General features: G+C 67.2%; 58 protein-coding genes, 1 tRNA gene and 1 riboswitch (1 of these 60 only partly in view). Of the genes, 35 read left to right on the plus strand and 24 right to left on the minus strand.

Annotated elements, in window-relative coordinates:
* Positions 1-3,353 (plus strand): hybrid sensor histidine kinase/response regulator (locus B0684_RS12575; RefSeq protein ID WP_143592467.1); only part of this gene is annotated, 3,353 nt, incomplete at its 5' end.
* A complete protein-coding gene (locus tag B0684_RS12580; protein ID WP_018175660.1) occupies positions 3,350-3,841 on the plus strand; it encodes a hypothetical protein in 492 nt (163 codons plus the stop codon). The genes B0684_RS12575 and B0684_RS12580, both read left to right, overlap by 4 nt.
* 57 nt (positions 3,842-3,898) lie before the next feature.
* Here the strand turns inward: B0684_RS12580 and B0684_RS12585 are convergent, their stop codons facing one another.
* From B0684_RS12585 to metK, 4 genes are all read right to left on the minus strand, one after another.
* Positions 3,899-4,645 (minus strand): 16S rRNA (uracil(1498)-N(3))-methyltransferase, encoded by a 747-nt coding sequence (locus B0684_RS12585; RefSeq protein WP_018175659.1) that lies wholly within the window; start codon positions 4,643-4,645, stop codon positions 3,899-3,901.
* Between the two features lie 6 nt (positions 4,646-4,651).
* The gene (metF, locus tag B0684_RS12590) at positions 4,652-5,506 is read right to left on the minus strand and encodes a methylenetetrahydrofolate reductase [NAD(P)H] (protein WP_018175658.1); all 855 of its coding nucleotides are present in this window, start codon (positions 5,504-5,506) and stop codon (positions 4,652-4,654) included.
* 95 nt (positions 5,507-5,601) lie between these two features.
* Positions 5,602-7,014: an adenosylhomocysteinase gene (gene ahcY, locus B0684_RS12595; RefSeq protein ID WP_018175657.1), complete on the minus strand. Its 1,413-nt coding sequence runs from the start codon at positions 7,012-7,014 to the stop codon at positions 5,602-5,604.
* A gap of 19 nt (positions 7,015-7,033) precedes the next feature.
* A riboswitch (S-adenosyl-L-homocysteine riboswitch) is annotated at positions 7,034-7,114 on the minus strand.
* 33 nt (positions 7,115-7,147) lie between these two features.
* Positions 7,148-8,320, minus strand: a complete 1,173-nt coding sequence (gene metK, locus B0684_RS12600) for a methionine adenosyltransferase (protein WP_018145137.1) — start codon at positions 8,318-8,320, stop codon at positions 7,148-7,150.
* A gap of 406 nt (positions 8,321-8,726) precedes the next feature.
* On the opposite strand from metK, the gene tkt reads away from it, so the two are divergent.
* From tkt to B0684_RS12630, 6 genes are all read left to right on the plus strand, one after another.
* Positions 8,727-10,727 (plus strand): transketolase, encoded by a 2,001-nt coding sequence (gene tkt, locus B0684_RS12605; protein ID WP_026304740.1) that lies wholly within the window; start codon positions 8,727-8,729, stop codon positions 10,725-10,727.
* Positions 10,728-10,768: 41 nt separating this feature from the next.
* Complete coding sequence (gap, locus tag B0684_RS12610) at positions 10,769-11,767, plus strand: type I glyceraldehyde-3-phosphate dehydrogenase (RefSeq protein WP_018175655.1); 999 nt, start codon at positions 10,769-10,771, stop codon at positions 11,765-11,767.
* A gap of 129 nt (positions 11,768-11,896) precedes the next feature.
* Complete coding sequence (locus B0684_RS12615) at positions 11,897-13,075, plus strand: phosphoglycerate kinase (protein ID WP_018145140.1); 1,179 nt, start codon at positions 11,897-11,899, stop codon at positions 13,073-13,075.
* Positions 13,076-13,112: 37 nt separating this feature from the next.
* Positions 13,113-14,543: a pyruvate kinase gene (gene pyk / locus B0684_RS12620; RefSeq protein ID WP_018168948.1), complete on the plus strand. Its 1,431-nt coding sequence runs from the start codon at positions 13,113-13,115 to the stop codon at positions 14,541-14,543.
* Positions 14,544-14,622: 79 nt separating this feature from the next.
* Positions 14,623-15,687, plus strand: coding sequence for a class II fructose-bisphosphate aldolase (fba, locus tag B0684_RS12625; protein WP_018145142.1), 1,065 nt, complete (start codon positions 14,623-14,625; stop codon positions 15,685-15,687).
* A gap of 131 nt (positions 15,688-15,818) precedes the next feature.
* Positions 15,819-16,598, plus strand: coding sequence for a lipid-binding SYLF domain-containing protein (locus B0684_RS12630; RefSeq protein WP_018168949.1), 780 nt, complete (start codon positions 15,819-15,821; stop codon positions 16,596-16,598).
* Here B0684_RS12630 and bioD read toward each other — a convergent pair.
* Together bioD and B0684_RS12640 are read right to left on the minus strand one after the other, a co-directional pair.
* On the minus strand, positions 16,538-17,257 hold the full coding sequence (bioD, locus tag B0684_RS12635; RefSeq protein ID WP_018649623.1) for a dethiobiotin synthase: 720 nt from the start codon (positions 17,255-17,257) through the stop codon (positions 16,538-16,540). The genes B0684_RS12630 and bioD overlap by 61 nt on opposite strands.
* Positions 17,254-18,150, minus strand: coding sequence for a phosphoribosylaminoimidazolesuccinocarboxamide synthase (locus B0684_RS12640; protein WP_018649624.1), 897 nt, complete (start codon positions 18,148-18,150; stop codon positions 17,254-17,256). The genes bioD and B0684_RS12640 overlap by 4 nt, the downstream gene beginning before the upstream one ends.
* A 291-nt stretch (positions 18,151-18,441) precedes the next feature.
* Between B0684_RS12640 and purE the strand changes: the two genes are divergently transcribed.
* The 13 genes from purE to trpC all read left to right on the plus strand — a co-directional run bounded on the left by purE (position 18,442) and on the right by trpC (position 29,892).
* Complete coding sequence (purE, locus tag B0684_RS12650; protein WP_018649625.1) at positions 18,442-18,951, plus strand: 5-(carboxyamino)imidazole ribonucleotide mutase; 510 nt, start codon at positions 18,442-18,444, stop codon at positions 18,949-18,951.
* Complete coding sequence (locus B0684_RS12655; RefSeq protein WP_018168953.1) at positions 18,948-20,129, plus strand: 5-(carboxyamino)imidazole ribonucleotide synthase; 1,182 nt, start codon at positions 18,948-18,950, stop codon at positions 20,127-20,129. Before purE ends, B0684_RS12655 begins: the two co-directional genes overlap by 4 nt.
* Positions 20,126-20,743 (plus strand): class I SAM-dependent methyltransferase, encoded by a 618-nt coding sequence (locus B0684_RS12660; protein WP_018168954.1) that lies wholly within the window; start codon positions 20,126-20,128, stop codon positions 20,741-20,743. Before B0684_RS12655 ends, B0684_RS12660 begins: the two co-directional genes overlap by 4 nt.
* A 2-nt stretch (positions 20,744-20,745) precedes the next feature.
* On the plus strand, positions 20,746-21,411 hold the full coding sequence (locus tag B0684_RS12665; RefSeq protein WP_018168955.1) for an energy-coupling factor ABC transporter permease: 666 nt from the start codon (positions 20,746-20,748) through the stop codon (positions 21,409-21,411).
* Between the two features lie 170 nt (positions 21,412-21,581).
* On the plus strand, positions 21,582-21,905 hold the full coding sequence (locus tag B0684_RS12670) for a c-type cytochrome (RefSeq protein WP_018145150.1): 324 nt from the start codon (positions 21,582-21,584) through the stop codon (positions 21,903-21,905).
* Between the two features lie 193 nt (positions 21,906-22,098).
* Positions 22,099-22,788, plus strand: a complete 690-nt coding sequence (rpe, locus tag B0684_RS12675) for a ribulose-phosphate 3-epimerase (RefSeq protein ID WP_018145151.1) — start codon at positions 22,099-22,101, stop codon at positions 22,786-22,788.
* Between the two features lie 23 nt (positions 22,789-22,811).
* Positions 22,812-23,495 (plus strand): phosphoglycolate phosphatase, encoded by a 684-nt coding sequence (locus tag B0684_RS12680; protein WP_018168956.1) that lies wholly within the window; start codon positions 22,812-22,814, stop codon positions 23,493-23,495.
* Between the two features lie 94 nt (positions 23,496-23,589).
* The gene (gene trpE / locus B0684_RS12685; RefSeq protein ID WP_018168957.1) at positions 23,590-25,077 is read left to right on the plus strand and encodes an anthranilate synthase component I; all 1,488 of its coding nucleotides are present in this window, start codon (positions 23,590-23,592) and stop codon (positions 25,075-25,077) included.
* A gap of 9 nt (positions 25,078-25,086) precedes the next feature.
* The gene (locus B0684_RS12690; protein WP_018168958.1) at positions 25,087-25,890 is read left to right on the plus strand and encodes an esterase/lipase family protein; all 804 of its coding nucleotides are present in this window, start codon (positions 25,087-25,089) and stop codon (positions 25,888-25,890) included.
* Between the two features lie 139 nt (positions 25,891-26,029).
* Complete coding sequence (locus B0684_RS12695; RefSeq protein WP_018168959.1) at positions 26,030-26,623, plus strand: anthranilate synthase component II; 594 nt, start codon at positions 26,030-26,032, stop codon at positions 26,621-26,623.
* 166 nt (positions 26,624-26,789) lie between these two features.
* The gene (locus tag B0684_RS12700; protein WP_018168960.1) at positions 26,790-28,019 is read left to right on the plus strand and encodes a multidrug effflux MFS transporter; all 1,230 of its coding nucleotides are present in this window, start codon (positions 26,790-26,792) and stop codon (positions 28,017-28,019) included.
* A gap of 29 nt (positions 28,020-28,048) precedes the next feature.
* The gene (gene trpD / locus B0684_RS12705) at positions 28,049-29,083 is read left to right on the plus strand and encodes an anthranilate phosphoribosyltransferase (RefSeq protein ID WP_018168961.1); all 1,035 of its coding nucleotides are present in this window, start codon (positions 28,049-28,051) and stop codon (positions 29,081-29,083) included.
* A complete protein-coding gene (gene trpC / locus B0684_RS12710) occupies positions 29,080-29,892 on the plus strand; it encodes an indole-3-glycerol phosphate synthase TrpC (protein ID WP_018145158.1) in 813 nt (270 codons plus the stop codon). Before trpD ends, trpC begins: the two co-directional genes overlap by 4 nt.
* A 33-nt stretch (positions 29,893-29,925) precedes the next feature.
* Here trpC and crp read toward each other — a convergent pair whose 3' ends face one another.
* Positions 29,926-30,573 carry a cAMP-activated global transcriptional regulator CRP gene (gene crp, locus B0684_RS12715; protein WP_018145159.1) on the minus strand — a complete coding sequence of 216 codons (648 nt, stop codon included), beginning with the start codon at positions 30,571-30,573 and terminating at the stop codon, positions 29,926-29,928.
* Positions 30,574-30,771: 198 nt separating this feature from the next.
* Here crp and B0684_RS12720 point away from each other — a divergent pair, with 198 nt between their 5' ends.
* Together B0684_RS12720 and speD are read left to right on the plus strand one after the other, a co-directional pair.
* Positions 30,772-31,200: an OsmC family protein gene (locus B0684_RS12720; protein ID WP_018168962.1), complete on the plus strand. Its 429-nt coding sequence runs from the start codon at positions 30,772-30,774 to the stop codon at positions 31,198-31,200.
* Positions 31,201-31,290: 90 nt separating this feature from the next.
* Positions 31,291-32,100, plus strand: a complete 810-nt coding sequence (gene speD, locus B0684_RS12725) for an adenosylmethionine decarboxylase (protein ID WP_018145175.1) — start codon at positions 31,291-31,293, stop codon at positions 32,098-32,100.
* Positions 32,101-32,161: 61 nt separating this feature from the next.
* On the opposite strand, the gene coq7 is transcribed toward speD, so the two are convergent.
* Together coq7 and B0684_RS12735 are read right to left on the minus strand one after the other, a co-directional pair.
* Positions 32,162-32,803, minus strand: coding sequence for a 2-polyprenyl-3-methyl-6-methoxy-1,4-benzoquinone monooxygenase (gene coq7, locus B0684_RS12730; protein ID WP_018168963.1), 642 nt, complete (start codon positions 32,801-32,803; stop codon positions 32,162-32,164).
* Between the two features lie 63 nt (positions 32,804-32,866).
* Positions 32,867-34,060: a (Fe-S)-binding protein gene (locus tag B0684_RS12735; RefSeq protein WP_018168964.1), complete on the minus strand. Its 1,194-nt coding sequence runs from the start codon at positions 34,058-34,060 to the stop codon at positions 32,867-32,869.
* Between the two features lie 103 nt (positions 34,061-34,163).
* Between B0684_RS12735 and B0684_RS12740 the strand changes: the two genes are divergently transcribed.
* From B0684_RS12740 to B0684_RS12760, 5 genes are all read left to right on the plus strand, one after another.
* Positions 34,164-34,901, plus strand: coding sequence for a DUF481 domain-containing protein (locus tag B0684_RS12740; RefSeq protein ID WP_018168965.1), 738 nt, complete (start codon positions 34,164-34,166; stop codon positions 34,899-34,901).
* An 82-nt stretch (positions 34,902-34,983) separates the two neighbouring features.
* Positions 34,984-35,289 carry a (2Fe-2S) ferredoxin domain-containing protein gene (locus B0684_RS12745; protein WP_018168966.1) on the plus strand — a complete coding sequence of 102 codons (306 nt, stop codon included), beginning with the start codon at positions 34,984-34,986 and terminating at the stop codon, positions 35,287-35,289.
* Between the two features lie 65 nt (positions 35,290-35,354).
* A tRNA-Met gene (locus B0684_RS12750) sits at positions 35,355-35,431 on the plus strand.
* 112 nt (positions 35,432-35,543) lie between these two features.
* On the plus strand, positions 35,544-36,245 hold the full coding sequence (locus B0684_RS12755) for a M15 family metallopeptidase (RefSeq protein ID WP_018649626.1): 702 nt from the start codon (positions 35,544-35,546) through the stop codon (positions 36,243-36,245).
* Between the two features lie 94 nt (positions 36,246-36,339).
* A complete protein-coding gene (locus tag B0684_RS12760) occupies positions 36,340-36,549 on the plus strand; it encodes a hypothetical protein (RefSeq protein ID WP_018168968.1) in 210 nt (69 codons plus the stop codon).
* Between the two features lie 34 nt (positions 36,550-36,583).
* Here the strand turns inward: B0684_RS12760 and B0684_RS12765 are convergent, their stop codons facing one another.
* Genes B0684_RS12765 through B0684_RS12775 form a run of 3 tightly spaced genes read right to left on the minus strand, consistent with a single transcriptional unit; the run spans position 36,584 to position 39,501 of the window.
* Positions 36,584-37,594 (minus strand): M14 family metallopeptidase, encoded by a 1,011-nt coding sequence (locus B0684_RS12765; protein WP_018168969.1) that lies wholly within the window; start codon positions 37,592-37,594, stop codon positions 36,584-36,586.
* An 8-nt stretch (positions 37,595-37,602) separates the two neighbouring features.
* Positions 37,603-39,042 carry a glutamate--cysteine ligase family protein gene (locus B0684_RS12770; RefSeq protein WP_018168970.1) on the minus strand — a complete coding sequence of 480 codons (1,440 nt, stop codon included), beginning with the start codon at positions 39,040-39,042 and terminating at the stop codon, positions 37,603-37,605.
* A 3-nt stretch (positions 39,043-39,045) separates the two neighbouring features.
* Complete coding sequence (locus tag B0684_RS12775) at positions 39,046-39,501, minus strand: hypothetical protein (RefSeq protein WP_018145184.1); 456 nt, start codon at positions 39,499-39,501, stop codon at positions 39,046-39,048.
* Positions 39,502-39,642: 141 nt separating this feature from the next.
* Between B0684_RS12775 and B0684_RS12780 the strand changes: the two genes are divergently transcribed.
* Genes B0684_RS12780 through B0684_RS12790 form a run of 3 tightly spaced genes read left to right on the plus strand, consistent with a single transcriptional unit; the run spans position 39,643 to position 41,533 of the window.
* The gene (locus tag B0684_RS12780; RefSeq protein ID WP_018145185.1) at positions 39,643-40,206 is read left to right on the plus strand and encodes an RNA polymerase sigma factor; all 564 of its coding nucleotides are present in this window, start codon (positions 39,643-39,645) and stop codon (positions 40,204-40,206) included.
* A complete protein-coding gene (locus B0684_RS12785) occupies positions 40,196-41,023 on the plus strand; it encodes a DsrE family protein (protein ID WP_018649627.1) in 828 nt (275 codons plus the stop codon). The genes B0684_RS12780 and B0684_RS12785 overlap by 11 nt, the downstream gene beginning before the upstream one ends.
* A gap of 21 nt (positions 41,024-41,044) precedes the next feature.
* A complete protein-coding gene (locus B0684_RS12790; RefSeq protein WP_018168973.1) occupies positions 41,045-41,533 on the plus strand; it encodes a DsrE family protein in 489 nt (162 codons plus the stop codon).
* 33 nt (positions 41,534-41,566) lie between these two features.
* On the opposite strand, the gene murU is transcribed toward B0684_RS12790, so the two are convergent.
* From murU to B0684_RS12805, 3 genes are read right to left on the minus strand one after another with little or no spacing between them, the layout of a single operon-like run.
* A complete protein-coding gene (gene murU, locus B0684_RS12795; RefSeq protein WP_026313001.1) occupies positions 41,567-42,241 on the minus strand; it encodes an N-acetylmuramate alpha-1-phosphate uridylyltransferase MurU in 675 nt (224 codons plus the stop codon).
* 3 nt (positions 42,242-42,244) lie between these two features.
* Complete coding sequence (locus tag B0684_RS12800) at positions 42,245-43,240, minus strand: aminoglycoside phosphotransferase family protein (RefSeq protein WP_018649629.1); 996 nt, start codon at positions 43,238-43,240, stop codon at positions 42,245-42,247.
* Complete coding sequence (locus B0684_RS12805; protein ID WP_018649630.1) at positions 43,237-44,016, minus strand: metallophosphoesterase; 780 nt, start codon at positions 44,014-44,016, stop codon at positions 43,237-43,239. Before B0684_RS12805 ends, B0684_RS12800 begins: the two co-directional genes overlap by 4 nt.
* A 163-nt stretch (positions 44,017-44,179) precedes the next feature.
* On the opposite strand from B0684_RS12805, the gene dksA reads away from it, so the two are divergent.
* Positions 44,180-44,602 (plus strand): RNA polymerase-binding protein DksA, encoded by a 423-nt coding sequence (dksA, locus tag B0684_RS12810; protein WP_018145191.1) that lies wholly within the window; start codon positions 44,180-44,182, stop codon positions 44,600-44,602.
* A gap of 17 nt (positions 44,603-44,619) precedes the next feature.
* Here the strand turns inward: dksA and argA are convergent, their stop codons facing one another.
* The 3 genes from argA to B0684_RS12825 form a co-directional block, all read right to left on the minus strand.
* Positions 44,620-45,987 (minus strand): amino-acid N-acetyltransferase, encoded by a 1,368-nt coding sequence (gene argA / locus B0684_RS12815; protein WP_018649631.1) that lies wholly within the window; start codon positions 45,985-45,987, stop codon positions 44,620-44,622.
* A 137-nt stretch (positions 45,988-46,124) separates the two neighbouring features.
* Positions 46,125-46,598, minus strand: coding sequence for a DUF192 domain-containing protein (locus B0684_RS12820; RefSeq protein ID WP_018145193.1), 474 nt, complete (start codon positions 46,596-46,598; stop codon positions 46,125-46,127).
* Positions 46,599-46,600: 2 nt separating this feature from the next.
* On the minus strand, positions 46,601-46,873 hold the full coding sequence (locus B0684_RS12825) for a heavy-metal-associated domain-containing protein (protein ID WP_018145194.1): 273 nt from the start codon (positions 46,871-46,873) through the stop codon (positions 46,601-46,603).
* Between the two features lie 81 nt (positions 46,874-46,954).
* Between B0684_RS12825 and ilvD the strand changes: the two genes are divergently transcribed.
* Positions 46,955-48,808: a dihydroxy-acid dehydratase gene (gene ilvD / locus B0684_RS12830; RefSeq protein ID WP_018168978.1), complete on the plus strand. Its 1,854-nt coding sequence runs from the start codon at positions 46,955-46,957 to the stop codon at positions 48,806-48,808.
* A 57-nt stretch (positions 48,809-48,865) separates the two neighbouring features.
* A complete protein-coding gene (radC, locus tag B0684_RS12835) occupies positions 48,866-49,537 on the plus strand; it encodes a RadC family protein (RefSeq protein WP_018168979.1) in 672 nt (223 codons plus the stop codon).
* A gap of 193 nt (positions 49,538-49,730) precedes the next feature.
* On the opposite strand, the gene bioF is transcribed toward radC, so the two are convergent.
* The 4 genes from bioF to B0684_RS12855 are packed head-to-tail and all read right to left on the minus strand — an operon-like array spanning position 49,731 to position 53,124.
* A complete protein-coding gene (gene bioF / locus B0684_RS12840; protein WP_018168980.1) occupies positions 49,731-50,912 on the minus strand; it encodes an 8-amino-7-oxononanoate synthase in 1,182 nt (393 codons plus the stop codon).
* A complete protein-coding gene (locus B0684_RS12845) occupies positions 50,909-51,661 on the minus strand; it encodes a class I SAM-dependent methyltransferase (protein WP_018168981.1) in 753 nt (250 codons plus the stop codon). Before B0684_RS12845 ends, bioF begins: the two co-directional genes overlap by 4 nt.
* 12 nt (positions 51,662-51,673) lie before the next feature.
* Positions 51,674-52,669: a biotin synthase BioB gene (gene bioB / locus B0684_RS12850; RefSeq protein ID WP_018168982.1), complete on the minus strand. Its 996-nt coding sequence runs from the start codon at positions 52,667-52,669 to the stop codon at positions 51,674-51,676.
* Positions 52,666-53,124 (minus strand): hypothetical protein, encoded by a 459-nt coding sequence (locus B0684_RS12855; protein WP_024327561.1) that lies wholly within the window; start codon positions 53,122-53,124, stop codon positions 52,666-52,668. Before B0684_RS12855 ends, bioB begins: the two co-directional genes overlap by 4 nt.
* A gap of 240 nt (positions 53,125-53,364) precedes the next feature.
* On the opposite strand from B0684_RS12855, the gene B0684_RS12860 reads away from it, so the two are divergent.
* Entirely contained in the window at positions 53,365-53,919 is a 555-nt protein-coding gene (locus B0684_RS12860; RefSeq protein WP_018168984.1) for a ComF family protein, read from the plus strand.
* 19 nt (positions 53,920-53,938) lie between these two features.
* On the opposite strand, the gene ubiA is transcribed toward B0684_RS12860, so the two are convergent.
* Positions 53,939-54,808, minus strand: coding sequence for a 4-hydroxybenzoate octaprenyltransferase (ubiA, locus tag B0684_RS12865; RefSeq protein ID WP_018175637.1), 870 nt, complete (start codon positions 54,806-54,808; stop codon positions 53,939-53,941).
* A 64-nt stretch (positions 54,809-54,872) separates the two neighbouring features.
* Positions 54,873-55,197, minus strand: partial view of a TlpA family protein disulfide reductase gene (locus tag B0684_RS12870; RefSeq protein ID WP_018168985.1) — the 3' portion only. The gene runs 242 nt beyond the window's last position; the window shows 325 of its 567 coding nt (coding positions 243-567); the start codon falls outside the window, past its right edge — the gene reads right to left on this strand; it ends in the stop codon at positions 54,873-54,875.

Genomic DNA, 55,197 nt, shown 5'->3' on the forward strand with positions numbered 1-55,197 from the left:
CTGTGCGCGCTGCGCCGCCGGGTGCGGACGCGGAGTTCGAGGCCCTGGCGCGTACCCTCGACGAACTGGACGCACCGGATTCGCTCGCAGGCGCCGAGACGGCGGCCCCCGACCAAGACGCGGCGGCCGACGAGCTCCTGCAGGAGCCGGGCGCCTTTGTGCCCGATCTGCCGCCGGATGCCCTTGCAGCGGCGACCGACAAAACGGAATCCGCCGAGTCCGAGCACGGCGGAACCCTGGATTCGCCGTGGGAGACGGAAGAGCCGTCGGCGGCTGAGCGGTCTGCTGAACCGCTGGATCTCGACGCCCTGGAGCTTCCCGCCGATGCCTTCGAGGTGACCGAAGAGGCGCTGACCGAGGGCGACACGATGGCCCCGGATGTTGCGGCCGAGGTCGGGGAGGATTCCGGCGCCGTCGAGGAGGGTGCCCTCGAGGGTCCTGTAGACGGAGAGGCCGAGGCTGAAGAGCCGGAACTTCCGTCCGAGCCCATGGCCGCTCGCATGGACACGGATCCCCAGCTGTGGCAGGTGTTTGCCGCCGAGGCGCAGGTCCATCTGCTCGCGCTGCGTGGCTGGCTGGACGAGTCCCAGTGGCGCCCGGACCGGGTTCCGAACCATGACCTCGAGCGGGCGCTGCATACCCTGAACGGCAGCGCCCGGACGGCCGATATCCGTGGCATTTATTCGGTGTGCGGACCGTTCGAACGGCTGATCCGGATCCATCGCGACATGGAATGGGCACTGCCACCGCAGGCCATCGAGTTGCTGCGGCAGCTGGAGACGTATGTGGCCGATGCAGTCGGCGACGAGGCACCGGACCCACTCAAGGTCCTGGACCCGCCGCCCTGGGCCCCCGAGGTCTATGCCCTGCTGGATAATGCGACCGCGGAACAGCTGCTGCGGACTGAAGATGATGCCAGCGAGGAAGCGTCGCCCGACTTCGACGACCTCGATGTCGCCGAGTCGGCCGCAGAGTCGGCACCGGAACCGGAGATCGACTGGGAGTTTGCCGAGGTCTTCATCGAGGAGGCGCGCGATATCCTCGAGTCTGCGTTCACGGCCCTGAATGGCTGGCGCGAGACTGGGGGGCGCCCCGGGCCCGATCAGAATGCCTTCCAGCGCGAAGTGCACACCCTGAAGGGCAGCGCCCGCATGGCCGGTTTCACCGTGGTCGGAGCCATTGCGCACGCCCTGGAAAGTGCGTTGAGCGTGGAGACCGAGACCGGTCTGGAGCCGCGCGACGGCTTCTTCCAGCTTACCGAGCGGGCCTTGAGCGACGTACAGCGCCTGGTCGAGCGCGGGGTCGGGGCCTGGCAGATGGACGAATCGGCCAGCGAATCGCTGCCCGCGCTGCGCGCCTGGGCCGGGGGTGAAGCGGACGCCGAATCGACCGACGCGGAGCCCGAGGCGGATACGTTTGAGAGCGACGACTCCGAAGCCGAAGCCACCTCCGGGAGGGATCTGGAGGCCGAGGAGGCCCGAGCGGAGACGGACCGGCGCAGCCACGAGACGCCGGAGACCGAGGGGCGGCGGATCCAGGACCAGGTGCGCATGGATGCCGAGGTCCTCGACAGCCTGGTGAACAATGCCGGCGAGCTGGCGACCTTCCATCGCCGCTTCGAACAGACGGTTGGGCGGGTCGAGAGCCAGGTCGACGAACTGGAGCGCACCATCGCACGTCTGCGCGACCAGCTGCGCAAGCTCGAGATCGAAACCGAGACCCAGATCCTGTTCCGGGTGGAGGAGGAGAGTGGCGAGGACGCCCTCGACTTCGATCCGCTGGAAATGGACCGCTATTCCGGCATCCAGCAGCTGTCCCGTGCGCTCGCCGAGAGTGTCAGTGACCTCGAGGCTCTGAAGCAGGAAGTCGGTGACGAGTTGCAGAATGCCGGGGGCATCCTTCTGCAACAGCGGCGCGTGGGGACCGATCTGCAGGACCAGTTGATGCGTCAGCGCATGGTGCGTTTCGCGCGTATGGCGCCGCGGCTACGGCGGGTGGTACGCCAGGCGGGCGAGGACCTGGGCAAACAGGTCCGCGTCGAGTTCACTGGCCAGGGGGCCGAGCTGGACCGTGCCCTGCTGGAACGCCTGGTGTCGCCGTTGGAGCACCTGCTGCGCAATGCCATTGCGCACGGCATCGAAGGCGCTGCCGAACGGGAACAGGCACACAAGCCGGCGCAGGGCCAGATCGATGTCAGTCTGGAGCAGTCCGGGAGCGAGATCCGGTTGCAGGTCACGGATGACGGTCGGGGCATCGATGCCGAGGCGATCCGGGCGCGCGCGGTGGAGCGCGGGCTCATTGCGGCGGATGCCGAGGTCACGGATGCCCAGGCCCTGCAGCTCATCCTGCAGTCCGGTTTCTCCACCGCCGCCGAGGTCTCGCAGGTGGCGGGGCGCGGCGTTGGCCTGGACGTGGTGAACAGCGACGTGAAACAGCTGGGCGGCACGCTGGAGATCCAGTCGACGCCGGGCAAGGGCTCGCGTTTCACCATGCGCCTGCCGTTCACCCTGGCGATCTCGCAGGCCTTGCTGGTGCAGGTGGGCGAAGAAACCTTTGCCGTCCCGATGGCCTCGGTGGAGGGCGTGGTTCGCGCGCGTGCGGAGGAGATCGATCGCCGGGACGACGAGGCAATCTACAACTACATCGGTCAGGACTACGCAGTGCGCGGGCTCGGTGACTTGATGGGTGTGGAGAGTCAGGCGGGCGTCGAACACTTGCCGGATCATCCGTTCCCGTTGTTGCTCGTGCGCGCCGATGATCAGCGTATCGCGTTGCGCATTGACGGTCTGCTGGGTAGTCAGGAGGTTGTGGTGAAGTCGGTGGGCCCGGTCCTCAGTCGTATCCCGGGTGTGGCCGGTGCCACCCTCCAGGGCGATGGTTCGGTCATGCTGATTCTTGATCTGAGCATGTTGGTGCGGTTTGCCTCCGCGACGGCGTCCCTGGCGGAGGCGCCGCAGGCTGTTGTCGAGACGGCGAGCGCGAAACGGATCATGGTGGTGGATGACTCGATTACCATTCGCAAGGTCACCGCGCGCCTGCTGACGCGCCACGGCTACGACGTGGTCACGGCCCGCGATGGCCTCGATGCGGTGGGCCTGCTGGACGAGCGGCGCCCGCAGCTGATCCTGCTGGACGTGGAGATGCCGCGCATGGACGGCTTCGAGTTCGCCGCCCACGTGCGCGATCATCCGGACTTCGGGCGGGTGCCCATCATCATGATCACCTCGCGCAGCGGGACCAAGCACCGCGAGCGAGCCAACCGTCTCGGGGTCAACGGTTATCTCGGGAAACCGTATCTGGAGAATGACCTGCTGAACGCGATCCGCGAGCAACTCGAAGGGATGCCGGCATGAGCGAGGAAGCACAGGGCCAAGCCGTCGAGGCGGTGATCGTTCAGCTGGATAGCGGCTCCATCCTGCTCCCGCGCAGCGCCTTTCTCGAGGTGACCACTCGCGCCGGGGCCGTCCAGCAGGAATCCGAGCATCCGGATGTCCCGTGGCTGCAGCCCAGCCTGATCTGGCAGGACGTGCAGGTGCCGGTGATCAACGTGAACCAGTTGCTGGATCCGGGCCGCGACAGCGGCGAGGATCGCCGGCGGTTCACCCGGCTTCTGGTGATGCAGGCGGTGATGCAGCCGGATCACCTGCCGTTTTATGCCCTGGAGGTTCGCGGTACGCCGCATCCGGTGCAGATCACCGCGCAGAATATCTACGCGCTGGAGGACGTCGACGCCACTCCGTGGTCCTGGCGGGTGAAGGCCTCGGGCGTGACGACTCACTTGCTTCGGCTGGATACCCTCGAGCAACGTCTGCTCGAGCTTGCGGAGACGCAGCCAGCCTGATTAGTGCGGCGGCGACCCCCAGACGGGAAACACCGGGGCGGTTCCCGCCTGTTGTGACTAGCCTCGAAGGTCCCCGAGACGCGCCTGTACCAGGGTGATCAGGGCTATCGCGGCCGTCTCGGTGCGCAGGGTCCGCGGGCCCATGCCGACGCCCAGAAATCCGCCTGCCCGGGCCTGCTCGCGCTCCGCAGGCGTTAGCCCCCCTTCCGGTCCGATATACAGCGCCACTGCGCCGGGCGGGTGCGCCTGGGCGACAAGGCGCTCATCCAGCCCGGGCGCGCCTTCGTCGGCGAGCAGGCCCAGGCTGTCCGGGTATTCCGCCAGCGCCGCCTCGGGCGGGGCCGGTTCATGTAGCGCCGGCAGTTCATTGCGGCCGCATTGCTCCACAGCGGCCTGCAGGATGCCCTGCCAGTGCCGCTGGCGCTTCTCCAGTCCCTTGTGGGCGGCAGCCGAACGCGAGCGTTCGCACAGCACCGGGCGGATGGACTGTACGCCGAGCTCCACGGCCTTCTGAATGGCCAGGTCCATATGGTCGCCACGGGCCACACCCTGCAGCAGGTGGATCGGAAACGCGGGATGGGTCGGGGCGGCGGCACGTTCGCCCAGATGGAAGGTGCCGTGGCGTCGGTCGGTGAGTTCGAGGGTCGCGTCGAATTCGTTGCCGAGGCCGTCGAAGACGCGGCAGGGGGCACCGCTTTTCAGACGCAGGACGGTGGTGGCGTAATGCAGCCGGTCCTGTGGGGCGGGGAGCGACTGCCCCGCGGCCAGTGCCTCGGATTCGAGCAGCAGCCGGGGGCAGCGCATGTCGGGCTACTTCCGGTTGTCGAGGTCCAGGGCCTTCCAGATCTGTTCGGTCGGTCCGGCCTGGTTCATCGAATAGAAGTGGATCCCCGGCGCGCCGTGCGCGAGCAGGTCGTCGGTCAGACGCGTGGCGACCTCGATGCCGAATTTGCGGATCGATTCCTTGTCGTCGCCATAGGCCTCCATCCGCTTGCGGATGTAGCGTGGGATCTCGGCGCCGCACATCTCGGAGAAGCGCACGATCTGGGTGTAGTTGGTGATCGGCATGATCCCGGCAATGATCGGGATCGTGATGCCCATCTTCTCCACCCGTTCCATGAAGGCCACGTAGGCGTCCGGATTGTAGAAGTACTGGGTGATCGCGGCGTCGGCGCCCGCATCCACCTTGGTCTTGAAGTTCTCCAGGTCCTTCTCGGCATTCGGTGCCTGCGGATGGAACTCCGGATAGGCCGCGACCTCGATCTTGAACTGGTCGCCGAACTCGGCGCGGACGAACTCCACCAGCTCGGAGGCATAACGGAAATCACCGCCGGAATGCTTGGTGCCGGACGGCAGGTCGCCGCGCAGCGCCACAATGCGCTTGACCCCGGAATCGCGGTAGGTCGACAGCAGGTCCCGCAGCTCGTCCTTGGTCGACGAAATGCAGGAGACGTGCGGGGCGGCGGGGATGCCATCGTTGTCGATGATGTCCCGGACCGTCTCCAGGGTGCGGTCGCGGGTGGATCCCCCGGCGCCGAAGGTGACGGAATAGAACTCGGGCTTCAGTGCGCCCAGACGCTTGCGGGCCTTGGCCAGGCGTTCGGCTCCGGCCTCGTCCTTGGGCGGGAAAAATTCAACGCTGTAGACGCGTTCTTGTGCAGACATGTTTGTCCTCCAGACAAAAAGAAGGCGGACCGCACGAACATGCGGCCCGCCTCGGCGTTCACATTACCAACGAATTGAAATGTGAGGCTGGCCGATCAGTAGCGGTAGTGTTCCGGCTTGAACGGGCCATCCGCCGACATACCCAGGTACTTCGCCTGATCGTCGGTAAGACGGGTCAGGTTGGCGCCCAGCTTGAACAGGTGCAGCTGTGCGACCTTCTCGTCCAGGTGCTTCGGCAGCACGAAGACGTTCTTGTCGTACTGGTCACCCTTGGTCCACAGCTCGATCTGAGCCAGGGTCTGGTTGGTGAAGGAGTTGGACATCACGAAGCTCGGATGGCCGGTACCGCAGCCCAGGTTCACCAGGCGGCCTTCGGCCAGCATGATGATCCGGTTGCCATTCGGCAGGATGATGTGGTCAACCTGCGGCTTGATGTTGTCCCACTCGTACTTGCGCATCGCGGCCACGGCGATCTCGGAGTCGAAGTGACCGATGTTGCAGACGATGGCCTGGTTCTTCATGCGGGTCATGTGATCTTCGGTGATCACGTCCTTGTTACCGGTCGCGGTGATAAAGATCTCGGCCTTGTCGGCCGCGTCTTCCATCGTGACCACGCGGAAACCTTCCATCGCGGCTTGCAGGGCGCAGATCGGGTCGATTTCGGTGACCCACACGGTGGCACCGAGGCCGGCCAGCGACTGGGCGGCACCCTTGCCGACGTCACCGTAGCCACAGACCACGGCGATCTTGCCGGCGATCATGACGTCGGTGGCGCGCTTGATGGAGTCCACGGTGGACTCGCGGCAGCCGTACAGGTTGTCGAACTTGGACTTGGTGACCGAGTCATTGACGTTGATCGCCGGGAAGGCCAGTTCGCCGTCCTTCGCCATCTGGTACAGGCGATGCACACCGGTGGTGGTCTCTTCGGTCACGCCCTTGATCTTGGCGAGCTGCTCGGAGTACCAGGTCGGCTGCTTGGCCAGGCGATCCTTGATCGCGGCAAACAGGGCGACTTCTTCTTCGTTCTCCGGATTGGAGATGACCGACTGGTCCTTCTCGGCCTTGGCGCCGATGTGCAGGAGCAGCGTGGCGTCACCGCCATCGTCCAGGATCATGTTGGCGCCGCCGTCGAATTCGAAGATGCGGTGGCAGTAGTCCCAGTACTCTTCCAGGGTCTCGCCCTTCACGGCGAAGACCGGGGTGCCGGCGTCGGCAATTGCGGCCGCGGCGTGGTCCTGGGTGGAGTAGATATTGCAGGAGGCCCAGCGCACGTCGGCACCCAGGGCTTCCAGGGTCTGGATCAGCACCGCGGTCTGGATGGTCATGTGCAGGGAGCCGGCAATCTTGGCGCCCTTCAGCGGCTTGGAGGCCGCGTACTCTTCGCGAGTCTGGACCAGACCGGGCATTTCGGTCTCGGCAATCGCAATTTCCTTGCGGCCGAATTCGGCAAGGTTAATGTCCTTGACGACGTAATCGGTGTTCTTTTTGTCGTTCATCACAGCATTCATGGATCAACTTCTCCGTTTATCTGGATGAGCGCCGTGTTCATGTTTCAGGGTGCATCCGGCTGAGCCTGACGGTAAAACCGCTGCAGCGCTCCTCAGCCGGATGGGTATTTCTTCTAAGAAGTGTCGGGGACTCTTAGAGGCCCGCCATCTTCTTGAGTTCCTCAGCCTTGTCGGTGCGCTCCCAGGGGAGGTCGACATCTTCGCGGCCGAAGTGACCGTAGGCGGCGGTCGCCTTGTAGATCGGACGCAGCAGATCCATCATCTGGATCAGGCCCCACGGGCGGAGATCAAACACTTCGCGCACGAAGCCTTCGATCTTGCGATCGTCCAGCTTGCCGGTGCCGAAGGTGTCGATCGTGATCGAGGTCGGCTCGGCCACGCCGATGGCGTAGGAGACCTGGATCTCGCACTTCTCGGCCAGGCCGGCGGCAACGATGTTCTTGGCCACGTAGCGACCGGCGTAGGCTGCGGAACGGTCCACCTTGGACGGGTCCTTGCCGGAGAACGCGCCACCACCGTGACGGGCCATGCCGCCGTAGGTGTCGACGATGATCTTGCGGCCGGTCAGGCCCGCGTCGCCCACCGGGCCGCCAATCTCGAACTTACCGGTCGGGTTGATGTGGAGCTTGTCGTCGGCGACCTGGCTCAGCCATTCAGCCGGCAGGACCTTCTTGAAGATCTCTTCGTAGATCGCTTCCTTCAGATCCTTCTGCGAGATGTCCGGGCTGTGCTGGGTCGACAGGACCACGGCGTCCAGACCGGCCGGCTTGCCATTTTCATAGCGCAGGGAGACCTGGCTCTTGGCGTCCGGACGCAGCCACGGCAGCTTGCCGCTCTTCATCAGTTCGGACTGGATGCGCACCATCTTGTGGGCGTAGAAGATCGGGGCGGGCATCAGGGTATCGGTCTCGCGGGCGGCGTAGCCGAACATCAGGCCTTGGTCGCCAGCGCCCTGGGTGGCGCGGTCGGAGACGTCGCGGTCCACGCCCATGGCGATGTCCTGGGACTGCTCGCCCAGCACGTTCAGCACGGCGCAGGTCTTGCCGTCGAAGCCGACGTCCGAATCGTTGTAGCCGATCTCGACGACGGTGTCGCGCACCAGGCGCTCGTAGTCGATCTGCGCGCCAGTGGTGATCTCGCCCAGCAGCATGACCATGCCGGTCTTGGTGGCGGTCTCGCAGGCGATACGTGCATGCGGGTCCTGCTCGATGATGGCGTCGACGATGGTGTCGGACACCAGGTCGGCCATTTTGTCGGGGTGACCGGCAGAGACAGATTCCGAAGTAAAGATATAGTCGTTGGACATTAAGCGTTCCTTTTGGGGTCGTTTCGATTTAGTTTTGCGCAAAACGACCTCTAGTGTAACGCGACTCGCAGGATTTTTCTAAGCCCCTCCCCCGCGATAGTCAGGGCATCGGTGCCCCGGCCGGCGGCGAGGGCGCAGCGTGGCGCGGTTTGGGGCCGACTTGCCCCGGTGCCCGAAAGTGGCCAAAATGCACCGCCTTTGATGGGGAGTGCTGCCCGCCGCGCGTTCGCGTGGCCGAGTAAGGGCCCGCTCCCGCAGGCTGCTCGGGCCACCGCCGTGCGCTGGCGCGCCGGCCGGTACTGGTGAGCCCTCGTTCGGTCGACTCGTCCGGGTCTGCCGCCGCTGGCGCCTCGCGCCGCCGCCCGCCATCAGCCGAACCCAATACTACTTAGAGCAGGAGATCAGCATGCCGACCCGTAGAGAGCTTGCCAACGCCATCCGCGCCCTTTCGATGGACGCAGTCCAGAAGGCCAATTCCGGTCACCCGGGAGCGCCGATGGGGATGGCGGACATCGCCGAGGTGCTGTGGAACGACTACATGCAGCACAACCCGGCGAACCCGAGCTGGCCGGATCGCGACCGCTTCGTGATGTCCAACGGTCACGGCTCCATGCTGGTCTACTCGCTGCTGCATCTGAGCGGCTACGACCTGCCGATGGACGAGATCAAGCAGTTCCGTCAGCTGCACTCGCAGACCCCGGGGCATCCGGAATACGGCTACACCGCCGGTGTCGAGACCACCACCGGTCCGCTCGGCCAGGGCATCTCCAACGCGGTCGGCATGGCGCTGGCCGAGAAGATGATGGCCGCCCACTTCAACCAGCCCGGTCACGACATCGTCGACCACAACACCTACGCCTTCCTTGGCGACGGCTGCATGATGGAAGGGATCTCCCACGAGACCTGCGCGCTGGCCGGTACCCTGGGCCTGGGCAAGCTGGTCGCGTTCTGGGATGACAACGGCATCTCCATCGACGGCGAGGTCGAGGGCTGGTTCACCGACGATACCCCGGCCCGCTTCGAGGCCTATGGCTGGCACGTCGTGCGCGGCGTGGATGGCCACGACGCCAACGCGGTCAAGGCCGCGATCGAAGAGGCGCGCCAGAACAGCGACAAGCCGAGCCTGATCTGCTGCAAGACCGTGATCGGCTTCGGTTCCCCGAACAAGTGCGGCAAGGAAGAGTGTCACGGCGCCGCCCTGGGCGACGACGAGGTCGCCCTGACCCGCAAGGAACTGGGCTGGGAGCACGGCCCGTTCGAGATCCCGGGCGACATCTACGAGGGCTGGAGCGCGAAGGACAAGGGTGCCAAGGCCGAGACCGAGTGGAAGGAACGCTTCGCCGCCTACAAGGCCGCCCATCCGGAACTGGCCGCCGAGTTCGAGCGCCGGATTGCCGGTGATCTGCCGGCCGACTGGAGCGAGAAGGCCAACGCCTATATCAAGCAGACCATCGAGAAGGCCGAGAAGGTCGCCTCGCGCAAGGCCTCGCAGAACGCGATCGCCGGCATGGCCCCGGCCGTTCCGGAACTGCTGGGCGGTTCCGCCGACCTGGCCGGCTCCAACCTGACCATGTATGGCGGGTCCAAGGGCGTTACCCGTGACGACGCCGCCGGTAACTATGTGTTCTACGGTGTGCGCGAATTCGGTATGGCCGCGATTATGAACGGCATCGCCCTGCACGGCGGATTCATCCCGTACGGCGGCACCTTCCTGATCTTCTCCGACTATGCCCGCAACGGCATCCGCATGTCCGCGCTGATGAAGCAGCGCGTGATGTACGTGCTGACCCATGATTCCATCGGTCTCGGCGAAGACGGCCCGACCCACCAGCCCATCGAACAGACCCCGAGCCTGCGTCTGATCCCGAACCTGAACGTCTGGCGCCCCTGCGACGCGGTCGAGACCGCGGTGGCTTGGAAGGCCGGCATCGAGCGTACCGACGGCCCGTCCGCGTTCATCCTGTCGCGTCAGGGTCTGCCGCACATGGAGCGTGACGGCGAGCAGCTCGCCAACATCGCCCGCGGCGGTTACGTGCTGAAGGATTGCGACGGCACCCCGGACCTGATCTTCATCGCCACCGGTTCCGAGATTGAACTGGCCGTGCAGGCCGCCGACGTGCTGAGCGGCGAGGGCAAGAAGGTCCGCGTGGTCTCCATGCCCTGTGTCGAGCTGTTCGACCAGCAGGATCCGGCCTACCGCGAGGCCGTGCTGCCGAAGGCTGTGCGCGCCCGTGTCGCCATCGAGGCCGGCGCGACCACGACCTGGCACAAGTTCACCGGCCTCGACGGCGCGGTGTTTGGCCTGGATCGCTTCGGCGAATCCGCCCCGGGTGGTGCCCTGCTCGATTACTTCGGTTTCAAGCCGGAGAACATCGCCCAGGTCGCACGTGACGTGATGAACGGCTGAGCCCGAATCGATTTCGCTTAAGCAATAAAGAGGAGACTCTCATGTCTATCAAGGTTGGTATCAACGGTTTCGGTCGTATCGGCCGCATGGCTTTCCGTGCCATCGCCAAGGATTTCCCGAACCTCCAGGTGGTCGGCATCAACGACCTGCTGGATCCGGAATACCTGGCTTACATGCTGCGTTATGACTCCGTCCATGGCCGCTTCGAAGGCGACGTCAGCGTCGACGGTAACGACCTGGTGGTGAACGGTAACCGTATCCGCCTGACCGCCGAGAAGGATCCGGCCGCGCTGAAGTGGGGCGATATCAATGCCGACATCGTGATCGAATCCACCGGTCTGTTCCTGACCGCCGAGACCGCCCAGAAGCATCTGGACGCCGGCGCCAAGAAGGTCGTGATGTCCGCGCCGTCCAAGGACGACACCCCGATGTTCGTCTTTGGCGTGAACCATGGTGAGTACGCCGGCCAGAACATGGTCTCGGCCGCGTCCTGCACCACCAACGCCCTGGCCCCGGTGGCCAAGGTGCTGAACGACAAGTTCGGCATCAAGCGTGGTCTGATGACCACCGTGCACGCCGCCACGGCGACCCAGAAGACCGTCGATGGCCCGTCCATGAAGGACTGGCGTGGGGGCCGCGGCATCCTGGAGAACATCATCCCGTCCTCCACCGGTGCCGCCAAGGCCGTGGGCAAGGTGCTGCCGGACCTGAACGGCAAGCTGACCGGCATGGCCTTCCGCGTGCCGACCTCCGACGTGTCGGTGGTCGACCTCACCGTGGAGCTCAACAGCGACGCCAACTACGACGACGTCTGCGCGGCCATGAAGAAGGCCTCCGAGGGCGAGCTGAAGGGCGTGCTGGGCTACACCGAAGACCTGGTGGTCTCCACCGACTTCCGCGGCTACACCGCCCCGTCCGTGTTTGACGCCGGTGCCGGCATCCAGCTGGACCCGACCTTCGTGAAGGTCGTCGCCTGGTACGACAACGAGTACGGCTACACCTGCAACATGCTGCGCATGGTGGAGCACGTCGCCAAGTAAGGCCGGATGGCCGGGCCCCTCGGGGTCCGGCCATTTGCATTGCCTGGGTCCAAGAGGCCTGGGGCCAGTCCCTGCGGGGGCTCGCCCGAAGCCTTTTCTCTTTCCAACCGTATTTCGAGAGGTACTCCCATGTCTGTCATCAAGATGACCGATCTCGACCTGCAGGGTCGCCGTGTGCTGGTGCGTCAGGATCTCAACGTCCCGGTGAAGGGCGGCAAGGTCACCTCCGACGCCCGTATCCGCGCGAGCCTCGAGACCGTGCAGAAGGCCCTGGATGCCGGTGCGGCCGTGATGCTGATGTCGCATCTGGGCCGCCCGACCGAGGGAGAGTTCTCCGAGGAGGACTCTCTGGCCCCGGTCGCCGAGCATATGGGTGGCCTGCTCGGGCGCGAAGTGCGCCTGGTGCGAGACTACCTCGATGGCGTGGATGCCAAGCCGGGCGAGGTGATCCTGCTCGAGAACGTGCGCTTCAACGCCGGCGAGAAGAAGGACGACGAGGCACTGGCCAAGAAGTATGCGGCGCTGTGCGACGTGTTCGTGATGGACGCCTTCGGTACCGCCCACCGCGCCCAGGCCTCCACTCATGGCGTGGCCAAATTCGCCCCGCAGGCCTGCGCCGGCCCGTTGCTGGCCAAGGAGCTGGAGGCTCTGGGTCAGGCCCTGGAAACCCCGAAGCGCCCGCTGGTGGCGATCGTCGGTGGGTCCAAGGTCTCGACCAAGCTGACCGTGCTGGAGTCGCTGTCCAAGGTTGTCGATCAGCTGATCGTCGGTGGCGGCATCGCCAACACCTTTATCGCGGCCCAGGGCCATGGTGTCGGCAAGTCGCTGTACGAGGCGGATCTGGTCGATGAGTCCAAGCGCCTGATGGAGGCCGCCCGCGCCAAGGGCGGCGAGATCCCGGTCCCGACCGACGTGACCGTGGGCAAGGAGTTCTCCGAATCCACCCCGGCCGAGACCAAGGCCGTAGACGCCGTTGCGGACGACGACATGATCTTCGATGTGGGCCCCGAGACCGCGGCTACCTATGCCGAGGCCCTGCGCAATGCCGGCACCATCGTCTGGAACGGCCCGGTGGGCGTGTTCGAGTTCGATCAGTTCGCCGGCGGCACCAAGGCCCTGGGCGAGGCGATCGCCGAGAGCAATGCGTTCTCCATCGCCGGGGGTGGCGACACCCTGGCCGCGATCGACAAGTACAACCTGGCGGATCGCATCAGCTACATCTCCACCGGCGGCGGCGCCTTCCTCGAGTTCCTCGAGGGCAAGACCCTGCCGGCCGTCGCCATCCTGGAAGAACGGGCCAAGGGCTGAGGCCCTTGTCCTTCCCCGCTGACGGAGACACGCGCGGATGAGACGTACCAAGATCGTAGCCACGCTGGGGCCGGCAACGGACAGCGACGAGGGCATGGAGGCCATCATCCGGGCCGGTGTGGATGTGGTCCGGTTGAACTTCTCGCATGGCGATCCGGATGACCACCGCCAGCGCCTGGCGCGCCTGCGGGCCGCCTCCGAGCGCGCCGGCCGTTGCGTCGGTGTTCTGGGCGACCTGCAGGGCCCCAAAATCCGCATCGACCGCTTCCAGCAGGGCAAGGTGCAGCTGGAAGAGGGGGCGCCCTTCGCGCTGGATGCCGAACTGGATCGCGACGCGGGCGATGCCACCCAGGTCGGCCTGACCTACAAGGACCTCCCGGACGACGTGCGCACGGACGACATCCTGCTGCTGGATGACGGTCGTATCGTGCTCAAGGTCACGGCGGTCAATGGCAGCCGGATCGAGACCACGGTCGAAGTCGGCGGCGAGCTGTCCAACAACAAGGGCATCAACCGCCAGGGCGGTGGCCTGTCTGCGCCCGCGATTACGGACAAGGACCGCGACGATATCCGCCTGGCGGCCGAGCTGCAGGTGGACTACCTGGCCGTCTCGTTCCCGCGTTCCGCCCAGGACCTGCACCTGGCGCGGGGCCTGTTGAAGGATGCCGGCTGGGAGGCCGGGATCTGCGCCAAGATCGAGCGCTCCGAGGCCCTGGAGGTGATCGACGAGATTATCGCCGCCTCGGAGGTCATCATGATCGCCCGCGGCGATCTGGGCGTGGAGATCGGTGACGCCGAGCTCCCGGGGGTGCAGAAGACCCTGATCACGCGCGCGCGCAGCCTCAATCGTCTGGTCATCACTGCGACCCAGATGATGGAGACCATGATCACGAATCCGATCCCGACCCGCGCCGAGGTATTCGACGTGGCGAACGCGGTGCTGGACGGCACGGATGCGGTGATGCTCTCTGGCGAGACCGCGACCGGGCGTTATCCTGCGCGCGTGGTCACCAGCATGGACCGGATCTGCGAGGCTGCCGAGCGCCAGCGCGCCGCACGCCAGTCGGACCATCGCATGGATTCGACCTTCGGCCGGGTCGACGAGGCCATCGCGATGGCCACCATGTACACCGCCAACCATCTCGATGTCTCCGCGATCGCCGCGCTGACCGAGTCCGGTTCCACGGCGCTGTGGATGTCGCGCATCAGCTCGGGCATCCCGATCTACGCGCTCACCCAGCACGAATCCACCAGCCGCCGCATGACGCTTTATCGCGGCGTCTATCCGGTGACTCTGAAGCCGATCCCCGAGAGCCACGAAAGCGTGAACCGTGAGGCGGTGAACTTGCTCAAGGGCGAGGGCGTCGTGCAGGATGGCGAGTTGGTCATCATTACCAAGGGCGACCTGCAGGGCGAGCATGGCGGCACCAACGCCATGAAGATCGTGCGCGTCGGCGAACTGGCCTGAACCGCGCACCGCCCGCAGTCGCCAACCAGATTAATCGACTTTTTCACTACCTCAGTCCGAATCCCGTAAGGAGGAATCCATGGCTCTAATCTCACTTCGCCAGCTTCTGGACCATGCCGCCGAACATGGCTATGGCATGCCGGCGTACAACGCCAACAACATGGAACAGGTCCATTCGATCATGGAAGCGGCCGCTGCGGTCGACTCCCCGGTGATCATTCAGGCCTCCGCCGGTGCCCGCAAGTACGCCGGCGAGCCCTTCCTGCGCCACAACATCATCGCCGCCATCGAGCAGTACCCGGACATCCCGGTTGTGCTGCACCAGGATCACGGCTCCGAGCCGGCAGTCTGCCTGCGCTCCATCCAGTCCGGCTTCAGCTCGGTGATGATGGACGGCTCCCTGATGCCTGACATGAAGACCCCGGCCTCGTACGACTACAACCGTGACGTGACCGCCAAGGTCTCCGAGATCGCCCACGCCTGTGGCGTGTCCGTGGAAGGCGAGCTGGGCTGCCTGGGATCCCTGGAAACCGGCATGGCCGGCGAGGAAGACGGTTCCGGTGCCGAGGGCCAGCTGTCCCACGACCAGCTGCTGACCGACCCGGACGAAGCCGCCGACTTCGTGAAGAACACCAAGTGCGATGCCCTGGCGATCGCCATCGGTACCTCCCACGGCGCCTACAAGTTCACCCGTCCGCCGACCGGTGACATCCTGGCCATCCAGCGCGTGAAGGAGATCCACGCCCGCATCCCGGATACCCATCTGGTCATGCACGGCTCCTCCTCCGTTCCGCAGGAGTGGCTGCAGATCATCAACAAGTACGGCGGCGATATGGGCGAGACCTACGGCGTGCCGGTCGAAGAGATCCAGGAAGGCATCAAGCACGGCGTGCGCAAGGTCAACATCGATACCGACCTGCGCATGGCCTCCACCGGTGCGGTGCGCAAGTTCCTGGCCGAGAACCCGAAGGAATTCGATCCGCGCAAGTTCCTGAAGGCCTCGACCGCCGCAATGAAGGACCTCTGCCAGGCCCGTTACGAGGCCTTCGGTTGCGCCGGCATGGCGTCCAAGATCAAGCCGATCTCCCTGGACGACATGGTCAAGCGCTACCTGTCCGGCGAGCTGGATCCCAAGGTCAACTGATCCTGCGGGTTGCAGCACGAAAAAGGGGGCTTCGGCCCCCTTTTTTTGTGCCATGATGAATGTATTCGTTAGGGAGACGCCGACGCATTCGCGCGGCCGCGTCTCCCTTGGCCTTTCTGGAGGTTTCCACGATGCAACGACTGATCCTTTTCTGCCTGACGACGCTGGTGTTTGCCGCCATAGTGGGGAGCGCTCACGCGAACCCGTTCAGCCGCGAGATCGATCCGCAGGACATCATCGATCGCGCCCAGGCGACGGTGGAGAACATGGCGACCCACCCCGAGTACGAGTCCCTTAAAGAGGACCTGCGCGACGCCCGCGGCGTGGTGATCTTCCCGCGCGTGGCTCGCGGGGCCTTCCTGATCGGAGGCTCCGGCGGCATCGGCGTGTTCCTTGCCTGGGACGACGAGCGCGGCGATTATTCGCCGGTGGCGTTCTACTCCCTCGGTTCGGTCAGCTTCGGCATGCAGTTCGGTGGTGATGCCGCCGAGGTGGTGATGGTCGCGCGCACCCAGGATGCGGTGGACTCGATGTTCGGGTCCGCCATCCGCCTGGGGGGCGATGCCTCGGTGGCTGCCGGTCCGGTGGGTGCGGGCCGGAGCGCCACCCCGACGGCCGACTTCCTGTCCTACTCGCGGGCGCGGGGTGCCTACCTGGGCATGAGCTTGTCCGGCTCGCGCATGACCGTGCGCGACGACTTCAACGAGGCGTACTACGGCGAGTCCCAGCGCCCGGTGCATATCATCGAGAGCCGCCGCGTCGACCGTGAAGGGACCCGTGCCCTACGCGAGACCCTGGCCGGGTTCCGGGTTGACGAAGAGGAAGCCCCTGCGGCCTCCGAGTCCCGTGGTCAGGGGCGCGAGTCCTCCGGCGGCGTGCGCCCGGACAACTTCGAGGTGGAGAGCTTCTGAACCAGCGCCGCGCGGGTGATGCCTTCGGCTGACTCGATGATCGGGGCGCTCGTGCGTGAACGCAGCGCGGCCGCATTGTCGAGGCGCGGGTCGGCATCCTCCCGGCGCCGGTTGAGCACGATCCCGGCCAGTTGCAGGCCGCGTCGTTCCAGGGCCTCCAGGGTCAACAGGCAGGTGTTCAGTGTGCCCAGGCGGTCCTCCGCCACTAGCAGGACCGGCAGCCCGAGGGCCTCGGCGAGGTCCGCGTTCAGCCCATCGGTACACAGCGGCGAGTAGAAGCCCCCCGCACCCTCCACTAGCCGCGGGCCCGTGCCGTCGGCTGCGCAGGCCGCGGCCAGCTCCGCGATCGTCAGGCGCACGCCCTGGTTCGCGGCGGCCTGGTCCGGGGCGATGGCATCGGGGAAGCGCCAGGGCGTGACCTGCTCGATGGCGGCGTCCGGAAGGCCCGCCGCGTGGGTCAGGTTCATCCCGTCCTCGGGCCACAGCCCATCGGGGCCCGGCGGGCAGCCGGATTCCACCGGCTTGCGCGGTTGCGGCCGCAGCCCACGATCCCGCCAGAGTTCCAGCAGCGCGCAGCTGACGAAGGTCTTGCCGACGCCGGTGTCGGTGCCGGTGACGAACAGGCCCTGCGGGGGCGCTCCTGTCTGTGTCGGGCTCATGCGTCGCGGGTCAGGCGCTCCAGGGCCTCGCGATAGCGCGCCGCGGTCTGTGCCACCACTTCCGTGGGCAGCTCGGGGCTGGGCGGCTGCTTGTCCCAGTCCAGGGTCTCCAGGTAGTCGCGTACGTATTGCTTGTCGAAGGACTCCGGGCTGGTGCCTGGCGCGTAGCGGTCGGCCGGCCAGAAGCGCGAGGAGTCCGGGGTCAGGACCTCGTCGATCAGATGCAGGGTGCCGGCGGCATCGACGCCGAACTCGAACTTGGTGTCGGCGATGATGATGCCGCGCTCGGCGGCGTAGTCGCGGGCCATCGCGTAGATCGAGAGTGCCGCATCGCGCACCTGCCGCGCCCGGTCCTCGCCGATGGTCGCCACCACGGCATCAAAGTCGATATTGGCGTCGTGGTCGCCGACGTCGGCCTTGGTGCTGGGGGTGAAGATCGCCTCGGGGAGCTTCGAGGCGAGCTCCAGGCCGGCCGGGAGCGGGATGCCGCAGACCGCGCCGCTGGCCTGGTAGTCCTTCCAGCCAGAGCCGATCAGGTAGCCGCGTACCACTGCCTCCACCGGCAGGGCCTCGAGCCGGCGGATCACCAGGCTGCGTCCTTCCAGCGGGGCGCGAACGGCCGGGTCCGGAATCACCTGTTCCAGTGGGATATCGGTCAACTGGTTGGGGATGCCCAGCTCGCGCTCCACCTTGTGCATCCAGAACTGCGTGATCTCCGTCAGCACTCGGCCCTTCTCGGGCACGGCCGTGGGCAGGATCACGTCAAAGGCGGACAGGCGGTCGGTGGTGACCATCAGCCAGTGGTCGGCGTCCACCGCATAGAGATCGCGTACCTTGCCGCGATGCACGAGTTCCAGGTCGGGGAGTTGGCTTTCAAGCAGGGTGTCAGTCATGCCGCGATTCTACCGGGCGCGGGCCTTGCGCACCACGAAGCGGACGAAGACACGAAGAAAAGCGATCCACAAGGAGACGCGACGATCGGCAGCAAGCGCATGGGCGCGTCGAGCCTTATCCACCGGCCATTCACGCCCCCCGCTTCGCTCTCACCAGTGAGCCCTTCCGGCCTTTGGGTCTCCCTGTGGATCGCTCCTTGACCGGGCTTTTCTGCGCGTCCGGGAGCGCTTCGTGGTGCGCATGGCTTGTCGGGTGGGGCCGGGGTCGCTATCGTTCGGGCCATGACTGAGATGGCAGGCAATTCGGCGGCGCCTCGCGTGGGCGTCGTGATGGGGAGCACCTCCGACTGGGCGACCATGGAGCGGGCGGTGGATGTGCTGGACGAACTCGGGATCCCGTTCGAGGCCCGGGTGGTGTCGGCTCACCGAACACCGGATCTGCTTTTCGAGTACGCCGAGCAGGCACGCGAGCGGGGCCTCCAGGCGATCATCGCCGGGGCCGGGGGGGCGGCGCACCTGCCGGGGATGCTGGCCTCCAAGACCCCGGTTCCGGTGCTCGGCGTGCCGGTCGCCTCGCGCCACCTGAAGGGGCAGGACTCGCTGCTGTCCATCGTGCAGATGCCGCGCGGCATCCCCGTGGCGACCTTCGCGATCGGCGAGGCGGGCGCGGCGAACGCCGCCTTGTTCGCCGCCGCGATGCTGGCGAACCACGATCTCGATCTGCGTGAGCGTCTGGATGCCTTTCGCCAGTCCCAGAGTCAGGCCGTGCTGGGGCAGACCCTGCCACCGGACCCGTCATGATCCAGCCCCCTGCGACCCTCGGGCTGCTCGGTGGCGGGCAGCTCGGCCGCTATTTCGTGGAGGCCGCACAGGGTATGGGCTATCCCGTATGGGTCCTGGACCCGGACCCGGCGAGCCCGGCCGGGCGAGTGGCGGCGCGGCACCTGTGCCAGGCCTTCGACGACCCCGATGCGCTGCAGGCCCTGGCCGGGGCCTGCGCGGTCATTACCACCGAGTTCGAGAACATCCCGCGCCCGGCCGTGGAGTGGCTGGATGCCCGCGCCTGTCTGCGCCCGGGGCCGCGCGCCCTGAGCATTGCCCAGGATCGCCTGGAGGAGAAGGCCTTCCTCGGCGAGATCGATGTGGCGGTAGCCCCCTGGCAGGCGGTCCTGGCCGGCCAGACGCCCGAAGTGCGAGCGGACGCGGGGGGGCCGACGTTCCCCGCGATCCTGAAGACCGCGCGCCTGGGTTATGACGGCAAGGGCCAGGTCCGGCTGGCGCAGGCCGGCGAGTTGCCCGCGGCGCATGCCGAGCTGGGGCTGGTGGACTGCGTGCTGGAGGCCCAGGTCGAGCTGGAGCGCGAGCTCTCGGTGCTGGTGGCGCGAACCGCGGACGGCGCGAACGAGGCCTTTCCGGTGGCGGAAAACACCCATCACGAGGGCATCCTGCACCTGACGCGGGTGCCGGCCCGAGTCGGCGACGAGCCGCGCGAACGCGCCACGGCGATCGCGCGGCACATTGCCGAGCAGCTCGACTACCAGGGGTTGCTGGCGGTGGAGTTCTTCCTCACGGTGGAGGGTGAATTGCTGGTCAACGAGATCGCGCCGCGTCCGCATAACTCCGGGCACTACACCCAGGATGCCTGCACCATCAGCCAGTTCGAACAACAGGTGCGCGCAGTCTGCGGGCTGGGGCTGGCCCCGGCCTTGCTGACCACGCCGGTGGCGATGGTCAACCTGCTGGGTGACCTGTGGCCCGCCGCAGCGGAACCCGACTGGCAGGGCGTGCTGGCTGCCGGCCGCGCGCGGCTGCATCTGTATGGCAAGGCCGAGGCCCGGTCCGGCCGCAAGATGGGGCACGTCAACGTGCTCGGTCTGCCGGGCGAGGACGACGCCGGCGCCGCGGCCTCCACCGCCGAGGCCCTGTGGCAGGGTCTGGCCGAGGCTGTGGAGCGGACTGCGGACGGAGGGGTGGCATGAAGGAGGGCTTCCCCACGATCCAGGCGCGGCGTACCCGTCAGGCGGAGCTGAAGCGCGACCTGGAGTTCGAGGACACGCTGGCCGGAGAACACCTGCGGTTCCGCACGACCTGGGGTCTGTTCTCGCCGCGCCGCATCGACGATGGCACGCGGATGTTGCTGGAGCGCATCGAGGTGGAGCCAACCGATGCCTGCCTGGATCTGGGCTGTGGCTATGGCCCGATCGGCCTGACGCTGGCGCGCAAGGCGCCGCAGGGACACTGCACGCTGGTGGACACCAACTTCCTGGCGGTGGAGTACAGCCGGCGTAACGCCGAGCTGAACGGCATCACCAATGTGGACTGCGTGACCAGTAACGGCTTCGCGCAGATCCGTGACCGGCGTTTCGATCTGGTCACCTCGAACCTGCCGGCCAAGGTGGGGCGCGAGATGCTCTACACCTACCTGCTGGACGCCCACGAGCAGATGAACCCGGGTGGACGCATCTATGTCGTAACCATTACCGGGTTGCGGCGGTTCATCGAGAAGGGGTTCAAGGAAGTGTTCGGCAACTACGACAAGGTCAAGCAGGGCCGCGAGTACACTGTCGCGGCCGCGGTGCGCGAGCCCGACTGAGCATGGTCGAGGGGGCGGGCGAACTGCCGGTTGCGCTCCGGGTGCTGTCCGCCGTGCTGCTGGGTGGCGGCATGCTGGTGATGCTGCGGCGCATGCCCTGGGAGACCTTCTTCGTGCCCGGCCGCGCCCAGCTGTTCGTGATCGCCACGCTGTGCCTGCTGCTGATCTGGAGCATGCGGGCGCAGGCCCTGGATGGGCTGGCCCTGCATTTTCTGGGCATGGCCACCGTGACCCTGATGTTCGGTTGGCAGCTGGCGATCCTGATGGTCTTCCTGGTGGTGGCGATCCTCGGCCTGTTCGGCGTGCTCCCGCTAGCCGCCTTCCCGTTGACGGTGCTGCTGGCGGGTATTCTGCCGGTCGCGGTCACCTGGGGCCTGCTGCGGCTGTCCGAGGCGCGTCTGCCCGCGCACATGTTCATCTACCTCTACGCGGTCGGTTTCCTCGGCGGGGCGCTTTCGGTGGTTGCCACCGTGCTGGCCTCGGCGGCGATCTACGGGTTGTTCACCGAGCTCGCCTGGGCGGATATCCATCGCGACTACCTGCGCTACCTGGCCCTGCTGGTGCTGCCCGAGGCGGTGATCAACGGGATCGTGATTACCGGCCTGGTCATGGTGCGTCCCGAGTGGCTGGCGACCTGGTCGGACGAGCGCTACATCCACGGACGCTAGGAAGGCTCCGGCCCGCGTTCTCCGACCGATCGAATGGCTCCATGGAGCGGCCTGTGGCTATGTCCCTGTTTGGTTCTATGTTAATGCACCATTCAGGAAAGCCCTGCTAACGTTTGCATCAAGACGGGGCGACGACCCCGCCCGGGAACTTGAGCGAGGAGACTACAATAATGAAAACCAAGCTGTTCGTGCTGGCCGGTATTGCCGGCAGTGTCCTGATGCTGTCCAGTGCGGCCCAGGCCGCCGATATCCAGGCGGGGCAGTCCAAGTACCAGAACACCTGTGCCAGCTGTCACGGTGCCCAGGGCAAGGGGCAGGCGATCTTCCCGGCCTTGGCCGGCAAGGATGCGGACACCGTGGCCAGTCTGCTGGAGCGCTATCGCGCCGGCGAGGAAGTCGGTGATCATACTGCGCTGATGCGTCCGCAGGCCCAGGGCCTGAGCGACGACGACATCGCCAACCTGTCCAACTACATCGCGACCGAGTTCAACTGATCCGGGCGCCTTGGTAGAGGCAAGAGAAGGCAGCAAACGGGCCGGGGGTTTCCCCGGCCCGTTTGCGTTGGAGTGCCGCCCGCTGCGACCACTGGCTTTTGCCTGGCATCCCGGCATCCGGTAAAGTTCGGCGATTCCGAGAGCACGGTCGACGGTCGGCCCTGCTTCACCAGCGATCCCTGCGAGGCTTTCCATGGCACAACCCGATTTCATCGCTCCGTCCATCCTCTCCGCCGACTTCGCCCGCCTGGGCGAGGAAGTCGACAACGTCCTGGCCGCCGGTGCCGACACCGTGCACTTCGACGTGATGGACAACCACTATGTGCCCAACCTGACGATCGGTCCGCTGGTCTGCGATGCCCTGCGCAAGCACGGCGTGACCGCGCCGATCGACGTGCACCTGATGGTCAAGCCGGTGGATCGCATCATCCCGGACTTCGCCCAGGCCGGTGCCAGTTACATCACCTTCCATCCGGAGGCCTCCGATCACATCGACCGCACCCTGCAGCTGATCCACGCCGAGGGCTGCAAGGCCGGGCTGGTGTTCAATCCGGCAACCCCGCTGTCCTATCTCGAATACGTGATGGACAAGGTCGACATGATCCTGCTGATGTCGGTGAACCCGGGCTTTGGTGGCCAGAAGTTCATCCCGAATACGCTGGACAAGCTGCGCGCCGCGCGCAAGATGATCGACGACTCCGGGCGTGATATCCGCCTCGAGATCGATGGTGGTGTGAAGGCCGACAATATCCGCGAGATCAAGGCCGCCGGTGCCGATACCTTTGTGGCCGGGTCCGCGATCTTCGGCGCCGGCAGCGACACCGACCCGAACCGCTACGACAGCATCATCCAGCAGATGCGCGACGAGCTGGCCAAGGCCTGAATCGACGGTTACCGGAGACCGGGATGTCCCTGAAACGCCCCCGCATGATCCTGATCGACCTGGACGGCACGCTGATTGACAGCGTGCCGGACTTGGCCTTTAGCGTGGATGCGATGATGCGCGAGCTGGGCCTGCCCGAACGCGGCGAGCCGGCCGTGCGCAACTGGGTCGGCAACGGCGTGGAGCGGTTGGTCCAGCGCGCGCTGGTCAACGACCTCGACGGCGAGCCGGACGCGGAGCAGTTCGCACATGCGCTGCCCGTGTTCATGCGCATCTATCAGGAGAACACCGCCGGGCGTTCGCCGCTTTATCCGGGCGTGCGCGAGGGGCTGGACCAACTGAAGGCCGCGGGCTACCGGCTGGGCTGCGTGACCAACAAGGCCGAGCGCTTCACCGTGCCGCTGCTGCGCGAAAAGGGCATCCTCGACGACTTCGAGATCGTGGTCGCCGGCGACGCCCTGCCGCAGAAGAAGCCGGATCCGGCCCCGCTGCTGCACGCGGCCGACAAGCTCGGCGTGGACCCGTCCGAGGCTTTGATGGTCGGGGACTCCAAGAGCGACGTGAAGGCCGCCCGCGCCGCTGGCTTCCAGATCGTCTGCATGACCTACGGGTACAACCACGGCAAGGATATCCGCGACGAGCACCCGGACGCGGTGCTCGATCGGCTGGACGAGTTGCCGGACCTGCTGCCCGCCCGGGCGGCGTGATCCGTGATGTCGGCAACGGACCGGACAATGGGGCGATGGCGAGACGGCGGATGAACCGCCACGCCATCCATCCCCCTTGTCAGGAACCGTTGTGATGACCCCCGAACAGTTCGACCAGCTGGCCCGCGAGGGCTATAACCGCATCCCGCTGGTGCGCGAGGTCCTGGCGGATCTCGAGACCCCGCTGTCCATCTTCCTCAAGCTGGCCAACCGGCCGTATTCCTACCTGTTCGAGTCCGTGCAGGGCGGGGAGCGCTGGGGGCGGTATTCCTTCATCGGCCTGCCGGCGCGCACCCTGGTGCGCGTGCATGGCCACGACATCACCGTGGAGACCGACGGCGCGGTGATGGAGCAGACCACCGAGACGGACCCGCTGGCCTGGATCGAGGCCTATCAGGCGCGCTTCAAGGCCGCGGAGCTGCCGGGGCTTCCACGCTTCACCGGTGGCCTGGTCGGCTATTTCGGGTTCGAGACCGTGCGCCTGATCGAGCCGCGCCTGGAGGGGCCGGAGAAGCCGGATGCCCTGGGGTTGCCGGATATCCTGCTGATGGTCTCCGAGGAGGTCGTGGTCTACGACAACCTCTCCGGGCGGCTGTATCTGGTGGTCCATGCGGATACGACCCAGGCCGGTGGCCAGGCCGTGGCCGCCGCCCGCCTGGACGAGCTGGAGACCCGCCTGGGCGAGCCGCTGGTACCGCCGGAGGATCCGCCGCATCCACACGCGGTGCCGGAGTATGTGTCCGGCTGGTCGGCCGAGGGCTATCAGGCCGCCGTCAAGCGGGCGCAGGAATACATCATGGACGGCGACGTGATGCAGGTGGTGCTGGCACAGCGCATGAGCGTGCCGTTCTCCGCACCGCCGCTGAACCTCTACCGGGCCCTGCGGGCGCTGAACCCGTCGCCCTACATGTACTACCTCGACCTGGACGATCACCACGTGGTCGGGGCCTCCCCGGAGATCCTGGTGCGCCTGGAGGACGACTGCGTGACCGTGCGTCCGATCGCCGGCACCCGCCCGCGTGGGCGTACCGAGGCGGAAGATCGCGCGCTGGAGGCCGAACTGTTGGCGGATCCAAAGGAGCGTGCCGAGCACCTGATGCTGATCGATCTGGGGCGCAACGATGTCGGCCGGGTCTGTGAGATCGGCTCGGTGGAGGTGACTGACACCATGAGCATCGAGCGCTACTCGCATGTGATGCACATCGTCTCCAACGTGGAGGGGCGGCTGGCCCCGGGCCACTCGCCGATGGATGTCCTGCGCGCGACCTTCCCGGCCGGGACCGTCTCGGGGGCACCGAAGATCCGCGCGCTGGAGATTATCGACGAGCTGGAACCGGTCAAGCGCGGGCCCTACTCCGGTGCGGTGGGGTACCTCTCGTGGTCGGGCAATATGGACACCGCGATCGCGATCCGCACCGCCGTGCTGCACGACGGTGAGTTGCACATCCAGGCCGGGGCCGGTGTAGTCCACGACTCGGTGCCGGAAAACGAGTGGCAGGAGACCCTGAACAAGGGGCGCGCGGTGGTGCGTGCGGCCGAGACCGCCCTGGGCGGTCTGGGGCCCCGGCGCCACCGCGACTGAGGGCCGGTCATGCGGTGCGGTGGCCTTCGCATCCTGTTGCTGGTGCTCGGGCTCTGGCTGTTGCCGGGGCTGGCGGCGGCGCAGATCGTGGTGCTGGTACCCGGGGGCTGGGATCGCGGCGACGGTTTTCGCCAGGCTGGGTTCACCGCGGCCCTGAACGCCGCCGGCTATGCCGATGGCGGGCGTGCCCGTGCAAACGTGGGCGCTGCGCACTTCGAGCGAGCTCCCGACCCCGCCGCACGCCAGTTCTATACCGTGGATCTGCCGACCGCTGTGGCTCCACCGGAACGGGCGCGGGCGCTCGGCCAGGTGGTCGATGGTCTGACCCGGCGCCACCCCGGCCGCGAGCTGGTGCTGGTCGGGCATTCCACCGGCGGGGTCGTGGCGCGCGAGCTGCTGGTGCGTCAGCCGCACCCGGCCATCTCCACCCTGGTGACCTTCTCCGCGCCGCATGCGGGGGGCGGCTGGTCCGCGCTGGCGCGTTCGGTGACGGATGCGCTGGCCGATTCCCCGCTGGGGCTGTACGCCCCGTTCGCCGGCGTGCAGGGGCTGCACCGGCGCGAAGGGCTGTGGGGCCCGGAGGGTGGTTCGCCGGCTGCGATGCATCTGGAGTGGCTGAACACGCAGGCGCATCCGCCCATCCGCTATGTCTCGGTCGTGCGCCTGGCCGACCCGTGGGTGGATGCCGCTAGCCAGGACATGAACCGCCTCCCGGCCCTGCGCGGACGGGCGCATACCCTGCCCAGCCCTGGCGGGCACCGGTTGGAGGCCGCCGACGGCACCCTGCTGGTGGCGCTATTGCTGCCGCGATGAAGGCGCGCGGTTTCGTCAGCGCGATTGCGGTTGCGGCGCAACCACTCGGGACCCGGGGTATGCTTGGTCCCTGCCTGGGTGCGCATGACCTCGGTTTTATTCGTCTGCCCGTTTCTTTCGGCCTCCAGGGACGTTCGCCATGATCCTGATGCTCGACAACTACGACTCGTTCACCTTCAACCTGGTCCAGTACCTGGGCGAGCTGGGGGCGGAGGTGGTGGTGCACCGCAATGACTGCATCACTCCGGAACAGATTGCGGAGCTCGACCCCACCGGTATCGTGATCTCCCCCGGCCCCTGTACGCCGAACGAGGCGGGGGTGTCGCTGGAGGTGATCCGGCGCTTTGCCGGCGAGATCCCGATCCTCGGGGTCTGCCTCGGGCACCAGGCGATCGGCCAGGTCTTCGGTGGCCGCGTGGTGCGGGCGCGCGAGATCATGCACGGCAAGACCTCGCCGGTGCATCACACCGGGGTCGGGGTGTTCGCCGGGCTGGAGAATCCGCTGGAGGCCACGCGCTATCACTCGCTGGTGGTCGAGGCCGCAAGCCTCCCGGAATGTCTGGAGGTCACTGCCTGGACCCAGCGCGAAGACGGCTCGCGCGACGAGATCATGGGCCTGCGTCATCGCGAGCTGGATGTCGAGGGCGTGCAGTTTCACCCGGAATCCATCCTGACCCGCCAGGGGCACGAACTGCTCGGCAACTTCCTGAGTCGCCTGCCCCAGCCGGCGTGAAGCGCAGGTCAATAGACACCTTTCCACGCGGCCCTTACTGCTTGTTCTGGACGGCAGGTGGGGTTCGCCTGGCCGCGCCTGCTGGCGGTATTGCGGCTCCCACCGCTCGCGCGGCGGCCTCTCGCGGGTCGTGCCCGACCGGTGTTCACTCTCGATTCCGGCGCGCATGCCTCGCTTGAGGGGCGCCGCCACGGAACGCCGCACGCGGCTGCGCTTCGCCCTGCTGGTAGCGCCGCTGTCCATGCTGGCGCCGTTCTCGCTGGATACCTATCTGCCCTCGTTTCCGGCGATGGCCGAGGCCCTGGCCGTCGATGGTGTGGCGATGCAGGCGACGCTGTCCGCCTATCTGGTCGCGTTCGCCGTTGCCACCCTGATTGCCGGCCCGCTGTCGGATGCCTATGGCCGGCGCCCGGTGGTGTTGTGGGCCCTGCTGGCCTACGTGTTGACCTCGGTGCTGCTGGTGTTCGCGATGGAGTACTGGCAGGTGCTGGCGTTGCGCATGGGACAGGGGCTGGCGGCGGCGGCCGGGGTGGTGGTCGGGCGAGCGCTGATCCGCGATCGCTTTGATCCCACCGACGCGCGGCGGGTGTTCGCGCTGGTCACCATGATGTTCGCGATCGGGCCGGCCGCCGCGCCGATCATCGGCGGCTGGTTGCAGGCGGCGTTTGGCTGGCGTTCGGTGTTCGCCTTCCTGACACTCTACGGCGTCTTCCTGCTGTTGGCGGTGCGCGCCTGGATGCCGGAGACCCTGCCGCCGGTCGGCCGCGTCTCCAGTCACCCGCGTCCGGTCATCCGGGGCTACCTGGGCACGCTGCACAACCCGGCGTTTCTGTTCCCGGTCGCGGTCCATGCGGGGATGTTCGGGGCGATGTTCCTGTTCATTGCCGCGTCCCCGACCATCATCTACGAGCACCTGCAAGGCGGGGAACAGGACTTCTGGTGGTTGTTCGGGCCGCTGGTCGCCGGGCTGGTGGTGGGCGGCTTCGTCGCCGGGCGCGTGGCCGGGGTGGTGAGCCCGCAGCGGGCCGTGGCGATCGGGCTCGGGCTGTCTGGGCTGTCGCTGGCGCTGGTGGGCCTGGCGGTGCTGGCCGACGGCCCGGTGGCCGCGATCACCGGGCCGTTCGCGCTATACAGCTTCGCCCTGGCCACGGCGATGCCGTCGCTGACCCTGCTGGCGCTGGATTGTTACCCCGGCGCGCGCGGCATGGCTGCGGCCATGCAGGCCTTCGTGCAGCTGGGCTTCAGCGCGCTGCTGGCGCTGTTCCTGGTCGACTGGCTGGACGATGCCATGGGGCGTCTGGTCCTCGCGGCGCTGCTGCTCTGGGCCCTGGCACTGGCCGCCTGGCTGGTCGCGCCGGGCGGTGGTCGTGCGGGCACCGCGCGGACGTTACACTAGCCGCTTCGAATTTCCGCAGGAGCAAGCCCGTGACCGTGCAGCAAGCGATAGCGGCCCTCATCGAGCGCCGCGACCTGGACGAGGCGACCATGACCGCCGTGATGCAGGCGGTGATGACCGGCGAGGCCACGGATGCCCAGATCGGCGCGTTCCTGGTGGCCCTGCGCATGAAGGGCGAGACCATCGAGGAGATCCGCGCGGCTGCCGGCGTGATGCGCTCGCTGGCCACGCGCGTGGATGTGCCGCGTACCGGGCTGGTGGATACCTGCGGAACCGGCGGCGATGCCTCGGGCACCTTCAATATCTCCACCGCCGCGGCGCTGGTGGCGGCGGCGGGCGGCGTGCGGGTCGCCAAGCACGGCAATCGCTCGGTGTCGTCGAAATCCGGCAGTGCCGACGTGCTGGAATCGCTGGGGATCTCGCTGGGCCTGTCGCCGGCAGCGGTGGGGACCTGCATCGACGAGGTCGGTGTTGGCTTCCTGTTCGCTCCCGCCCACCACGGCGCGATGAAGCACGCGATCGGTCCGCGCAAGGAACTTGGCGTGCGTACGCTGTTCAATGTGCTGGGGCCGCTGACCAACCCCGCCGGGGCGCCGAATCAGGTGCTCGGCGTGTTTTCCCAGGATTGGGTGCGCCCGCTGGCCGAGGCCCTGAAGGGGCTCGGTAGCGAGCACGTCCTGGTGGTGCATGCCGAGGATGGTCTGGACGAGATCAGCATCGCCTCGCCGACCCGGGTGGCGGAGCTGCAGGATGGCGAGATCCGCGAATACACCATCCGTCCGGAGGATTTCGGGCTGACCACCACGGCGCTGGATGCGGTGCGGGTCGACAGCGTGGAGGCCTCGGCCAGCATGCTGCGCGGCGTGCTGGACGGACAGGCGGGTGCGGCACGCGACATCGTGCTGCTGAATGCCGGGGCGGCGATCTACGCCGGTGGCGGGGCGGACACACTCCCAGCGGGGATCAAGGCCGCCGCCCGGGCGATCGATTCCGGCGCGGCGCGCGAACGGCTGGAGCGCCTGCAAGCGACCAGCGCAAGACTGGCAAACAAGGAAGCACAATGAGTGAAGGCAACGCAGTACCCGACATCCTGCAGCGCATCCTGGAGCGCAAGCGCGAGGAGCTGAAGGAACGCGAGGTGTACTGGCCACTGCGCGAGTTGCGCGGCTGGATGGGGTCCGCCCCGGCGCCGCGTGGTTTTCGCGCGGCCCTGCAGCGCGATATCGACGCCGGGCGCCCTGCGGTGATCGCGGAGATCAAGAAGGCCAGCCCGAGCCAGGGCCAGATCAGCCCGAACTTCAACCCCGAGGCGTTTGCGCGCAGCTACGAGGAGCATGGTGCGACCTGTCTGTCGGTGCTGACCGACGTGGACTTCTTCAAGGGACGCGACGGCGACCTGCGCGACGCGCGTGTGGCCTGCACGATCCCGATCCTGCGCAAGGATTTCGTGATTGATCTCTACCAGGTCTACGAGGCGCGGGTGCTGGGTGCGGATTGCGTGCTGCTGATCGCGGCGGCGCTGGATGACACGGCGCTGCACGAGCTCTTCTTCCTGACCCGCGAGCTGGGCATGGATGCCCTGGTGGAGGTACATGACGCCGAGGAGCTGGAGCGGGCCAAGCGCATCGGGGCCGACCTGATCGGCATCAACAACCGCGACCTGCACAGCTTCGAGACGCGGCTGGAGACGACGCTGGAGTTGAAGGATCAGGTGCCGGAGGAGGCCCTGCTGGTGACCGAAAGCGGCATCCACACGCGCGAGGATGTCGCGCGCATGCAGGCGGCCGGGGTGAATGCCTTTCTGGTGGGAGAGGCCTTCATGCGCACCGAGGACCCGGGCGCGGCCCTGGGCCGGCTGTTCCGCGGCGAATAACGGCCCCGCGGGCCCGACCCGGGCGGGCTCGTGTCAGCGGGTGCCGAACACCACGATGGTCTTGCCGTGGGCGGTGATCAGGCCGCGTTCTTCCAGATCCTTCAGCACGCGTCCGGCCATCTCGCGCGAGCAGCCCACGATACGCGCGATCTCCTGCCGGGTGATGCGCAGCTGCATGCCGTCGGGGTGAGTCATCGCGTCGGGCTGCTGGGCCAGGTCCAGCAGGGTGTGGGCGATGCGTCCGGTGACATCCACGAACGCGAGGTCCATCACCTTGCGCGAGGTCTGACGCAGGCGGGCCGCGATCTGGCTGGTGAGCAGCATCAGGATCTCGGGGTCGCGCTGGGCGATCTCGCGGAACTGGGTGTAGGGGATCTCCGCGGTCTCGGTGTCCTCGCGGGTGGTGACCGTCGCGCTGCGCGGGTCGTCCTCGAACATGCCCAGCTCGCCGAAAAACTCGCCCTTGTTCAGGTAGGCAAGTACCAGCTCATGTCCGTTGTTCTCGCCCAGTACCGAGACCGAACCACTGACCACGTAATACAGTGTGTCGGGTACGGTGCCCGAGTGAATGATCGTGGTGCGCTTGCGGTACTGGCGCCGGTGGCAGTAGCCGAGGAAACGCTCCAGCGCGGGCGATGGCTGCGCCGGGCGGTAAATGAACGGGTTGTTCAAGGCTTCCATGGTCACGTCCGATATCAGCTTCCTGAAGATGAGCGCCAGTGTAATGCAGCATCCGTGCCCTGCACCCCGGGGTAACTGGCACCGTTCACAAAATCCGCCGGCAGGGCCCTGTTTTGTGCAGCAGGTCCGCCCTGAGTAGAGTTCTACCCGAGTATAGGCGTGGATTTCTCCATCCAACAGTGTGAAAGGACAAGCCCGATGCAGGTGAAAGTGAAATGGCTGGATCAGGTGGCCTTTGTCGGCGAGACCGACAGTGGCCACGCGGTGGTGATGGACGGGGCGCCGGATGCCGGCGGGCGCAACCTGGGCGCACGCCCGATGGAGATGCTGCTGTTGGGGATGGGCGGTTGTACCAGCTTCGACGTGATTGCGATGCTGAAGAAGGCGCGCCAGCAGGTGCTGGACTGCGAGGTGACCGTGGAGGGCACGCGGGCGGAGACCGTGCCCAAGGTCTTTACCGACATCCATGTGCATTTTCGTGTGTACGGCCACGCGTTGTCGGAGAAGCAGGTCGGGCGTGCGGTGGGGCTCTCGGCCGAGAAGTACTGCTCGGCCTCGCTGATGCTGGGGGCCTCGGCGAAGGTGACCCACGACTTCGAGATCATCGAGGGGCCGGCGCCGCGCTGAAGCCGCGTCTCCCTGGGTCCGTCCTTGGACTTGCGGGCCGGGGCGTCTACAATTCGCCGCTCGCTGCGGCCCGGGCCAAGAGGACACGCCATGCCTCGTCACAAGAAGCAGATCAAGCTCCACGGTTTCAATAACCTGACCAAGAGCCTGAGCTTCAATATCTACGATATCTGCTATGCCTCGGGTGACCGACATCGCGATGAATACATTGCGTACATCGACGAGGCGTACAACGCCCAGCGTTTGACGCAGATCCTGTCCGACGTGGCCCACCTGATCGGGGCCAACATCCTCGATATATCGCGCCAGGACTACGATCCGCAGGGCGCGTCGGTGACCATGCTGATCTCGGAGGAGCCGGTGGCCACCGAAAAGATCGGCTACACCGAAGGCCCCGGCCCGCTGCCGGAGACGGTGGTCGGCCACCTGGACAAGAGTCACATCACGGTGCACACCTACCCGGAGGCGCACCCCGAGGGTGGGATCGCGACCTTCCGCGCGGATATCGACGTGTCCACCTGCGGGCGCATCTCGCCGCTGCGCGCCCTGAACTACCTGATCCACAGCTTCGAGTCCGACATCGTGATCATGGACTACCGTGTCCGCGGCTTCACCCGCGACGTGCGCGGCAAGAAGCACTTCATCGATCACAAGATCAACTCCATCCAGGACTTCCTGTCGCGCGACACCCAGGAGAAGTACCAGATGGTGGACGTAAACGTGTACCAGGAGTACCTGTTCCACACCAAGATGGTACTGAAGGACTTCGACCTGGACAGTTACCTGTTCGGGCTGGGCAAGGATGATTACTCGGCCAAGGAGGCCAAGCGCATCTCCAAGCTGCTCAAGCACGAGATGATGGAGATCTTCTACGGCAAGAACATGAGTCGCCCGGGCTGAGTCGGTGCGCGCCGCGCGGCGTTGCACGCGGCGGTGATCACCTGGCTCCCCGCGTCGCGGGTCAGATCCAGTAGGCGGTGCGCGTCATCACGCTGGACGTCAGCGGCATCAGGAGGTTGCGCACTGGCCACGGCGGCGCCTTGCCGCCCAGTGCCATCGCGTGCGCACCGTGCTCCACCTCGTCCTGCTTCATCCGCGCCAGGATGCGCGCGGAGACCTCGTCCTGTGCCGGCAACCGCTCCAGATGGCGGTCCAGGTGGCGTTCCACCTGGCGTTCGGTCTCGTCGATAAAGCCCAGGCTGTAGGCATCGCCGGTCAGCCCGGCGAGCGCGCCCATCCCGAACGAGCCCATGTACCAGAACGGCCCCAGCAGGCTGGTGCGGCCGCCCAGGTCGTGTACCCGGCGGGCGCACCAGTGCAGGTGGTCGCCCTCCTCGCGCGAGGCCTGATCCAGGTGGCCGCGGATCTCCGGGTTGCGGGCGGTCAGCATCTGGCCCTGGTATAGCCCCTGCGCCGCGACCTCGCCGGCATGATTGACCCGCATCAGGCGGGCGGACAGGTCGCGTTCGTGATCCTCCAGGTGCGGCCCGATGTCGTCCCCACCCGGGGAGGGCCGGCCGGTGGAGCGGGCCTGTCCGGAGACGACCTTCACGAAGGCGTCGGCCTGGTTGATCAGGTGGTCCAGCGGGGAAAGTCGGCGCATGGTTCCGGTCCGGTTGGGGCGTCGTGGTGTACCCCTCAAGGGTACCGCAAGCGCGGGCAGGGATCAGCGCCCGGCGGAGTTGTGAGTGTGGTTTTTCAGACGCCGGGCCAGAAAGCGGGCGGGTGACAGGATTTCCGGAAGACCCGATTGTTCGCTGGCCAGCGCCCGCAGGTGCACGCTGCAACCGACATTGGGGCTGATGATCGCGTCCGGGGCGTCGGCGGTCAGGGCCTGCAGGGTCTCGGTGCCCAGGTCGTCGGCCATGGCCGGCTGCGTCAGCATCGCGGTGCCGCCGGCGCCGCAACAGTTCGGCGCGTCGGCGACCGGCGCCAGCGTGACCCCAGGCAGGCGTGCCAGGAGCGCGGGCAGCTCGTGGGCCTCGCGGGTGACGTTGCGCAGGGTGCAGGGCCGATGCAGCGCGATGCGTATCGGTGTGGCGTCCCAGATATCTCCGTTGGTGTTGGTGTCCAGCCACTGCGCCAGAAACCGGGTGAGGCTCTGGCTGCGTGCCGACACAGTGCCCTCGGGGTATTCGCGCAGCGTGGCCTCGCAACCGCTGTCCAGCGCGATCACCGGCACCTCGCGGGTGCCGAAGGCTTCGCCATTCCGCGCCTGCAGCGCCTGCGCCGCCGCGCGGTGGCCGGTGTGCTGGTCCAGCGCTCCGCAGCAAACCTGGCCCTGCGGGATGGCGACGCGCACGCCGAGGGCGTCGAGGACCTCCAGCGCGGCCTCCAGGTCGGGTCCGGTGAAGAAGCGGTCCATGCAGCCGGTAAACAGCAAGGCGTCGGCCGTTTCCGGGGTCGCGGTCGCTCGCAGCCGGGGGGCGGGTGCCAGGGAGTCGCGGGTGTGGGCGAGACTGCGTTCCCAGCCGCCGCGCGGCAGCAGGCGGTCTACACCCAGGCGGGCGCCAGTGCGCGCCGTCAGCCCCCCGAGACTGCGCAGGGTTGGGTGCAGCAGGGCCTGGTGCTGTAGCGCCTGGCGCCAGCGGTCCCCGCGCGACGGCGTGGCGGGGTGTTCGGTCAGGATCTCGCGGGCGCGGTCCATCAGTGCCCCGAAGGGCACGCGTGCCGGGCAGACCAACTCGCAGGAGCGACAACCCAGGCAGCCTTCCAGATGGCTGCGCAGGCGTTCGGATTCCGGCTCCAGCCGGCCCTGGGCCAGGCCCTGCATCAGGGTCAGCCGCCCGCGCGGGGAGTCGCCCTCGACCCCGTGCCAGCCGTAGGTCGGGCAGTGTGGCAGGCATAGCCCGCAGTGCACGCACTGGTCCGCGGCGGAAAGTCCCCTGAATCTCAGGGGCTGGTCCGATACCCCCAGCGGCTTTGCTAGGGTTTCGCCTTTATTCGCTTCCGGGAGGTTTCCCATGCTCGTGCGTTCGTTCCGGTCCGTCGGGTCCGCGTTTGCCTCGCTCATCCTGCTGAGCATACCAGTCTCGCAGGCCCTGGCCTGGGAGGCCGAGGGCTGGCAATCGACGATCGAGCTCGGGGCCTCCAAGACCACCGGGAACACCGAGTCCACCACGGCCACGGGCCGTTTCCGCGCGGAGCACACGACCGTCGACTGGCGCAATCGCATCCGCCTGGACGCGTACTTTCACGAGGAAGACGACGAAACCACCGGCGAGCGCTACATCGCCGGCTATCAGGCGGACCGCAAGCTGGGCGAGCACGACTACCTGTTCGGGGCGCTGCGCTACGAGCGTGACCGCTTTAGCAACTATGACTATCAGGGTTCGGCCACGGCTGGTTATGGTCGGCGCCTGATCGACGGCGAGCGGGTGCAGCTGGACGGCGAGATCGGTGCCGGTATGCGCCAGGTGCGCATCCGCACGACCGGGGAGACCGACAGCGAACCGGTCGGCCGCCTGGCCGGCAACTTCCGCTGGGAGATCAGCGAAAGCGCCCGCCTCACCGACGAGTTGCTGATCCTGACCGGCAGCGACAACACCGAGATCGAGAACATCCTCGCCCTGACCGCGGACGTCACCAGCCGGATGTCCCTGCGTACCAGCTTCACCGTGAAGCACAACACGGACGTCGAGCCCGGCGTGGAGAATACCGACACCATCACGGACGTCAGCCTGGTCTACCGCTTCCGCTGAATGCACGGACAGCGCACGCTGCCACCCGCCGTTTTGCCAGTGGCAGCGTTATCATGAGTCGCAGGGATCACCGGAGACTTCCATGGGCTACTACCAGCGCCATATCTTTTTCTGCACCAACTGCCGCGAGGACGGCAACTGTTGCGAGGACCACGGGGCGACCGAGATGCGCGCCTATGCCAAGAACCAGGCCAAGGCCATGGGCATCCACGGCAAGGGCCAGGTGCGGGTGAACACGGCCGGCTGCCTGGACCGCTGCAACGAGGGCCCGGTCGCGGTCGTCTATCCGGAGGGCGTCTGGTACACCTACCAGGACGAACGCGACATCGACGAGATCCTGGAAGAGCACCTCAAGAACGGCCGCGTGGTCGAGCGCCTGCAGATCTGAACCCCGCCGGGCGCCGCGCTGGCTTGACTTTATGCGCCGGCCTCCGGAGAATTCGCAGCCCGCGTGGCTACGTAGCTCAGCTGGTTAGAGCACATCACTCATAATGATGGGGTCCCCTGTTCGAATCAGGGCGTAGCCACCACCGAATTCTCCAAAAGGGCTGCCTTCCGGCAGCCCTTTTTGGTGTTGGGCGCTGCTACCGGTTTTGGCTTTGCGTATCCTGGCAGTGACGAAGGCGTGGGCAAGGGGGCGCTATGCGCAGCAAGCGGACGATTCTGGCGGGGCTTGGGCTGCTGGTTGCAATGGCGGCAGGCGGGGTCTCGTGCGCTGCTGAGGCGCGCCCGGCAGGGTTTGTTGCGGCGGGTGACGTGGTAACGGACCTGGTCGAGGAGATCCGGTACTTTGGCGACGACAACTTCGTGGGCGAACCGATCGATGGTTACGAGTCCCCCGTTTGCATCCTGACGTCCCCGGCCGCCCATGCCCTCGCCCGGGTGCAGGAACGTCTCGCGGCGTTCGGGCTTGGTCTCAAGGTGTTCGACTGCTATCGGCCCGCGCGGGCCGTCGCGCACTTCGTGCACTGGGCGGAGGACCTCGGCGATACCCGGATGCAGGCACAGTATTACCCGGAAGTTGCCAAGGACGAGTTGTTCGAGCATGGCTATATCGCGGCCCGGTCGAGTCACTCGCGTGGCTCGACGGTCGATCTGACCTTGATTGATCGCGACTCCGGCGACGCGCTGGAGATGGGCACCGGCTTTGACCGGTTCAGTCCGCGCTCCTGGCCCGGGGATGACGGTGTTTCCGCACAGCAGCGGGCCAACCGCATGCTTCTGCAGCGGCTGATGGTAGAGGCGGGCTTCGAGCCCTACGAGCAGGAGTGGTGGCATTTCACCCTGGCGGACGAGCCCTTTGCGGATCACTATTTCGATTTTGTGGTCGGCCGGGGCCAATAGGCGCGCCGGAGGGCTTTATTGCCGCCTGTTCGGGGCTCGGCTAGACTGCGCGCCGGCCGGCCCGGCTCACTGGGACCAACCTCGGATGAACGCCATGAAACGTTACGGAATCCGCATTCGCCTGCCGGAAGGCAGCACCCTTTCCATGCCGCACCTGCTGGGGGCGGACTGGGAATCCTATCGCTGGTATGACAGTGCGCTGGAGCGTGACAAGGCGCTGGCGGACATGCAGCGCGACCTCCCGAATTACCGCAAGGGCGATCACGTCGCCCAGGTCCTCGAGCGCGTCGAACGCGACGCCTGAGCCGGATTCGAATCCGTCGCGAACAGCGGCGGGATCAGAGCGTCAGCGGCTCCATCAGGTAGCACAGGCAGTCCTGGGCGATCACGCGGGTGTCCAGCGTGAGCATGGACGGCATCGCCTGGCGCTTCAGGCGGATCTCCTGACCGGCCCGCTCCAGATATTCCCCGGTCACCTCCGAACCGTCCTCGGCGATCGCGATCAGCGGGTCCTGGGCGTCCGCGTGCACATTCACCAGGCGCGAGCCGGCGGGAAGTAGCTGGAAATTCAGGCCGTCCAGGTCGGGTTCCAGGCGGACGTCGTGCTGCGCGTCCAGTCCGACCTGTAGTCCGGGGCGCACCCGTACCTGGGCCACGGTGTGGAAGATCTCGATGGCGCCCGTCCGCGGCGGCTCCTGGGCGAAGTGGTCCAGGTGCAGCACTGCATCGATCATCTCGCGCGCGTGGTCCACGCCGGCCGCGTCCTCGGGGTGGCCGCATTCCACGGTCACGGCCGGTGCGATACGCGCCAGTGCCATGGAGGCGACCCCGCGCGGCCGGGTGAAGTAGACCACCGTGCGTCCGAACAGCGCGGCCAGATTGAGGAACGGCGCCTCCAGACGGTTGATGCAGGCGTAATGGGGATTGCGCCCGGTGTTGTTGTGCAGGTCGATTGCGGCGAACAGGCCGCGTCCTTCCAGGCGCCGGCAGAGTTCGGCGAAGACGTCGGCCTCGCGCGAGCCGCCCTGCTCGGTCCCCGGCCAGATGCGGTTGAAGTCCGGCTGGTCGTCCAGGTGGCGCTGGTTGAGCGCTGCGGCCTGCGGGTTGCCCACGACCAGGGTCAGCGCGCGCGGCAGCGGGCGTCCGGTGTAGTGGCGCAGGAGTTGCTGCACCGCGTGCAGGCCCACCGGCTCGTTTCCGTGCAGCAGAAGGACCACGGCCACCGCAGGCTCGCGCTGGCCTTCCAGGTGGATTAGCGCCGGCCCGGGCACGCACTGGTGCAGGGTGGCGGGCGTGGCCTCGAGGAAGCCGTCGGGTAGTTCGAAGTATTCGTTGATCGAAAGAGTCACGGGTTTCCTCAAAGTCCCCAGGTGTGAACCGGCGCGCCGGTGTTCTGCCAGCCGCGGTAGGCGTGGACCAGGCCCGGCCAGTCGCGGCCGTGGCGCGCGACCCAGTCGCGTTGCCAGTGCGTGCCGGTCTGGCGGCTGGCGACGCGCGCGGCGATGATGCCAAGCAGGTTGTCGCGTTCGCTGCGGTCGATGCCCAGGCGCTCCAGACCCTCGGCCGCCCGGGGGAGCAGCTCCCGCGTGATCAGGCGTGGCGCCGGGACGGGGTCGCGATGGCCCCAGCGCAGGCGAGCATCCAGCCCGTAGCGGGCGGCATTGTAGAAGTTGTCGCGGGCCTCGGAAAACGGGGTCTCCAGCGTTCCGTTGGGCGATTCGGCCACCAGGTACTCGATCAGGCCCAGGGCGAAGGCGGTGTTGGCCAGCATGTCGATCAGCGACGGGCCGGCCGGCAGGCAGCGAAACTCCAGGCGTAGACTGCGTCGGCCATCCGCGTCGCAGCCCACGATCGGCCGGTTCCAGCGCCAGATGGTGCCGTTGTGGAAGGCGAGATGGGCCAGTTGATCGGCCGGCTCGTCGAGGGCCACTGGCAACAGCACCGGAAAGTGCTCGAGGTTCTCGGTGAACAACTCGCCGATGGATGCGTGCAGATAGCCGGTACCGAAGGTCACGCGGCGGATCGGGCCACGCGCCGAGTTGGCGAACCCGCCGACCTCCACCGATTGCTCGAACAACGGGATGCGGCTCTCGGCCCAGAGGTCGTGGCCGAAGATGTAGGGCGTATTGCCGGCGGCGGCCAGCACCGGTGCCGCGGCGACCAGAGAGGCGTTGTAGGCGCGGTGGGCGACCTCGGGGCGGGTCTCGATATGCACCTGGAAGGAGGTCGCCGCGGCCTCCAGCATCACGTCCGCATGGCGGTGCTGCAGGTGCTCGTGACCGACGATGTCCACCTGCAGCGGGCGCTGGGCGCGTTGTTCCAGGATCGCGCTGTTCAGGGCCCGGTAGCGGGCCTGCTGCGACATGTGGTGGATCCCGAGGTCGTCCGGTTCCAGGGTGGGCAGGCTGCCGGCCATCAGCAGTTCCGCGCCGGCGTGGCGGGCCGCCCGGCGCGCCCGGCGCAGGGTCTCGTTCAACTCGTCGAGGATGGCGCTGAAGCAGCCGGGACCGGCGCGGAAGACGCCGCTGTTCAGTTCGATATTGAACTGCGCCAGTTCCAGGGTGGCCAGCGGGCTGTCCATCGCGGCGAGGAAGGCGTCATTGACCGGTAGCGGTCGCCCCTGGGTGTCGCACAGCCAGGCTTCGATCTCGAAGCCCAGCCGCGGGGGTGGGGCGGGGTCCTCGGGCGGTTGCGTGCGCAGCCAGTTCAGCAGCTGGGCGGTCTCGTCCGCGAGGGCCTGGTGGAAGCGGTCAAAGTCTGCCGCGCCGAAGTGCTCCTCGCGGATCTCGCGGCCCAAGGCCTAGTCCTCGTCCCGGTCGTCGTCCGGTGCGTCGTCATAGAGGCTCTCCAGAAGATCGCCCCAGATCTGTTCGTGTTGCTCGATGAAGGTCAGCAGGCTCTTGCGGAAGGCGAGATAGTCGGCCTCGAAGGCTTCGAAGTCGGCCCCGCCATTGAGCAGCTTGGCGGCCCGGTCGGTCTGCTGCAGGCTGTCACGCAGGTTGAGGCTGGCGGCCATCGCACCCTTGACGCGTTCGCGCTCGTGCGGGATCCAGGCGCGGTCCGACAGCATGGAGCGCAGGTTCTCGCCCAGTTCCAGCAGGCGCTTGCGCAGGCGCGGGACGGCGCCGATGGTGCCGGTCTTGAGCTCGCCCCAGACGGCATCGGTGATCAGGCGCGCCCAGTGCTCGCGCAGATCCCGCACGGTATCGGGGTCAAAGGCGAAAGCGCGCTCCAGTTGTTGCGGATCGAATGGCATTGGGTATCCTGATCGACGAAGCCCGGGATGCGCGGCGTCTGCGGTGGAGGGGCCGGAATAGCCCCGCGCCCCGTAGCGTCCTACAGGGTACAAGAACAAGCAAGGTCGCACGTACGGCCTGCGGATGGAGGAATCGACAACATGGCGAACTGGTTCGCGCAGCGCAGGCTGCGTCAGAAGGTGTGCGACCTGCGGCCGCAGATGTACCGCATGGCATTCGCGTGGTGTCACGATGCCGCGCTGGCGGATGACCTGGTGCAGGAGGCAATGATGAAGGCCCTGACCCGGCTGAAGTCGTTGCAGGACGAGAACGCCCTGAAGGCCTGGGTGTTCCGCATCATGACCAACTGTTACCGCGACTGGGGCCGGCGGCAGAAGGACACGGTGGATGTGGACAGCATGGAGCTGTCCTGCGAGGACTGCCCGGAGCAACAGACCGAGCGCAATCGCATGGTCGCGGATGTCCACCGGGCGATGGCCGAACTGAGTACCGATCACCGTCAGGTGGTCGCGCTGGTGGACCTGGAGGGTTTTGCCTACTCCGAGGTCTCGGAGGTGCTGGACGTACCGATCGGCACCGTGATGAGTCGCCTGAGCCGGGCTCGGGCGCAGTTGAAGAAGGTGCTGCTGGAGCAGCAGGCCGACACGGGGACAGCGGCCGATACACCCTATCTCAAGGTAGTGAGGAATCGGCATGTCGAATGAACGACTGAGTGCAAAGAATCGACCCAGCGAGGAGATTCTCAATGCCTTCGTGGACGGCGAGTTCTCGCCGGAGGATCGTCTGTTTACGCTGAAGACGATCGCCTCCAGTGAGCATCTGAGTCGCGAGGTCTGCGACATGCACCAGCTCAAGGAGCTGGTGAACATGGCCTACGAAGACGTCCCGGCCGGGCGCGCGGCCGGCACCACCGGTGGCCGTTGCCGGTTATCGCGCGGTGGAGGTTCGGCCTGGTTCCCGTCGGTGGCGGCCGGGGTGCTCGCGCTGGTCGTGGGTTCGCTGGGTGGATACGAGATCACTCGCGATGCCGGCTTCTTCGGGGGCGACCATGCTGCTGCGCCCGGCCAGGAGTCCGGGGCCCTGGCGCAGGTGGCTGCCAGCGATAACGCGCCCGGCGGGGCCGCGGCCCCGCAGCAGGTGTTTTCGGCTACCGAAACCGATCAGATTCTGCTGCACATTAACGAGGCGGATACCCGCGCGGTGGACGAGTTGCTGGACGACATCGAGAGCATGTATCGCGAGGCGGCCACGGTCGGGCGCGACCTGAACGTGCAGGTGGTGGTGCACAACAACGCGATGGGCATGCTGCGAACCGACAGCGCACCCTATCCGGAACGTGTCGCGAGCATGGCGGAGGCGTACCCCACGCTGCGCTTTACCGCCTGTGCCCAGACCCTCAACCGCCTGGCGCGCGAGGAAGGCCAGAAGGTGGATATCCTGCCACAGGCTGAACTGATTGATTCCGGCGTCGCCGAGGCGGCCCGCCGTCAGGCGGAAGGCTGGATCTACATCAAGGTCTGATTCGGCACGGCCGGAGTCTCGATGCAAGTCGACCCACAAGTGCTGCGCCCCGGCTGGTTCCTGGCCGGGGCGCTCTTGTTGATGCTGGCGGCAGGCGGCGCGACTGCTGTATTGATGGGCACCGTCGCCAAGGCGCCGGCGGCCGAAGAGCCGCTGCGGGTGGTCTATCACATCAACACCGATGACCTGGAGCTCCACCTGAACGCCCTGCGCAACCTGCAGAATCACATCGACGGTAGCCCCGATGATGTTTCGCTCAAGATCAAGGTGTTGACTCATGGCAGCGGCATCAGTCTGCTGCAGCACGCCCGTACCGATCCGGACCTGCGCAGTACCGTGAACACCCTTAAGCTGCAGGATGTGCGCTTTTTGGTGTGTGGCAACTCGCTGGAATCGCGCGGGCTCGAACGCAGCGATCTGCATGAGGTATCGGACAGGGACGTGGTTCCCAGTGGCATCGTGGAACTGACCCGCCTGCAACGCTCCGGTTACACCTACATCAAGCCCTGACCGGAGCGGCCGCATCCCCCCTGCGTTGGGTGATCAGCGCCCCCCAAGCTCGGTGTCCAGCGCCGCCAGGCGCTCCGGTGTGCCGATGTCGCGCCAGGCGCCGGTGTAGTGTTCGCCGGTGACCCGGCCGGCCTCGATGGCTTGACGCAGCAAGGGGCCGAGGGCCCGGCGCCCCGGTGGCAGATCACGGAACAGCGCCGGGTCGTACCAGCCGATGCCGCTGAAGGTCAGCAACTCGTTCCCCGCCAGGGCCACCCGCTCCCCGTCCAGGGCGAAATCGCCCTGCGTGTGATGGTCGGGGTTGGCGACCAGTACGAGGTGCGCGAGCGGTCGGTCGGCGGCTGTGTTCATTGTCGTCGGGGGTGTCAGCGGGTGGTCGCACCAGACATCGCCATTGACCACCAGAAACGGCTCCTCCCCCAGAAGGGGAAGGGCCTGGCGGATCCCGCCCGCGGTCTCCAGGGCACCCTCTGGCTCCGGTGAGTAGCGAATGGCGAGGCCTGACTGGCGTTCACCCAGGGTGGCGCGGATCTGTTCGCCCAGATGCGCGAGGTTGATGACTACCTCGCGGTACCCGGCGGTCGCCAGACGATCCAGCGTGTAGCCGATCAGCGGCCGGCCACTGACCGGCAGCAGCGGCTTGGGGCAGTGGTCGGTCAACGGGCGCATGCGTTCGCCGCGCCCGGCGGCCAGGATCATTGCGTGCACGGCTTAATCCTCCCGCATCCGTTCGGGCATGTGGGTTTGAAACCAGCCTGCCACCGGTGCCAGCGCCGGCTGTGACAGCCCCTGCGCCAGGAGTCGATGCAGGCGCGGCAGGTGTTCCAGGTAGCGCGGTTTGGCATCCCGGCGTGCCAGGCGTACGAAGATCCCGAGGATCTTGGTGCTGCGCTGGACGCCGAGGACGCGGTAGTGCTGCATGAAGATCTCGGGGTCCCAGGCCGTTCCCGCGGCATAACGCATCAATGCCCGCTCCACGGTGGCGGGCGACACCTCGCGCCGGGCGTCTTCCAGCAGCGAGACGACATCGTAGGCGGGGCTGCCGATCACGGCATCCTGGAAATCCAGGACGGCACAATCGCCATCCTCGCCGGGTGGCAGCATCAGGTTGTCCACGTGGAAGTCGCGTAGCACCAGTGTCCCGGGCAGGATGGGCAGGCCTTCCAGCGCCTCCCGCCAGGCTGCGAGAAATCCGTTGCGCAGGGACGCGCTCATCGGGGTGCCGTGTTGTTCCGGCCAGTACCAGTCGGCAAACAGCGCGGCCTCGTCCAGCAGGCGCGGGGTGTCGTAGGCGGGGACGTCCGGGGCCTTTGCGGCCTGCGCTGGCCAGGCGCGATGCAGCTGGATCAGGGTGTCGATGGCGCGGTCGTACAAAGGACCTTCCGCGGCCCCCTCGGCGAGGGCCCGGGTGAAGGTTCGGTCGCCGAGGTCCTCGAGCAGCACGAAGCCGGTGGCTGGATCGTGCGCAAGGATGCGCGGGGGGCGCAGCCCCAGCGATTCCAGCAGTCGTGCAATCTCCACGAACGGCTCGGTGGCCTCGCGCTCGGGTGGCGCATCCATCAGCACCACCGGTTGGTCGTCGCGGCACAGGCGAAAATAGCGCCGAAAACTGGCATCTGCACGCAGGAGTGCCAGGTCGGTGAACCTGCCCGGCTGGTCCTTCAGCCAGGCCTGGAGCTGCTTGCTGCGGCGATCGTCCGGGATCATGCGCGGGCCTCGGGAAATTCGCCGGATAGACGCTCGACGCGGGTGTCGATGCGGCCATCGGCATGCAGTGCCAGAACGCGGTAGCCGGCGTGTTCGGTATCCAGCGCGAACTGTTCGGAGCCGGGGGCGAACTGGACGCAGGTGGAGGGGCAGCCCAGCAGTTCGACGCCCTGGCGCTCGGCGCGGAAATCCTGATGGATGTGGCCGAACAGGCATGCGCGTACGCGCGGGTGGTGATCCAGGATCGCGAACAGGTCGTCGGGATTGGTCAGGCCGATCCGGTCCATCCATGCGCTGCCGACGGGCACGACCGGATGGTGAACGGCGACCAAGCCCCAGTGATCGGGGTGTGCGGTCAGTACTTGATCCAGGCGCGACAACTCGGCCGGCTCGATGCGCCCGGACGCCTGCCCCGCAACCGCCGAATTGATCCCGACCAGCAGCCAGTCGCCGAGCAGCCGGTGCCCGTCCAGGGTATGTCCGGCGCCCGTGAAGGCGCGGTGCAGCAGGGTCCGGTCATCGTGGTTGCCCGCCAGGCCGGCGAGCGGCCAGCCTTTCACGTGTTCGTCGAGCATTGCGAGGAGTCGCGTGTAGGCCGCCGGATCCGGATCTTCGGCCAGGTCGCCCGTGAGCCATAGCAGGTCCGGCCGGGCCTCGTTCCGGCGCAGGGCCTCGAGCACGCGGGCGAGCTGGCGGTCGCTGTCGGGATAACCCGGTCGAATGGGGCCCGGCTCCCGGCCGAGGTGGGTGTCGCTGATCTGAAGGATGTGCTGCATGCGGCCGGTGTCGTTTTCCGTATGGTGCCGGTTGTGTGCGTTCGGGCGCGCTTTCGCGTTTGCCGCCCGGCAGGGTTATTGCCCTATACTCGATCGGGTGTACTGTGCAATGCGCCGGGGCCTTCCCGCATGGGGCGAGAGGGGGCCTGGCGAGGGGTCCAAGATGAGCCAAGAAGCCAAGACCCGCCCGGATTCCGGGTACCGTCCGTCCGAGGACGAACCCTACATGAATCCGCGTCAACTGGACTACTTTCGCGCCAAGCTCGAGGCCTGGCGTGCCGAGCTGATCGAGGAATCGGAACAGACTCTGGAGCACCTGCGCAGCGAGAGCTGGCAGGAGCCGGACCCGAATGACCGCGCCAGCCACGAGACCGATGCCGGCCTGGAGCTGCGAACCCGGGATCGGTACCGCAAGCTCCTGAACAAGATTGACGCGGCGCTGGCGCGCATCGAGCAGGGCGAATACGGCTATTGCGAGGAGACCGGTGAACCGATCGGCATCGCGCGGCTGGAGGCGCGCCCGATTGCCACGCTGAGCGTGGCGGCCCAGGAGGCCCATGAGCGCGACGAGGCCCGCTATGAATAGGGCCTGTCTGGTCCGGGTTACTCGCCGGCCAGCACTCGGGTAAACACCCGCGAGTTGCGCGCCTGGTTGTAGCGGGTCTGCCGGCTGACGGGCAGATCGTCCACCTTGCCTGGCGTGTAACCGCGTTCCTGGAACCACTGGGCGGTGCGCGTGGTGAGCACGAATACCCGCCGGATTCCCTGTTCCTGCGCCAGGTGTTCCATTGCCTGCAGCAAACGGTCGCCGCGGCCGCTCCCGCGGTAATCCGCGTGCAGGGCCAGGCAGGCAATCTCCGCGGCATCCGCCTCGAAGGGGTAGAGCGCGGCGGTGCCGATGATCAGGCCGTCGGCCTCCAGCACCTGGAAGCGGTCGATCTCCAGCTCCAAGTGCTCCCGCGCGCGATGTACCAGGATGCCCTCGGCCTCCAGCGGTTCCAGTAGCGCATGGATACCCCCCACATCGTCGAGTGTGGCCGGGCGCAGCCGTTCCAGTGGCTCGCGCGAGACCAGTGTGCCGATTCCCAGGCGGGTGAACAGCTCGGTCAGGAGCCCACCGTCGTCCCGACGGTCGATCAGGTGCACCCGGATCTCGCGCTGGCGACAGGCGTCGATCGCGCTCTTCAGGTGGTTGGCCAGTTCCTGCGGCAGGTCGGTGGAGGTCTCCAGCAGCTCCTGCGCGGCCGGCACGGTGAGCTGGTCCAGCACGCCGTGTTCGGGATCGCGCAACACCCCGGCTTCGGTGAGAAAGATCAGCTTGTCGGCGTTCAGCGCGATCGCGACCTGGGTGGCGACATCCTCGCCGGAGAGGTTGAACACCTCGCCGGTGGGGGAGTAGCCGAGCGGGGAGACCAGGGCCACCTGCTCGCGGTCCAGCAGGGCCGCGAGTGCGGTGGTGTCCACCCCGCGCACCTCGCCGGTGTAGTGGAAGTCCACGCCGTCGCGTACGCCCAGTGGCCGTGCGGTGACGAAGTTGCCACTGGCCACGCGCAGGCGTGCGTTGCCGGTACCCGGCTGGCCGAGGCTGCGCGAGAGCAGGCCCTCGATCTGCAGGCGCAGCCGACCGACCGCATCCAGCACCGCTTCCAGCGCTGCGCCATCCGTTACGCGCAACCCGTTGGCGTAAGCCGGGGTCAGTCCGCGCTCGGTCATCCGTGCCTCGATTTGCGGGCGCGCCCCGTAGACCAGCACGACGCGGATACCCAGGGCATTGAGTTTGGCGATATCGCGCATCAGTGCCGGAAACTCCGGCGCCTGGGCGGCCTCGCCTGCGAGCGCGATCACCATGGTGCGCCCGCGGTGGGCGGCGATGTACGGCACCGCATCACGGAACCAGGCGAGCTCCCCGGGCTGCGGGGCTCGGCGCGAGGGCGCGTGATTGCGGGCGGCTGGGTTGGATGTGGCGGTCACGGGCGTGTCCGTTTCCTGATGATGTCCTTGAGCAGACAGTCTAGGGAATCACGGATCAATGTACACGTGGGATCAGTCAGGCCTGCTGGCCCGATCCTGCGGGAAGGGGTGTTAGGGAAACATTGATCAGTGTTTCCCTAGTCGGTCTCGCCCACGAGGCGTTCGAGGTCCGGGACGGAGGCGCCGGGCGCGATACCGTGTTCCTTGAACCACCCGGCATTGACCTCCAGGGCGTAGCGCACCGGCCGTTTCGCCTCGTGTATGCGGGTGGAGTGGGGCGTCATGCTGGCGATGTTGGTAATGGTGAAGTCGGCATCGATGAAGGCCACGTCCAGCGGGATGCGGGTGTTCTGCATCCACATGCCGTAGTGCGCCGGTCGTGGCCAGATGAACAGCATGCCGTGGTCGGCGGGCAGGTGGTCGCGGTGCATCAGCCCGATCCGGCGGCTACGGTCGGTCGCGGCGATCTCGATCGTCAGGGCTTGTTCGCCGAGTTGCAGTTCGGCGGTCGGCAGCCCGCTTTCGGCCTGCGCCAGCCCCGTGCCCAGGACGAACAGCAGCACCAGCCCGACAAGGCCGGGCTGCGCGCGCCCCCGCGACGTATTGATCAAGCCTATTCGCCGCTCATGCGCCCCACGGCGCAGCTGGCAAACGACTTGGCCTTGGCGCTGGCGGAGCGCAGGCCGGAGACCGAACCGACCTCGGGGTAACCCATGCTGGCGAGCTTGGCGGCGACCGCTTCGCGGGCGCTGTCGGGCGCCTCGATATCAACCGCACCGCCTTCCACGTCCACCTCGGCGTCGGTGACGCCCTCGACCTGCAGCAGGCCCTTGCGGATGGAGCTGGCGCAGCCGCCACACTTGATGTTCTCGACTTCGATTTTCATTGCAGGTGCTCCGGGGTACTGGGGTTTGTACGACTCATTATGTACGATCTGCGTTCACCGTAATCGTTCACGAGAATATACATGCCCGCCTATCGTTCCCGCACCACTACCCACGGCCGCAATATGGCGGGTGCCCGCGCCCTGTGGCGCGCCACCGGCATGAAGGATGGCGACTTCGGCAAGCCGATCATCGCCATTGCCAACTCCTTCACCCAGTTCGTGCCCGGGCACGTGCATCTGAAGGACCTGGGCCAGCTGGTGGCCGGCGAGGTGGAAAAGGCCGGCGGCGTGGCCAAGGAGTTCAACACCATCGCGGTGGACGACGGGATCGCGATGGGCCACGGCGGGATGCTCTATTCGCTGCCCTCGCGCGAGATCATCGCCGACTCGGTCGAGTACATGGTCAACGCACACTGCGCCGATGCCTTGGTCTGCATCTCCAACTGCGACAAGATCACCCCCGGCATGCTGATGGCCGCGATGCGCCTGAACATCCCGGTGGTGTTCGTCTCCGGCGGGCCGATGGAGGCCGGCAAGGTGCAGGCCCCGGGCAGCGACAAGGTCATCCACCTGGATCTGGTGGACGCGATGGTCAAGGCCGCCGACTCCAGTGCCAGTGATGAAGAAGTGGAGGCCATCGAGCGCTCCGCCTGCCCGACCTGCGGGTCCTGCTCCGGCATGTTCACCGCCAATTCGATGAACTGCCTGACCGAGGCGCTGGGGCTGTCGCTGCCGGGCAACGGCTCGCTGCTGGCCACCCACGCCGGGCGCAAGAGCCTGTTCGAGCAGGCCGGCCGGCGCGTGGTCGAACTGGCCAAGCGTTACTACGAGCAGGACGATGAATCTGCTTTGCCGCGTTCCATCGCCACCTTCGAGGCGTTCGAGAACGCGATGAGCCTGGATATCGCGATGGGCGGCTCCACCAACACGGTGCTGCACCTGCTGGCGGCCGCGCGCGAGGGCGAGGTCGACTTCACCATGGCCGACATCGACCGCCTGTCGCGCAAGGTGCCGAATCTGTGCAAGGTCGCCCCGGCCACCCAGCTCTATCACATGGAGGATGTCCACCGCGCCGGTGGTGTGGTCGGCATCCTCGCGGAGCTGGACCGCGGCGGGCTGATTCACCGCGACATTCCCACCGTGCACGCCGAGACCATGGGCCAGGCCCTGGAACAGTGGGACGTGATGCGCCACGCCGCCGAGGCCGAGACGCTTTACCAGGCCGCCCCGGGCGGCGTGCCTACCCAGGTCGCGTTCAGCCAGGACAAGACCTGGGACAGCCTGGACATCGACCGCGAGAACGGCTGCATCCGCGACATCGAGCATGCCTACTCGAAGGACGGTGGCCTGGCCGTGCTCTACGGCAACATGGCCCCGGACGGCTGCATCGTGAAGACTGCCGGGGTGGACGACAGCATCCTGACATTCTCGGGTCCGGCCCGTGTCTTCGAGAGCCAGGACGCGACGGTGGAGGCCATTCTTGGTGACCAGATCCAGGCGGGCGACGTGGTGATCATCCGCTACGAGGGCCCCAAGGGCGGCCCGGGCATGCAGGAAATGCTCTACCCGACGTCGTATCTCAAGTCCAAGGGCCTGGGCAAGGAATGCGCGCTGGTCACCGACGGGCGCTTCTCCGGCGGCACCTCCGGGCTGTCGATCGGTCACGTCTCGCCGGAGGCGGCGCAGGGTGGTGCGATCGGCCTGATCGAGGAAGGCGACACCATCGTGATCGACATCCCCGGTCGCGAGATCCGCATCGACGTCGACGACGCCACGCTGGCCGCACGGCGCGAGGCCATGGAGGCCCGTGGCGCGAAGGCCTGGAAACCCGAGTCGCGGGAGCGGGCCGTCACCCAGGCCTTGCGCGCCTACGCCCTGATGACGACCTCCGCCGCCTACGGCGCGGTGCGCGACATCTCCCGCTTCGAGGACTAGCCCAGGGCCCAAACCGAAAAAAGCGAACGCATGTAACGCAACCACAGGGAGGTGGTGATGGCGATTACCGACTGGCCCGCGGCCGAGCGCCCGCGGGAGAGGCTGATCGAACGCGGCGCGGCCGCGCTTTCGGATGCGGAGTTGCTGGCAATCTTTCTGCGCACCGGCGTGGCCGGCAAGAGCGCGGTGGATGTCGCGCGGGACCTGCTCAGCCGCTTCGGCGGGCTGCGGCCTTTATTACAGGCGGATCAGGCGGGGTTTTGCGCCGCCCCGGGGCTGGGGGATGCCAAGTACGCCCAGCTCCAGGCCGTGCTGGAGATGGGGCGCCGCCACCTGGCGGCCGATCTGGAGCGCGGCGATGCACTGACCTCGCCCGCGACCACCCGGCAGTTCCTGGCGGCGCGCCTGCGTGACTATCCCTTTGAGGTCTTCGGCGTGCTGTTCCTCGATAACCGCCACCGCGTGATCGCCTTTGAGGAACTCTTTCGCGGCACCATCGACGGTGCCTCCGTGCACCCGCGCGAGGTTGTGCGGCGCGCGCTGCACCACAACGCGGCGGCTGTGATCCTGGCCCATAACCACCCCTCGGGCGTGGCCGAGCCGTCGCGTTCGGATGTCGCCATCACCCGCCGCCTGACCGACGCCCTGGGGCTGGTGGACATCCGCGTCCTCGATCACGTGATCGTCGCCGACGAGGCCGTCTCCCTCGCCGAACGCGGCGAGCTGTAGGGGGAGGCTGACCCAGTCGCACGTCTGCGTTGCAACGCGGTGAGCTGCCGGCCGCTGGTCCGGCACTAAATGGTCATGGCGAGGAGCCGCAGGCGACGAAGCAATCTGCCGATATTCTCTCCCGGGGCATCCGGATGGTGATTGTTTCGTCGCTTTGCTCCCCGCAATGACGGTTAGAAGCTTGCGCGCGGTGTCACGCCGGTGTGTCCTTGAGAGCCTTTTCCAGCGCCTGCAGCAGTGCGTCGACCTGCGTTTGGGTGTGGGCGGCGGACAGGGTGATGCGCAGGCGGGCCTCGCCTTCCGGGACGGTCGGGGGGCGGATCGCGGGGACCAGGAAGCCGGCCTCGAACAGTCGCTCGGCGACGGCGCTCGCGCGAGTGGCGGTGCCCAGGGTGACAGGCTGGATGGGTGTGAGGGGCGGTGGGTGTGGCAGGCCGAGGCGATCCAGCCCGTCGCCCAAGCGTCGCAACAGGTTCTGCAGGTGCGCGCGGCGGTCGTGGGCGGACGCGGCGATTTGCACCGAGGCCAGGGTGGCGGCGGCCAGGGCGGCCGGCATCGCGGTGGTGTAGATGTAGGGGCGCGCGGTCTGGATCAGGGTCTCGATCAGCCGTTCGGAGCCGGCCACGAAGGCCCCGGCGGTGCCGAAGCCCTTGCCCAGCGTCCCCATCAGGACCGGTACGTCGTCGCCGCCGAGACCGAAGTGCTGGCAGGTGCCGCCGCCGGTGTCGCCCAGCACTGACAGGCCGTGGGCGTCGTCCACCATCAGCCAGGCATTGTATTCGCGCGCCAGGGCGGCGAGTTCCGGAAGTGGGGCGATATCGCCGTCCATGGAGAACACGCCGTCGGTGATGATCAGGCGCTGGCCGGTCGCGGGCGCCTTCTCCAGGCGCTCGCGCAGGTGTTCGGGCTCGGCGTGGCGGTAGCGCTGGCTGCGCGCGCCCGACAGGCGCACGGCATCGATCAGCGAGGCGTGGTTCAGGCGGTCCTCGAAGACGATGTCGTGGCGACCGACCAGGGTCTGGACCAGGGCCAGGTTGGCCATGTAGCCGGTGGAGAAGACGAGTGCCCGAGCGCGCCCGGTGAAGCGGGCCAGGGCCTGTTCCAGCTCGTCGTGGGCGCGGCTGTGACCGTTGATCAAATGGGCGGCCCCCGCACCGACGCCGTACTGATCCAGCGCCTTGCGGGCGGCGGCGGCGACCGCCGGGTCACCGGCCAGGCCCAAGTAGTCGTTCGAGCAGAAGGCAATCACGCGGTGGCCGTCGATAACCTGTTCGGGCCGCTGTGGGCCGTCGAGCATGCGGGTGCGGCGCCATAGCCCGGCGTCGCGCACAGTGCTCAGGCGTTGCTCCAGGTAGTGATCGAGTGAGTCGCTCATGGGCGCAGGCCCGCGCGCAGGAAGATCGGCCAGTGCACCCGTGCCGGCATGCTCGGGTTGGACCACAGGGCTTGCAGGGCCGGCGCCAGCGCAGCCAGTGGGTCCTGGCCGGCGGCGCGGGCGCGGCGGATCGCGGACCAGGTACCGAGATAGCCCAGCAGGGTGGCGCGGTCCCATTCGCGCGTGATGCGAAACTCGGGCGCCTCGATCTCGGGCCAGGGAAACGGCAGGTCGCGGTAGTGGTTGCGGATGTGCTGGCGCTCTTCCGGCCACCAGGGGGCCAAGGTGGCATCGTGAAAGTCGATCAGCAGGTGGTCCAGTGCCGGGTCCTCGGCCCGCAGCACGCCGTAGCCCCAGATCGCCAGGAGTCCGTCCGGGCGCAGGACGCGGGCGACCTCGTCGTGGAACTCGGTGTGGCGGAACCAGTGCGCGGCCTGGGCCACACAGGCGAGGTCGACCGAGCCATCGGCCAGAGCACAGGCCTCGGCGGCACAGGCGACGCGGTCGATCCCGGAGTGATCCGGCAGTGTGGCCAGCAGCGATGGGGCGGCGTCCGTGGCGAAGACCTGCGAGAAGTGGGGCGCCAGGCCCCGCGCGGCCTGGCCGTTGCCGCTGGCACAGTCCCAGGCGCGCTCGTGGTGCGGAGTGTGCGCCGCCAGCCAGTCAAACAGCTCGGCCGGGTAGTCCGGGCGGTGGCGGCCGTAAGCGTTAGCCACCGCCGAGAAATGGTCGGGGAAGCCGCCGCTCACCGCCGGTCTGGCTCAGGCCGAGGCGGAGGCTGACTGGTCCGATTTCGCAGGGGCTTCCGGGCCAGTCTCCGGGCGCAGGCCCAGGCGCTCGAACAGCGCGAGGTCGTGGTTCTCGCCGGGGTTTGGCGTGGTCAGCAGGGTGTCGCCGTAGAACAGCGAGTTGGCACCTGCGAGGAAGCACAGGGCCTGCATCTCGTCGGACATCTCGGTGCGCCCGGCGGACAGGCGCACGTAGGAGGCCGGCATCAGGATGCGGGTGGCCGCGATGGTACGCACGAACTCCAGCGGGTCGAGGTGCTCGATGCCGTGCAGCGGCGTGCCCTCCACCTGGATCAGCTGGTTGATCGGCACCGACTCCGGGTGTTTTGGCAGGTTGGCCATCTGCTGCAGCAGCCGCGCACGATCGCGGCGCGACTCGCCCATGCCGAGGATGCCGCCGCAGCAGACGTTCATCCCGGCCTCGCGTACGTGCTCCAGGGTCTCGAGGCGATCGTCGTAGGTGCGCGTGCTGATGATGTGACCGTAGAACTCCGGCGAGGTGTCGAGGTTGTGGTTGTAGTAGTCCAGGCCCGCCTCGGACAGGCGTTTGGCCTGTTCGGCCTTCAGCATGCCGAGGGTCATGCAGGTCTCGAGGCCCTCGTCCTTCACCGCGCGGACCATCTCGATCACGCGCTCCAGGTTCTTGTCGGTGGGGTTGCGCCAGGCCGCGCCCATGCAGAAGCGGGTCGCGCCCTGGGCGCGGGCGTTGCGGGCCGCCTCCAGCACCTCGTCCAGCGGCAGCAGGCGTTCGCGCTCGATCTCGACCTCGTGGTGCGCGCTTTGCGGGCAGTAGGCGCAGTCCTCGGGGCAGGCCCCGGTCTTGATCGACAGCAGCGTGCTCACCTGGACCGCGTTCGGGTCGAAGTGCTCGCGGTGGACGGTCTGCGCGCGGAAGATCAGGTCATTCAGCGGCAGGTCGAGCAGGGCCTCGACCTCGTCGGTGTTCCAGTCGTGGCGGGGCGTGCTCATAGATGATGTTCCTTGTCGGCTTCGGCGGGGATCTCGACGTCCGTCCAGGGCTCGCGATAGATATTGAACAGGGCGTAGATCGTCCACGGCAGCAGGATGGCCGCGGCGATTGCCCAGTAGGCGCGGTAGTAGTTCAGATCCGGCGGAAAGAAGGTGGCGACCCCGATCAGCAGGCCCATCAGGGCGTAGTAGCGATAGGCGGCCCACTGCGTGAAGTGGCCGACGCGGGGATCGGGGTGGTGCTTGTTCAGGGCGTAGACCAGCATCGAGCCGCCAAACCACAGTACCAGCGGGACGATACCCATGATCGCGGCGATGATGAAACCGACCCCGACGCCCTCGCTGCTCACCAGGAACAGCGGGATGCCGGCAATCGACACGCTGATCAGGTTGCCGATATCGAACATCGACGCGGCGCGCCGCGAGCTGCGTCCGGAGACGGTCCTGGTGGCCATGGTCTACCCTGCATGCAAAAAGCAGAGCATACCATTATGGCCCCGGACCCTTCATTGCGACCCGTTTCCAGGCGGTCTCCGGCCGCGCGTTTGAGGGCCCGGGCTGCGGCCTGCGTCGACTGGCTGGGGGAGGCCCTGTACCCCGGTCAGTGCGGACTGTGCCTGGCCCCCGGCCCGGCGATCTGCGCGGATTGCCGGGCGGATCTTGCGCCGCTCGAGCACCCCTGCCCCACCTGTGCGTTGCCCCTGCCGGTCGCCGGCGTGTGCCCGGCTTGCATCCGCCGAGCGCCGGTCCTGGATGCGCTGCATGCCGGCTGGGCCTATGCCTGGCCGCTGGATCAGCTGATTCTGGCCTACAAGCACGGCGCCAATGCACGGGCCGAACGCATCCTCGCGGCCCTGGCGGAGCAGGTGGCGGGCCGTCTGGTGGGCGAGAACGGCGATCTGCCCGATCTAGTGCTCCCCGTGCCGCTGCATGGCAGGCGGCTGCGCGAGCGGGGTTTCAATCAGTCGGACTACCTGGCGCGGCGTGTGGCGGGGGTGCTGGATGTCCCGCTGGATACCCGCGGACTGCGGCGCATCCGCGCGACCGAGTCGCAGCAGGCGCTGGGTCGCAAGGCGCGGCGGCGCAATGTCCACGGTGCGTTTGCCTGGGACGGTTCGAGCCTCGCCGGGCAGCATGTGCTGGTGGTGGATGACGTGGCGACCACGGGCGCGACGCTGGCCGCACTGGCCGAAGTGCTGCGCCGCGAGGGTGCCGCACGGGTGGAGGGACTGGTCCTCGCGCGCGCCTGAGGGTGTGCGGGCGCGGAATTCAGGCCCCCAGGTGGTGGTCGGCGATCATCGCCAGAAGGATGACGGCGCCCAGGTAGTGGTTGTTTTTGAAGGCGCGCAGACAGTCGGCGGGTTCGCGTTCGAAGATCAGGAACTGCTGGTAGAACATCAGCATTGCCACCACCACGAGCCCGGCGGTGTAGTAGCCACCGAAATCGGCGTGCTGGCCGACGAGATAAAGCCCCAGCCACACGAGAACCTGCAGCCCGCCGGTGATCAGGCGGTCGAGTTCGCCGAAGGCGATGGCCGTGGATTTCACCCCGATCTTCAGGTCGTCTTCGCGATCCACCATGCCATAGAAGGTGTCATACACCACCGTCCACGCCAGCACGGTTACGAACAACAGCCAGGCCACTTCGGGCGGGTGCTCGCCGGTGACGGCGGTGAACGCCATCGGCACGGCCCAGGCAAAGGCGGCGCCGAGATGGACCTGCGGGAAGTGGTGGAAACGCTTGGAGAACGGGTAGGTGCCGGCCAGTGCCACCGCCACCAGGGAATACAGGATGGTCAGCCCATTGGTGAACAGCACCAGGACGAAGGCGACCACGCTGAGGGCCACGAAGGTACCCAGCGCCTCGCGTGGGGTGATGGTGCCGAGCGCCAGCGGTCGGTCGCGGGTGCGCGCCACATGGCTGTCGAAGTCGCGGTCGGCGTAGTCGTTGATCGCGCAGCCCGCCGAGCGCATCAGCACCACGCCGGCGGCAAAAATGAAGATCAGGTAGGCCGGCGGCCAGCCCTCGGCCGCCACCCACAGGGCCCAGAAGGTGGGCCACAGCAACAGGTAGATGCCCACCGGGCGATCCAGCCGGATCAGGCGGGCGAGTTCCCACAGGCGTTCGCGCTCGGTCATGGCGGCCAAGCTTACCAGCCTTGCGGCGCCAGGGCGCCGGGTGTCGCTCCGGCGTCGGGGGGCGCTACAGGTGCGCCTCCAGCCATTCGTCCAGGTCGGCCGGTTCCACCTCGCCACGATGGGTGTCGAGGATGGTGCCTTCGCGGTCGATCAGTACGGTGTAGGGCAGGGCGCCGATGCGGTTGCCGTATTCCCGGCCGATCGCGACCGCGTCGTCCTGGCCGATCAGTACCGGGAATCCGATGCCGAAATCGTCGACGAAATGCTGCGTGGCTGTCTGCTCGTCCACGGCGACCGCGACGATGGTAAAGCCATCCTCCTGGTTGGCATCAAAGGTGTCCTGGAACAGCGGCATCTCCTTCTTGCAGGGCGGGCACCAGGTGGCCCAG

This window comes from Thioalkalivibrio versutus, from assembly GCF_001999325.1.
GTDB lineage: Bacteria > Pseudomonadota > Gammaproteobacteria > Ectothiorhodospirales > Ectothiorhodospiraceae > Thioalkalivibrio > Thioalkalivibrio versutus.

Excerpts from the sequence above, each read along its gene's own strand:
- B0684_RS12630 (WP_018168949.1), top strand. The coding sequence starts at position 15,819 with ATGCAACGACTGATCCTTTTCTGCCTGACGACGCTGGTGTTTGCCGCC.
- metK (WP_018145137.1), bottom strand. The coding sequence starts at position 8,320 with ATGTCCAACGACTATATCTTTACTTCGGAATCTGTCTCTGCCGGTCAC.
- B0684_RS12780 (WP_018145185.1), top strand. The coding sequence starts at position 39,643 with ATGGCGAACTGGTTCGCGCAGCGCAGGCTGCGTCAGAAGGTGTGCGAC.
- B0684_RS12775 (WP_018145184.1), bottom strand. The coding sequence starts at position 39,501 with ATGCCATTCGATCCGCAACAACTGGAGCGCGCTTTCGCCTTTGACCCC.
- speD (WP_018145175.1), top strand. The coding sequence starts at position 31,291 with ATGCCTCGTCACAAGAAGCAGATCAAGCTCCACGGTTTCAATAACCTG.
- B0684_RS12695 (WP_018168959.1), top strand. The coding sequence starts at position 26,030 with ATGATCCTGATGCTCGACAACTACGACTCGTTCACCTTCAACCTGGTC.
- trpE (WP_018168957.1), top strand. The coding sequence starts at position 23,590 with ATGACCCCCGAACAGTTCGACCAGCTGGCCCGCGAGGGCTATAACCGC.
- B0684_RS12690 (WP_018168958.1), top strand. The coding sequence starts at position 25,087 with ATGCGGTGCGGTGGCCTTCGCATCCTGTTGCTGGTGCTCGGGCTCTGG.
- B0684_RS12805 (WP_018649630.1), bottom strand. The coding sequence starts at position 44,016 with ATGCAGCACATCCTTCAGATCAGCGACACCCACCTCGGCCGGGAGCCG.
- B0684_RS12855 (WP_024327561.1), bottom strand. The coding sequence starts at position 53,124 with ATGGCCACCAGGACCGTCTCCGGACGCAGCTCGCGGCGCGCCGCGTCG.
- B0684_RS12740 (WP_018168965.1), top strand. The coding sequence starts at position 34,164 with ATGCTCGTGCGTTCGTTCCGGTCCGTCGGGTCCGCGTTTGCCTCGCTC.
- B0684_RS12585 (WP_018175659.1), bottom strand. The coding sequence starts at position 4,645 with ATGCGCTGCCCCCGGCTGCTGCTCGAATCCGAGGCACTGGCCGCGGGG.
- B0684_RS12700 (WP_018168960.1), top strand. The coding sequence starts at position 26,790 with ATGCCTCGCTTGAGGGGCGCCGCCACGGAACGCCGCACGCGGCTGCGC.
- B0684_RS12655 (WP_018168953.1), top strand. The coding sequence starts at position 18,948 with ATGATCCAGCCCCCTGCGACCCTCGGGCTGCTCGGTGGCGGGCAGCTC.
- ilvD (WP_018168978.1), top strand. The coding sequence starts at position 46,955 with ATGCCCGCCTATCGTTCCCGCACCACTACCCACGGCCGCAATATGGCG.
- B0684_RS12745 (WP_018168966.1), top strand. The coding sequence starts at position 34,984 with ATGGGCTACTACCAGCGCCATATCTTTTTCTGCACCAACTGCCGCGAG.
- B0684_RS12785 (WP_018649627.1), top strand. The coding sequence starts at position 40,196 with ATGTCGAATGAACGACTGAGTGCAAAGAATCGACCCAGCGAGGAGATT.
- rpe (WP_018145151.1), top strand. The coding sequence starts at position 22,099 with ATGGCACAACCCGATTTCATCGCTCCGTCCATCCTCTCCGCCGACTTC.
- ahcY (WP_018175657.1), bottom strand. The coding sequence starts at position 7,014 with ATGAATGCTGTGATGAACGACAAAAAGAACACCGATTACGTCGTCAAG.
- B0684_RS12680 (WP_018168956.1), top strand. The coding sequence starts at position 22,812 with ATGTCCCTGAAACGCCCCCGCATGATCCTGATCGACCTGGACGGCACG.
- B0684_RS12640 (WP_018649624.1), bottom strand. The coding sequence starts at position 18,150 with ATGACTGACACCCTGCTTGAAAGCCAACTCCCCGACCTGGAACTCGTG.
- B0684_RS12580 (WP_018175660.1), top strand. The coding sequence starts at position 3,350 with ATGAGCGAGGAAGCACAGGGCCAAGCCGTCGAGGCGGTGATCGTTCAG.
- B0684_RS12670 (WP_018145150.1), top strand. The coding sequence starts at position 21,582 with ATGAAAACCAAGCTGTTCGTGCTGGCCGGTATTGCCGGCAGTGTCCTG.
- pyk (WP_018168948.1), top strand. The coding sequence starts at position 13,113 with ATGAGACGTACCAAGATCGTAGCCACGCTGGGGCCGGCAACGGACAGC.
- dksA (WP_018145191.1), top strand. The coding sequence starts at position 44,180 with ATGAGCCAAGAAGCCAAGACCCGCCCGGATTCCGGGTACCGTCCGTCC.
- coq7 (WP_018168963.1), bottom strand. The coding sequence starts at position 32,803 with ATGCGCCGACTTTCCCCGCTGGACCACCTGATCAACCAGGCCGACGCC.
- ubiA (WP_018175637.1), bottom strand. The coding sequence starts at position 54,808 with ATGACCGAGCGCGAACGCCTGTGGGAACTCGCCCGCCTGATCCGGCTG.
- B0684_RS12790 (WP_018168973.1), top strand. The coding sequence starts at position 41,045 with ATGCAAGTCGACCCACAAGTGCTGCGCCCCGGCTGGTTCCTGGCCGGG.
- fba (WP_018145142.1), top strand. The coding sequence starts at position 14,623 with ATGGCTCTAATCTCACTTCGCCAGCTTCTGGACCATGCCGCCGAACAT.
- B0684_RS12665 (WP_018168955.1), top strand. The coding sequence starts at position 20,746 with ATGGTCGAGGGGGCGGGCGAACTGCCGGTTGCGCTCCGGGTGCTGTCC.
- radC (WP_018168979.1), top strand. The coding sequence starts at position 48,866 with ATGGCGATTACCGACTGGCCCGCGGCCGAGCGCCCGCGGGAGAGGCTG.
- bioD (WP_018649623.1), bottom strand. The coding sequence starts at position 17,257 with ATGAGCCCGACACAGACAGGAGCGCCCCCGCAGGGCCTGTTCGTCACC.
- B0684_RS12660 (WP_018168954.1), top strand. The coding sequence starts at position 20,126 with ATGAAGGAGGGCTTCCCCACGATCCAGGCGCGGCGTACCCGTCAGGCG.
- B0684_RS12615 (WP_018145140.1), top strand. The coding sequence starts at position 11,897 with ATGTCTGTCATCAAGATGACCGATCTCGACCTGCAGGGTCGCCGTGTG.
- purE (WP_018649625.1), top strand. The coding sequence starts at position 18,442 with ATGGCAGGCAATTCGGCGGCGCCTCGCGTGGGCGTCGTGATGGGGAGC.
- B0684_RS12800 (WP_018649629.1), bottom strand. The coding sequence starts at position 43,240 with ATGATCCCGGACGATCGCCGCAGCAAGCAGCTCCAGGCCTGGCTGAAG.
- tkt (WP_026304740.1), top strand. The coding sequence starts at position 8,727 with ATGCCGACCCGTAGAGAGCTTGCCAACGCCATCCGCGCCCTTTCGATG.
- B0684_RS12720 (WP_018168962.1), top strand. The coding sequence starts at position 30,772 with ATGCAGGTGAAAGTGAAATGGCTGGATCAGGTGGCCTTTGTCGGCGAG.
- B0684_RS12825 (WP_018145194.1), bottom strand. The coding sequence starts at position 46,873 with ATGAAAATCGAAGTCGAGAACATCAAGTGTGGCGGCTGCGCCAGCTCC.
- metF (WP_018175658.1), bottom strand. The coding sequence starts at position 5,506 with ATGTCTGCACAAGAACGCGTCTACAGCGTTGAATTTTTCCCGCCCAAG.
- bioF (WP_018168980.1), bottom strand. The coding sequence starts at position 50,912 with ATGAGCGACTCACTCGATCACTACCTGGAGCAACGCCTGAGCACTGTG.
- crp (WP_018145159.1), bottom strand. The coding sequence starts at position 30,573 with ATGGAAGCCTTGAACAACCCGTTCATTTACCGCCCGGCGCAGCCATCG.
- B0684_RS12760 (WP_018168968.1), top strand. The coding sequence starts at position 36,340 with ATGAAACGTTACGGAATCCGCATTCGCCTGCCGGAAGGCAGCACCCTT.
- bioB (WP_018168982.1), bottom strand. The coding sequence starts at position 52,669 with ATGAGCACGCCCCGCCACGACTGGAACACCGACGAGGTCGAGGCCCTG.
- B0684_RS12755 (WP_018649626.1), top strand. The coding sequence starts at position 35,544 with ATGCGCAGCAAGCGGACGATTCTGGCGGGGCTTGGGCTGCTGGTTGCA.
- gap (WP_018175655.1), top strand. The coding sequence starts at position 10,769 with ATGTCTATCAAGGTTGGTATCAACGGTTTCGGTCGTATCGGCCGCATG.
- trpC (WP_018145158.1), top strand. The coding sequence starts at position 29,080 with ATGAGTGAAGGCAACGCAGTACCCGACATCCTGCAGCGCATCCTGGAG.